39 protein-coding genes (1 of these 39 cut by a window edge) are annotated in these 57,671 nt (G+C 71.0%); 20 read left to right on the plus strand and 19 right to left on the minus strand.

From position 1 onward, the window contains the following. Positions 1–167: 167 nt before the first annotated feature. Together AC07FV_RS09335 and AC07FV_RS09340 are read right to left on the minus strand one after the other, a co-directional pair. Positions 168–1,697, minus strand: coding sequence for a helix-turn-helix domain-containing protein (locus AC07FV_RS09335; protein ID WP_053138723.1), 1,530 nt, complete (start codon positions 1,695–1,697; stop codon positions 168–170). Between the two features lie 76 nt (positions 1,698–1,773). Beyond that, on the minus strand, positions 1,774–1,971 hold the full coding sequence (locus AC07FV_RS09340) for a DUF4236 domain-containing protein (protein ID WP_079030465.1): 198 nt from the start codon (positions 1,969–1,971) through the stop codon (positions 1,774–1,776). Positions 1,972–2,261: 290 nt separating this feature from the next. Between AC07FV_RS09340 and acnA the strand changes: the two genes are divergently transcribed. Then, complete coding sequence (gene acnA / locus AC07FV_RS09345; RefSeq protein WP_479085873.1) at positions 2,262–4,976, plus strand: aconitate hydratase AcnA; 2,715 nt, start codon at positions 2,262–2,264, stop codon at positions 4,974–4,976. A gap of 88 nt (positions 4,977–5,064) precedes the next feature. Here acnA and AC07FV_RS09350 read toward each other — a convergent pair whose 3' ends face one another. Together AC07FV_RS09350 and AC07FV_RS09355 are read right to left on the minus strand one after the other, a co-directional pair. Then, positions 5,065–5,997, minus strand: coding sequence for an FG-GAP repeat domain-containing protein (locus AC07FV_RS09350; protein WP_479085874.1), 933 nt, complete (start codon positions 5,995–5,997; stop codon positions 5,065–5,067). Positions 5,998–6,240: 243 nt separating this feature from the next. After that, complete coding sequence (locus AC07FV_RS09355; RefSeq protein ID WP_479085875.1) at positions 6,241–10,047, minus strand: GH92 family glycosyl hydrolase; 3,807 nt, start codon at positions 10,045–10,047, stop codon at positions 6,241–6,243. A 427-nt stretch (positions 10,048–10,474) separates the two neighbouring features. Between AC07FV_RS09355 and ngcE the strand changes: the two genes are divergently transcribed. The 9 genes from ngcE to AC07FV_RS09400 all read left to right on the plus strand — a co-directional run bounded on the left by ngcE (position 10,475) and on the right by AC07FV_RS09400 (position 22,633). After that, positions 10,475–11,923, plus strand: a complete 1,449-nt coding sequence (gene ngcE / locus AC07FV_RS09360) for an N-acetylglucosamine/diacetylchitobiose ABC transporter substrate-binding protein (protein WP_479085876.1) — start codon at positions 10,475–10,477, stop codon at positions 11,921–11,923. Between the two features lie 85 nt (positions 11,924–12,008). Next, entirely contained in the window at positions 12,009–12,935 is a 927-nt protein-coding gene (locus AC07FV_RS09365) for a carbohydrate ABC transporter permease (RefSeq protein WP_479085878.1), read from the plus strand. Between the two features lie 4 nt (positions 12,936–12,939). Continuing rightward, positions 12,940–13,863 (plus strand): carbohydrate ABC transporter permease, encoded by a 924-nt coding sequence (locus AC07FV_RS09370; protein ID WP_479085880.1) that lies wholly within the window; start codon positions 12,940–12,942, stop codon positions 13,861–13,863. Between the two features lie 193 nt (positions 13,864–14,056). Next, entirely contained in the window at positions 14,057–15,268 is a 1,212-nt protein-coding gene (locus tag AC07FV_RS09375) for an ROK family transcriptional regulator (protein ID WP_479085881.1), read from the plus strand. A gap of 133 nt (positions 15,269–15,401) precedes the next feature. Next, entirely contained in the window at positions 15,402–16,505 is a 1,104-nt protein-coding gene (locus AC07FV_RS09380; RefSeq protein WP_479086632.1) for a substrate-binding domain-containing protein, read from the plus strand. 183 nt (positions 16,506–16,688) lie between these two features. After that, complete coding sequence (locus tag AC07FV_RS09385; protein WP_383638799.1) at positions 16,689–17,480, plus strand: ATP-binding cassette domain-containing protein; 792 nt, start codon at positions 16,689–16,691, stop codon at positions 17,478–17,480. Further along, on the plus strand, positions 17,477–18,769 hold the full coding sequence (locus tag AC07FV_RS09390) for a sugar ABC transporter permease (RefSeq protein WP_383638802.1): 1,293 nt from the start codon (positions 17,477–17,479) through the stop codon (positions 18,767–18,769). Before AC07FV_RS09385 ends, AC07FV_RS09390 begins: the two co-directional genes overlap by 4 nt. Before the next feature lie 265 nt (positions 18,770–19,034). Further along, positions 19,035–20,963 (plus strand): 1-deoxy-D-xylulose-5-phosphate synthase, encoded by a 1,929-nt coding sequence (gene dxs, locus AC07FV_RS09395; RefSeq protein ID WP_384702615.1) that lies wholly within the window; start codon positions 19,035–19,037, stop codon positions 20,961–20,963. A 140-nt stretch (positions 20,964–21,103) separates the two neighbouring features. Then, complete coding sequence (locus AC07FV_RS09400) at positions 21,104–22,633, plus strand: amino acid permease (RefSeq protein WP_479085883.1); 1,530 nt, start codon at positions 21,104–21,106, stop codon at positions 22,631–22,633. Positions 22,634–22,721: 88 nt separating this feature from the next. Here AC07FV_RS09400 and AC07FV_RS09405 read toward each other — a convergent pair whose 3' ends face one another. Then, a complete protein-coding gene (locus tag AC07FV_RS09405) occupies positions 22,722–23,099 on the minus strand; it encodes an NTP pyrophosphohydrolase (RefSeq protein ID WP_479085885.1) in 378 nt (125 codons plus the stop codon). Positions 23,100–23,180: 81 nt separating this feature from the next. Here AC07FV_RS09405 and AC07FV_RS09410 point away from each other — a divergent pair, with 81 nt between their 5' ends. Both AC07FV_RS09410 and AC07FV_RS09415 read left to right on the plus strand, forming a co-directional pair. Then, positions 23,181–24,203 carry a DUF8189 domain-containing protein gene (locus AC07FV_RS09410; RefSeq protein ID WP_479085887.1) on the plus strand — a complete coding sequence of 341 codons (1,023 nt, stop codon included), beginning with the start codon at positions 23,181–23,183 and terminating at the stop codon, positions 24,201–24,203. 152 nt (positions 24,204–24,355) lie between these two features. After that, positions 24,356–25,474 carry a PLL family lectin gene (locus tag AC07FV_RS09415; RefSeq protein ID WP_479085889.1) on the plus strand — a complete coding sequence of 373 codons (1,119 nt, stop codon included), beginning with the start codon at positions 24,356–24,358 and terminating at the stop codon, positions 25,472–25,474. A gap of 33 nt (positions 25,475–25,507) precedes the next feature. Here the strand turns inward: AC07FV_RS09415 and AC07FV_RS09420 are convergent, their stop codons facing one another. After that, positions 25,508–26,596, minus strand: coding sequence for an LCP family protein (locus AC07FV_RS09420; RefSeq protein ID WP_479085890.1), 1,089 nt, complete (start codon positions 26,594–26,596; stop codon positions 25,508–25,510). Between the two features lie 382 nt (positions 26,597–26,978). Between AC07FV_RS09420 and AC07FV_RS09425 the strand changes: the two genes are divergently transcribed. Further along, on the plus strand, positions 26,979–30,941 hold the full coding sequence (locus tag AC07FV_RS09425) for a bifunctional glycosyltransferase/CDP-glycerol:glycerophosphate glycerophosphotransferase (RefSeq protein WP_479085891.1): 3,963 nt from the start codon (positions 26,979–26,981) through the stop codon (positions 30,939–30,941). 151 nt (positions 30,942–31,092) lie between these two features. Here the strand turns inward: AC07FV_RS09425 and AC07FV_RS09430 are convergent, their stop codons facing one another. After that, complete coding sequence (locus AC07FV_RS09430) at positions 31,093–32,025, minus strand: endonuclease/exonuclease/phosphatase family protein (RefSeq protein WP_479085893.1); 933 nt, start codon at positions 32,023–32,025, stop codon at positions 31,093–31,095. Positions 32,026–32,096: 71 nt separating this feature from the next. Between AC07FV_RS09430 and AC07FV_RS09435 the strand changes: the two genes are divergently transcribed. Genes AC07FV_RS09435 through AC07FV_RS09445 form a run of 3 tightly spaced genes read left to right on the plus strand, consistent with a single transcriptional unit; the run spans position 32,097 to position 36,672 of the window. Then, on the plus strand, positions 32,097–33,557 hold the full coding sequence (locus tag AC07FV_RS09435) for a hypothetical protein (RefSeq protein WP_479085894.1): 1,461 nt from the start codon (positions 32,097–32,099) through the stop codon (positions 33,555–33,557). Between the two features lie 48 nt (positions 33,558–33,605). Next, positions 33,606–35,117 carry an Ig-like domain-containing protein gene (locus AC07FV_RS09440; RefSeq protein ID WP_479085895.1) on the plus strand — a complete coding sequence of 504 codons (1,512 nt, stop codon included), beginning with the start codon at positions 33,606–33,608 and terminating at the stop codon, positions 35,115–35,117. Positions 35,118–35,163: 46 nt separating this feature from the next. Then, a complete protein-coding gene (locus AC07FV_RS09445) occupies positions 35,164–36,672 on the plus strand; it encodes a hypothetical protein (protein WP_479085896.1) in 1,509 nt (502 codons plus the stop codon). Between the two features lie 85 nt (positions 36,673–36,757). On the opposite strand, the gene AC07FV_RS09450 is transcribed toward AC07FV_RS09445, so the two are convergent. The 5 genes from AC07FV_RS09450 to AC07FV_RS09470 all read right to left on the minus strand — a co-directional run bounded on the left by AC07FV_RS09450 (position 36,758) and on the right by AC07FV_RS09470 (position 43,412). After that, a complete protein-coding gene (locus AC07FV_RS09450) occupies positions 36,758–38,887 on the minus strand; it encodes a 3-hydroxyacyl-CoA dehydrogenase NAD-binding domain-containing protein (protein ID WP_479085898.1) in 2,130 nt (709 codons plus the stop codon). After that, positions 38,884–40,101 carry a thiolase family protein gene (locus AC07FV_RS09455; protein ID WP_479085900.1) on the minus strand — a complete coding sequence of 406 codons (1,218 nt, stop codon included), beginning with the start codon at positions 40,099–40,101 and terminating at the stop codon, positions 38,884–38,886. The genes AC07FV_RS09450 and AC07FV_RS09455 overlap by 4 nt, the downstream gene beginning before the upstream one ends. 182 nt (positions 40,102–40,283) lie before the next feature. Continuing rightward, positions 40,284–41,570 carry an HRDC domain-containing protein gene (locus tag AC07FV_RS09460; protein WP_479085901.1) on the minus strand — a complete coding sequence of 429 codons (1,287 nt, stop codon included), beginning with the start codon at positions 41,568–41,570 and terminating at the stop codon, positions 40,284–40,286. Positions 41,571–41,767: 197 nt separating this feature from the next. Then, complete coding sequence (locus AC07FV_RS09465; RefSeq protein WP_003972894.1) at positions 41,768–42,430, minus strand: response regulator transcription factor; 663 nt, start codon at positions 42,428–42,430, stop codon at positions 41,768–41,770. A gap of 304 nt (positions 42,431–42,734) precedes the next feature. Next, on the minus strand, positions 42,735–43,412 hold the full coding sequence (locus AC07FV_RS09470) for a DUF3000 domain-containing protein (protein ID WP_479085903.1): 678 nt from the start codon (positions 43,410–43,412) through the stop codon (positions 42,735–42,737). 163 nt (positions 43,413–43,575) lie between these two features. Here AC07FV_RS09470 and hemE point away from each other — a divergent pair, with 163 nt between their 5' ends. Next, positions 43,576–44,643, plus strand: coding sequence for a uroporphyrinogen decarboxylase (hemE, locus tag AC07FV_RS09475; RefSeq protein ID WP_383638842.1), 1,068 nt, complete (start codon positions 43,576–43,578; stop codon positions 44,641–44,643). Between the two features lie 85 nt (positions 44,644–44,728). On the opposite strand, the gene AC07FV_RS09480 is transcribed toward hemE, so the two are convergent. Genes AC07FV_RS09480 through AC07FV_RS09500 form a run of 5 tightly spaced genes read right to left on the minus strand, consistent with a single transcriptional unit; the run spans position 44,729 to position 52,609 of the window. Then, entirely contained in the window at positions 44,729–45,751 is a 1,023-nt protein-coding gene (locus tag AC07FV_RS09480) for a hypothetical protein (protein ID WP_479085904.1), read from the minus strand. After that, positions 45,748–46,578 carry a MinD/ParA family ATP-binding protein gene (locus AC07FV_RS09485; protein ID WP_479085906.1) on the minus strand — a complete coding sequence of 277 codons (831 nt, stop codon included), beginning with the start codon at positions 46,576–46,578 and terminating at the stop codon, positions 45,748–45,750. The genes AC07FV_RS09480 and AC07FV_RS09485 overlap by 4 nt, the downstream gene beginning before the upstream one ends. Before the next feature lie 27 nt (positions 46,579–46,605). Next, the gene (gene fxsT / locus AC07FV_RS09490; RefSeq protein ID WP_479085907.1) at positions 46,606–50,514 is read right to left on the minus strand and encodes an FxSxx-COOH system tetratricopeptide repeat protein; all 3,909 of its coding nucleotides are present in this window, start codon (positions 50,512–50,514) and stop codon (positions 46,606–46,608) included. Between the two features lie 24 nt (positions 50,515–50,538). Then, positions 50,539–51,315, minus strand: a complete 777-nt coding sequence (locus AC07FV_RS09495; protein WP_479085908.1) for a hypothetical protein — start codon at positions 51,313–51,315, stop codon at positions 50,539–50,541. A gap of 4 nt (positions 51,316–51,319) precedes the next feature. After that, entirely contained in the window at positions 51,320–52,609 is a 1,290-nt protein-coding gene (locus AC07FV_RS09500) for an FxsB family cyclophane-forming radical SAM/SPASM peptide maturase (protein WP_479085909.1), read from the minus strand. A 491-nt stretch (positions 52,610–53,100) separates the two neighbouring features. Between AC07FV_RS09500 and AC07FV_RS09505 the strand changes: the two genes are divergently transcribed. Genes AC07FV_RS09505 through AC07FV_RS09515 form a run of 3 tightly spaced genes read left to right on the plus strand, consistent with a single transcriptional unit; the run spans position 53,101 to position 56,434 of the window. After that, the gene (locus AC07FV_RS09505) at positions 53,101–54,204 is read left to right on the plus strand and encodes a TIR domain-containing protein (protein WP_479085910.1); all 1,104 of its coding nucleotides are present in this window, start codon (positions 53,101–53,103) and stop codon (positions 54,202–54,204) included. Continuing rightward, positions 54,201–55,928: a TIR domain-containing protein gene (locus tag AC07FV_RS09510; RefSeq protein WP_479085912.1), complete on the plus strand. Its 1,728-nt coding sequence runs from the start codon at positions 54,201–54,203 to the stop codon at positions 55,926–55,928. The genes AC07FV_RS09505 and AC07FV_RS09510 overlap by 4 nt, the downstream gene beginning before the upstream one ends. 59 nt (positions 55,929–55,987) lie before the next feature. Continuing rightward, a complete protein-coding gene (locus AC07FV_RS09515; RefSeq protein WP_479085913.1) occupies positions 55,988–56,434 on the plus strand; it encodes an HIT family protein in 447 nt (148 codons plus the stop codon). Between the two features lie 22 nt (positions 56,435–56,456). Here AC07FV_RS09515 and AC07FV_RS09520 read toward each other — a convergent pair whose 3' ends face one another. Together AC07FV_RS09520 and AC07FV_RS09525 are read right to left on the minus strand one after the other, a co-directional pair. Beyond that, complete coding sequence (locus tag AC07FV_RS09520) at positions 56,457–56,879, minus strand: hypothetical protein (RefSeq protein ID WP_479085915.1); 423 nt, start codon at positions 56,877–56,879, stop codon at positions 56,457–56,459. A gap of 50 nt (positions 56,880–56,929) precedes the next feature. Then, on the minus strand, positions 56,930–57,671 hold the 3' portion of the coding sequence (locus AC07FV_RS09525; protein WP_479086634.1) for a rhomboid family intramembrane serine protease. Its footprint extends 77 nt past the window's final position; 742 of the gene's 819 nt are visible here — the last part of the coding sequence; the start codon falls outside the window, past its right edge; its stop codon occupies positions 56,930–56,932.

The raw sequence follows: 57,671 nt of genomic DNA on the forward strand, positions 1-57,671 counted from the left end.
AACAAACGACTGGAACCCTGGGGACACTTGTCAAATGTGGGGGTTGGTGGGCCAGGGGAAACAGGGGGGGAAAGGAAGGCCTACACTCCTTTCCGCCCCCGCCTGCGTCGCATCCTGGGTGTCCCGGTCTTCGGAACCCTTTTCAGGACCCTTCTCGGATGTCCCGGTCAGATGTCCCGGAAGATCTCGATCTGCGCCCCGATCGAGTTCAGCCGCTCCGCCAGGTCCTCGTAGCCCCGGTTGATGACGTACACGTTGCGCAGCACCGACGTGCCCTCGGCGGCCATCATGGCCAGGAGGACGACCACGGCGGGGCGCAGGGCGGGCGGGCACATCATCTCGGCGGCGCGCCAGCGGGTGGGGCCCTCGACCAGGACGCGGTGGGGGTCCAGGAGCTGGAGGCGGCCGCCGAGGCGGTTGAGGTCGGTGAGGTAGATGGCGCGGTTGTCGTAGACCCAGTCGTGGATCAGGGTCTGGCCCTGCGCCGAGGCCGCGATGGCCGCGAAGAAGGGGACGTTGTCGATGTTCAGGCCCGGGAAGGGCATGGGGTGGATCTTGTCGATCGGCGCTTCGAGTTTGGAGGGGCGCACGGTCAGGTCCACCAGGCGGGTGCGGCCGTTGTCGGCGAAGTACTCCGGCGTGCGGTCGTTGTCCAGGCCCATCTCCTCCAGGACCGCCAGCTCGATCTCCAGGAACTCGATCGGGACCCGGCGGACCGTCAGCTCCGACTCCGTGACCACGGCGGCGGCGAGCAGGCTCATCGCCTCCACCGGGTCCTCGGAGGGGGAGTAGTCGACGTCGGCGTCGATGACCGGCATGCCGTGCACGGTGAGGGTGGTGGTGCCGATGCCTTCGACGCGGACGCCGAGGGCCTCCAGGAAGAAGCAGAGGTCCTGGACCATGTAGTTGGAGGAGGCGTTGCGGATGACGGTGACGCCGTCATGGCGGGCGGCGGCGAGGAGCGCGTTCTCGGTGACCGTGTCGCCGCGCTCGGTCAGCACGATCGGGCGGTCCGGGCGCACCTGGCGGTCCACGACCGCGTGGTAGTGGCCCTCCGTCGCGGCGACGTCCAGGCCGAAGCGGCGCAGCGCGATCATGTGCGGCTCGATGGTCCGGGTGCCGAGGTCGCAGCCGCCGGCGTAGGGCAGCCGGAAGCGGTCCATGCGGTGCAGCAGCGGGCCGAGGAACATGATGATGGAGCGGGTGCGGACGGCGGCCTCGGCGTCGATGGCCTCCATGTTCAGCTCGCTCGGCGGCACGATCTCCAGGTCGGTGCCGTCGTTGATCCAGCGGGTGCGCACGCCGATGGAGTTCAGGACCTCCAGGAGGCGGTAGACCTCCTCGATCCGGGCGACCCGGCGCAGCACCGTGCGCCCTTTGTTGAGCAGCGAGGCGCACAGCAGGGCCACGCAGGCGTTCTTGCTGGTCTTGACGTCGATGGCCCCCGAGAGGCGCCGGCCGCCGACCACGCGCAGGTGCATCGGGCCCGAGTAGCCCAGAGAGACGATTTCGCTGTCCAGCGCTTCACCGATTCGGGCGATCATCTCAAGGCTGATGTTCTGGTTGCCGCGCTCGATGCGGTTGACGGCGCTCTGACTGGTGTTGAGCGCCTCCGCAAGCTGTGACTGGGTCCAGCCGCGGTGCTGCCGGGCGTCACGGATGAGCTTGCCGATGCGTACGAGGTAGTCGTCTGCCATGAGGTTGAGGCTATCTCAGATATGAGATCGCGCCTCTCGGGGGGTCCGTCCGGGTGACGGGGTGTCAACGCCGGGCTCAGCGCCGCTTGCTGGTCGTCGTGCGACGCCATCCGAAAGGCCCGGGCAGATCCATCGATGTCGTACGGCGTCCGGTGCTGCTGCGGGTGTGGCGCGGACCGTTCTTGCCACCGGTCGTGATGGACCACGAACGCTTGTTGATGTTCAGCCGCACTCCGGGGAGGATCCGGAAGCTCTTGCGGAACGTGAGCGGCATCATGCCCCCTTCCGAGTAGTGCCGGGGGTTCCGGCGCAAGTCGGATACCCCGGTTCGGCGTAGAGATGGCCGCCGGGGTCACCCGGGTGGGGCGCACGCCACACGGCGCCCGGGCATGACCCGGCCGCCCCCATGTACTAGAGTTATCTCGACATCGAGATATCTGCCGAGGCGTACCGCGGTCGCCACCCTGGTAAGGGTTACCTAACTTAGCCTTACCTTAGCGGATTGGCCAGGGTGGCGTGGCGGCAGGATGCGGTGGTACGCGCACATAAATGAAGGAGACTGTCGTGTCGGCGAACAGCTTCGACGCCCGCAGCACGCTGCAGGTGGGCGACGAGTCGTACGAGATCTTCCGGCTGGACAAGGTCGAGGGCTCCGCGCGCCTTCCCTACAGCCTGAAGGTCCTGCTGGAGAACCTGCTCCGCACCGAGGACGGCGCGAACATCACCGTCGACCACATCCGCGCCCTCGGCGGATGGGACTCGCAGGCCCAGCCGTCCCAGGAGATCCAGTTCACGCCCGCCCGCGTGATCATGCAGGACTTCACCGGCGTGCCCTGCGTGGTCGACCTCGCCACCATGCGTGAGGCCGTCAAGGAGCTGGGCGGCGACCCGAACAAGATCAACCCGCTCTCCCCGGCCGAGATGGTCATCGACCACTCGGTCATCGCCGACAAGTTCGGCACGAACGACGCCTTCCAGCAGAACGTCGACCTGGAGTACGGCCGCAACAAGGAGCGCTACCAGTTCCTGCGCTGGGGCCAGACCGCCTTCGACGACTTCAAGGTCGTCCCCCCGGGCACCGGCATCGTCCACCAGGTGAACATCGAGCACCTGGCCCGCGTCGTCATGACCCGTGACGGCAAGGCCTACCCCGACACCCTGGTCGGCACCGACTCGCACACCACCATGGTCAACGGCCTCGGCGTCCTCGGCTGGGGCGTCGGCGGCATCGAGGCCGAGGCCGCGATGCTCGGCCAGCCGGTCTCCATGCTGATCCCGCGCGTCGTCGGCTTCAAGCTCACCGGTGAGCTGACCCCCGGCACCACAGCCACCGACCTGGTCCTCACGATCACCGAGATGCTGCGCAAGCACGGCGTCGTCGGCAAGTTCGTCGAGTTCTACGGCGAGGGCGTGGCGGCCACCAGCCTCGCCAACCGCGCCACCATCGGCAACATGTCGCCGGAGTTCGGCTCCACCGCCGCGATCTTCCCGATCGACGACGAGACGCTGAACTACATGCGCCTGACCGGCCGCTCCGACCAGCAGGTCGCCCTCGTCGAGGCGTACGCCAAGCAGCAGGGCCTCTGGCTGGACCCGAAGGCCGAGCCGGACTTCTCCGAGAAGCTGGAGCTGGACCTCTCCACGGTCGTCCCCTCCATCGCCGGCCCGAAGCGCCCGCAGGACCGCATCGTCCTCGCGAACGCCGCCGAGCAGTTCAAGCAGGACGTGCGCAACTACGTCGACAGCGTGGACGAGGCCGGCCAGGAGTCCTTCCCGGCCTCCGACGCCCCCGCCGTCACCAACGGCGTGCCGTCCAACCCGGTCCCGGTCACCGCCCCCGACGGCACGACCTACGAGCTGGACCACGGTGCGGTGACGGTCGCGGCCATCACCTCCTGCACCAACACCTCCAACCCGTACGTCATGGTCGCCGCCGCCCTGGTGGCCAAGAAGGCGGTCGAGAAGGGCCTGACCCGCAAGCCGTGGGTCAAGACCACCCTCGCCCCGGGTTCCAAGGTCGTCACCGACTACTTCGAGAAGGCGGGCCTGACCCCCTACCTCGACAAGGTCGGCTTCAACCTCGTCGGTTACGGCTGCACCACCTGCATCGGCAACTCCGGCCCGCTGCCGGACGAGGTCTCCAAGGCCGTCAACGACCACGACCTCGCCGTCACCTCGGTGCTCTCCGGCAACCGCAACTTCGAGGGCCGGATCAACCCCGACGTCAAGATGAACTACCTGGCGTCCCCGCCGCTGGTGGTCGCCTACGCCCTCGCGGGCTCCATGAAGGTGGACATCACCAAGGACGCCCTGGGCGCCGACCAGGACGGCAACCCCGTCTACCTGAAGGACATCTGGCCCTCCGAGGCCGAGGTCAACGACGTCGTCGCCAACGCCATCGGCGAGGACATGTTCTCCAAGTCCTACAGCGACGTCTTCGCGGGCGACGCCCAGTGGCAGGCGCTGTCGATCCCCACCGGCGACACCTTCGAGTGGGACGGCGAGTCCACCTACGTGCGCAAGCCCCCGTACTTCGAGGGCATGGGCATGGAGCCCGCCCCGGTCGAGGACATCTCCGGCGCCCGGGTGCTCGCCAAGCTGGGCGACTCGGTCACCACCGACCACATCTCCCCGGCCGGCGCGATCAAGGCCGACACCCCGGCCGGCAAGTACCTGACGGAGCACGGCGTCGAGCGCCGCGACTTCAACAGCTACGGCTCGCGCCGCGGCAACCACGAGATCATGATCCGCGGCACCTTCGCCAACATCCGCCTGCGCAACCAGATCGCGCCGGGCACCGAGGGCGGCTACACCCGCGACTTCACCCAGGCGGACGGGCCGGTGTCGTTCATCTACGACGCCTCCCGCAACTACATCGAGCAGGGCATCCCGCTCGTCGTCCTGGCCGGCAAGGAGTACGGCTCCGGCTCGTCCCGCGACTGGGCCGCCAAGGGCACCGCGCTCCTCGGCGTCAAGGCCGTCATCGCCGAGTCCTACGAGCGCATCCACCGCTCGAACCTCATCGGCATGGGCGTCCTGCCGCTGCAGTTCCCGGAGGGCCAGACCGCGGCCTCCCTCGGCCTGACCGGCGAGGAGTCCTTCTCCGTCTCCGGCGTCACCGAGCTGAACGACGGCACCACCCCGCGCACGGTGAAGGTCACCACCGACACCGGCGTCGAGTTCGACGCGGTCGTCCGCATCGACACCCCGGGTGAGGCGGACTACTACCGCAACGGCGGCATCCTCCAGTACGTGCTGCGCAGCCTGATCCGCAAGTAGGCGGCAGCGCACGACGACTGAGGGCCGCACCCCCGGATCACCGGGGGTGCGGCCCTCGTTCATGCCTTCATCGAAGGCGCGGGGCGCCTCAGAAGAGCAGGCGGTACGTGTTCCAGCCGCCGGCGCCGATCTTCACCGGCGAGCTGAGCGGCTTGGAGCCGTTGCCGGTGCCCTTGTACAGGTACAGGGCCCCGTTCGTGTTGCGGGCGACGAGGTCCGTGATGCCGTCGATGTCGATGTCGCCGACGGACACGATGTTGTTGTACGTGTTCCAGCCGCCACCGATGCGGGCGCGGGACGAGAACGGCGCCTTGTAGTTGCCGGTGCCCTTGTAGAGCCACAGCACGCCGGACTTGTCCTTGGCGACGATGTCGTCCTTGCCGTCACCGGTCAGGTCGCCCTTGCCGGTGATGTGGGTGTACGCGTTCCACCCGCTGCCGACCTTGTAGCGCTGGGTCAGCTTGCCGTTGCCGTAGCCGAGGTACAGCCACAGCACGCCGGAGCTGTCCCGGGCGAGCAGGTCGTCGGCGCCGGCGCCGCCGACGTTCGCCGGCGAGAAGAGCTGGTTGTAGATCTTCCAGCCGTTGCCGACGAGGGTGTGGTCCTCGGTGCCCCAGGGGGCGTAGTAGAGCTGGCCGCCGGACGTGACGTGCCAGAGGCCGTCCGAGGAGCCGTCGGCGTCGTGGTCGACCTGCGTCATGGCGCGGGCCGTCTGCCACCCGTAGCCGGACTCCCAGCGGGAGTCCAGGCCGCCCTCGCCGGTGGGGAAGTAGCTCCACAGGTCGCCGTTGCCGTCCACACCGAACAGCGGGTTGATCTGCGCGTCGCCGGGCAGCGCGGACGCGCCGAACTTCGACTTGTCCGACGTCTTCGCGTCGACGTGCTGGCGGGACGCGATCGGTCCCGGCGCGTCGGCGGCGACGGCGGTGCTCGCACCGGTCGCCACCAGGGCGGCGGTGAGCGCCGCAGCCGTGGCACGCGCCAGGGCGCGACGCGTGTTCAGGCCGGAGCTTTTGGCCACGTGGGTCCTCCATCTGGTCATGCTGAAGGGAGCGCGGACGGGTAAGTCCGCAGGTTCCCGGGGTACTTCGTGATCCTTACACATGACGTTCACGCGTCAATCAGATTTACGACGGGGGACAGGAGCGGTACAGAACAGGTACGCAAGCGCAACGATGGGCCGTACAACCTTTTGCGGGGTACGCCGGTCACCCGGCGTACCCCGCGTCGTCATCCCGCGCTCACCTTCGGCGCGTGCTCATCCTCACGCCAGCAGTTCCACCTCCGCCAGCGTGTGCTCGCCGTCCAGGACGAGCCGGTACTTCGTGTAGGTGCCCGGTGACTTCACCGAGAACGCCCGCGTCTGCCGGTCCCAGGCGAAGGACTCGCCCGTGCGCCGGTCCAGCGTCCGCCAGGTCGTGCCGTCGGCCGAGCCCTCGAGCTTCCAGCCCGTCGGGGCCTTCGTCCGGTCCGCCGGCGACGTCAGGGTGTACTGGACCGCCTCGGCGCCCTTGCCGGACACCGGCAGGTCGAGCGAGGTCACGGCCGCCTCCGTCGCCGACGTGTCGTCGAACAGGGCGCCCTCGCCCTCGACGGCGTCCGCGCGCGGGGTCGGCACCTCGTCGTCCTGGGTGATCGACGGCGGCGCGGCGTGCGCGCCGGTGCCCCACGCGGAGGGCTTCGCGCCCATGTCGAACTCCAGGACACCGCCCTTCGCGATCAGCGAGTGGGGGAGCGAAGTGGAGTTCCACCGCTTGCCGTTGACCTTGAGACCCTGCACGTAGACGTTCTTCATGCTGTTCTTCGGCGCCTTGACGACCAGCTCGCGGCCGTTCTCCAGGTGGACGGTCGCCTTGGTGAACAGCGGGGAGCCGACGGCGTACTCGCCGCTGCCCATCACCAGCGGGTAGAAGCCGAGGGCGGAGAAGAGGAACCAGGCCGACTGCTCGCCGTTGTCCTCGTCGCCGTGGTAGCCCTGGCCGATGTCGCTGCCGGTGTAGAGGCGGGAGAGCACCTCGCGGACGTTCTTCTGCGTCTTGTACGGCTGCCCGGCCGCGTCGTACATGTACAGGGCGTGGTGCGCGACCTGGTTGGAGTGCCCGTACATGCCCATCCGGACGTCCCGCGCCTCGGTCATCTCGTGGATGACCCCGCCGTAGGAGCCGACGAACTCCGGGGAGGCCGTCTCGGGCGTGGACAGGTACTCGTCGAGCTTGTCACCGAGTCCCTTGCGGCCGCCGTACAGGTTGGCCAGGCCCCGGCTGTCCTGCGGGGCGGTGAAGGCGTAGCCCCAGCCGTTGGTCTCCGTGTAGTCGTGGCCCCACACGCGCGGGTCGTACTTCTCGGAGTCCACGCGCCACTTGCCGGACGCGTCCTTGCCCTGGAAGAAGCCGGCCTTCGCGTCGAACATGTTGACGTAGTCCTGGGCGCGGTTCAGGAAGTACGCCGACTCCTCCTGGTACCGCTTCTGACCCGTCTCCTTGTAGAGCTTCTCACCCATCTTCGCGATGCCGTAGTCGTTGAGGTAGCCCTCCAGCGCCCACGAAAGGCCCTCGTGCGTCGCGGTGCTGGTGTAGCCGAGGAACGGCGAGGTCGCCATGCCCTTGCGGCCCACGCCCGAGGACGGGGGCACCGTGGTGGCGTTCTTGACGGCCGCGTCGTACGCCGCCTTCGCGTCGAAGTCGACGCCCTTGACGTACGCGTCGGCGAAGGCCACGTCCGAGGAGGTGCCGGTCATCAGGTCCGCGTAGCCGGGGGAGGACCAGCGGGAGGTCCAGCCGCCGTCCTTGTAGTGCTGCACGAAGCCGTCGACCAGCTCACCGGCCTTGGACGGGGTCAGGAAGGAGTACGCGGGCCAGGTGGTCCGGTAGGTGTCCCAGAAGCCGTTGTTGACGTAGACCTTGCCGTCGACGATCTTGGCGCCGGTCTCCGTCGGGGTGTCCTCCTTGACCGCCTTGGAGAACGGGGAGGCGTACTTGTACGTCCCGTCGACCTTCTCGTGGCCAGCGTTCGGGTACAGGTACAGCCGGTAGAGGCTGGAGTACAGCGTGGTCAGCTGGTCCTGCGTGGCGCCCTCGACCTCGACCTTGCCGAGGACCTTGTCCCACTGCTTCTGGGCGTCGCGCTTGACCCTGTCGAAGGAGGCGCGCGCCGGGAGTTCCTGGCGCAGGTTGTCCTTCGCCTGCTCGACGCTGATCAGCGAGGTGGCGATGCGCAGCGTCACGGTGCGGTCCCGGCCCGCGTCGAAGCGCAGGTGGCCCTTGACGCCGCTGGAGTCGCCGCCGGTGACCTTGCTGTCGAACTCGCCGTGGACGAAGAGGCGGGTGGCGCCCGTGGACAGCCCCGACTTGACGTCCGAGTAGCCGCTGAAGGTGCCGTTCTCCTTGTCCAGGGTCAGGCCGGCCTGGTCGTTGACGTTGTCGAAGATCACGCTCGCGTCGTCACCGGGGTAGGTGAAGCGCATCATCGCGGCGTGGTCGGTCGGCGCCATCTCGGCCTTCAGGCCGTTCTCGAACCGCACCCCGTAGTAGTACGGCCGGGCGGTCTCGTTCTCGTGCCGGAAGGCCAGCTCGCGGGCGTCGCGGCCGGTGTCCGGGGTGCCGGAGGCCGCGGACGGCATCACCTGGAAGGTCTGCCGGTCGCCCATCCAGGGGCTCGGCTCGTGGCTCGCGCCGAACGCCTGGAGGGTCGGCAGGTTGTCCGCGTTGTTGCCGCGCGCGTAGTCGTACAGCCAGCTCAGGGAACCGGCGTTGGTCACCGGCGTCCAGAAGTTGAAGCCGTGCGGTACGGCGGTCGCCGGGATGTTGTTGCCGCGCGAGAAGCCGCCGGTGGAGTTGGTGCCGCGGGTGGTCAGCGCGTAGTCCGACAGGTGGGCCTTCGGCCGCTCGGGCTCGGCCCGCTCGATGGCCACGTCGTCCAGCCAGCCCCGGAACTTCGCCGGGCCCTTGGGGGAGTCGTACGCCACCAGGATGCGGTCGACGGTTTTGCCGGCCGCGACCGACCCGATCCCCGACTTCACGCTGTTCCACTGGTTGACGTAGAGGATCTTGGCGTCGCCCTGACCGCGCGGCGTCAGCGGGAACCCGTGCTGGTCGGTGGCTTTGAGGTCGCTCAGGTGGGTGCCGTCGGTGAAGGCGAGGTCGACGGAGACGTTCGTGGCGTCGTAGTCGAGGTCGCCGTCGGCCATCGACGGGAAGATCTTGTACGACAGCTCCGTGCGGCGGTCGACCTTCACGTCGACGTCGAAGACCTTGTTGTACGAGTAGGCCCGGCCGTCCGCGGTGTGCCGGCCCGCGTACCGCAGCGCGTGCCTGCCGGTGAACCCGGCGCCCGCCTTCGCCGTCGGCGAGCCGCTCGGGCCGCGGTCGACGAGGGAGAGCATGTCCTCGGGGGTCGGCGTCTCGGTGGCGGCGGTGGCCAGGTGCACGTCGGCGAGCTGGAGCGCGTCGCCCGCCCCGTTGTTCTTCGTGATCTCCAGCCGGAAGTGCCGGTACTCGGCAGCCTCGGCCAGGTCGTACGTCTTCGTCTGGAACCGCTCGTCGAAGGACTCCCCGGAACGGGTGTCCAGCGTCCGCCAGTCGGCGCCGTCCGCCGAGCCCTTGAGGGTCCAGTCGGCAGGGTCGCGCTCGGCGTGGTCGTTGGCGGAGGTGAGCGCGTATTTCGCGATCTTCGCCGGTTCGTCCAGGTCGAACTCGATCCAGCCGGTCTTCTCGAAGGTCAGCCACTTGGTGGTCGGTTCACCGTCGACGAGGTTCTCCTTGACCTCGCCGCCGCCCGCGTTCTCCGCGTTGGCCCGCACCTCGGTGACGTGGTCGGTGACGCTGCCCGGTATGCCGGTGCTGAATCCGCCGTCGACGCCCGAGGCCCGCTTCTTGCCGTCCCGGCCCGTGTCCACGGTGTTGAGCCAGTCCGGAGCCGGATCGTCCGCCTCGAACGAGGAGCTGAACTCCCGGTCGGCCTTGGCGGGTGCCCCGGGCAGCGCGACCGCCGCCCCCTGCGAACCCACCGCCACGGCGAAGGCGGTCGTCATCACGACCGCCGGACCCCATCTGTGCCGAACTCTGTACTGCATGCCCTGGCCACCCTCCCTGCGCTGGGGACAACGTTGTCAACTCAACTGCGCAAGGACCAGTAGGGGTCAAGTGGCAAGTGATGTCAAGGGTGTTGCTTGTGGCGTTCGAGGCTTATGGAAGGGATTCTTCCGGCAAGTGAGACACAGGCCGTTCATATTTCCGGGAGGTCTCAACTCGGAAAAGACGTACCGCCAACCTTGCATTCGATCTTGCTCAGCCGACGGAAAGTGGACTATACCTGTCGCCCATCGGGGGGATCCGGGGGAATCGCGAAGAGGACCCGCCAGAGCGCCCGAACAGCAGTGTCCGTACGCGGTGTGCGTACAGCAGTACCCGCATTTCCTGCACGACCCAGCGTGACCCGATCGCGGTGCCGGGGAGGATCCGGTTCACCGCCTGAGTCCTGGAGAAGGCGAGGACTTGAGCATGGGATCCACTTCCGCCGAGAACGACGGCAAGGGCGTCGGCCGCCGCGATCTGATCAAGCGTTCCGCGGCGCTCGGCCTGATCTCCGTACCGACCATGAGTTTCCTCTCCGCCTGCGCGAGCGGCGGCGGGGACGACCAGGAGAAGGCGGAGGCGGGCAAGAAGTCCGCGGAGAACCCGCTGGCGGTCAACGAGAGCGCCAAGATGGACTTCGTCCTCTTCGACGGGGGCTTCGGCAAGGAGTACGCCGAGGACGCCGTGAAGCTGTACGAGAAGGCCTTCCCGGAGGCCACGGTGAAGTTCTCCGCCACCCAGAAGATCCAGTCCACCCTCCAGCCGCGCTTCAACGGCGGCAACCCGCCCGACCTCGTCGACAACTCCGGTGCCGAGCAGATGGACATGGGCGTCCTGGTCGGCAAGAAGCAGCTCACCGACCTCACCCCGCTGCTGGACGCCCCGTCCTACGACGACCCGAACAAGAAGGTCCGCGACACCCTGCGGCCGGGCATCGTCGAGATGGGCCAGTTCGACGGGGACCCGGTCTGGATCCTGTACTACGCCTACACGGTCTACGGGAACTGGTACTCCAAGAAGGCGCTGGACTCGCTGGACGCGGAGTACCCCCAGACCTGGGACGAGATGCTCGCGGTCTGCGCGAAGGCCAAGAAGAAGGGCATGGCCGGCTGGACGTACGCGGGCAAGTACCCGTACTACATCCCCTTCTCGATGTCCCCGATGATCGCCAAGGTCGGCGGCGTCGAGGTGCTCGACGCCATCGACAACCTGGAGCCGAACGCCTGGAAGCACCCGGCGGTCAAGACGGTCTTCGAGGCCTGGTACGAGCTGTACAAGAAGGGCTACGTCCTCAAGGGCACCCCGGGCCTGGACCACATCCAGTCGCAGACCGCCTGGGCCAAGGGCGACGCCCTGTTCCTGCCCAACGGCTCCTGGGTGGAGAACGAGTCGGCCAACGTCATCCCCGCCGACTTCGACCTCGCCGTCTCGGCCCCGCCCGGCATCGACGGCAGCGACAAGATGCCCTTCGGCACCATCTGGGCCTCCGGCGGTGAGCCCTTCATCGTCCCGGCCAAGGCGGCCAACGGCGCCGGCGGCATGGAGCAGCTGCGCATCATGCTCAGCGAGGCGTCCTCGAAGAACTTCACCAGCAAGGTGAAGTCGCTGAGCGCCTACAACGGCGGCACCGACGGCATCGAGCTGACCCCTGGCCTCAAGGCCGGTGTCGCGGCGCTGGAGCTGGCCGGCGACAACGTGGTGAACCCGCGCATGCAGGACTGGTACGTGCAGCTCCAGAAGGAGAAGATCGGCGTCTCCTGTCTGGGCGAGATGATGGCCGGCCGGCTCACCCCGGCCGAGACGATCAAGAAGATCCAGGGCTTCGCCGACGAGGCCGCCAAGGACTCGTCGATCAAGCACTACAAGCACCAGTGAGGACGTGCCGCCAGGGCCCCTCCCGCGCTCCCGCGCCGGACGGGCCCTGGCGGCGCCACCCGCGCGCAGATCGGGGTCATCAGCAATGCAGCACGGCAAGTACCGGTTCATCGTGGGGTTCCTGGCGGTTCCCCTGGGACTGTACGCGCTCTTCGTCGTCTGGCCGTTCATCCAGTCCATCTACTACTCGTTCACGGACTGGACGGGACTGAGTCCCGAGTTCGAGATGGTCGGCTTCGACAACTACTCGCGGATGCTCGACGACGACATCTTCTGGAAGTCGCTCTGGCACAGCGTCCTGTTCGCCCTGCTGGTGCCGCTGGTGACGCTCGGCCTGGCGCTCTTCTTCTCGTTCATGATCAACGTGGGCGGCCGGAAGCGGAAGGGCGGCCCGGTGATCACCGGGGTCCGGGGCTCCGGCTTCTACAAGATCGTCTACTTCTTCCCGCAGGTGCTCTCCATCGCGATCGTCGCCCTGCTGTTCCAGTTCGCGTACAACCCGGACAGCGGCGCGGTCAACTCCCTGCTGCGCGGGCTGGGCCTGGACTCCGTGCAGCCGCTGTGGCTCGGCGACCCGAACCTCGCGCTGTGGTGCGTGATGGCGGTGCTCGTCTGGTCGACGGTCGGCTTCTTCGTGGTCCTCTTCTCCGCGGGCATGGCCTCCATCCCGGCGGAGCTGTACGAGGCTGCGCTGCTGGACGGGGCGACCCGCGTCACGACCTTCTTCAAGGTCACCCTGCCGCTGCTGTGGGACACCGTGCAGTCCGGCTGGGTCTACATGGGCATCCTCGCGCTGGGCGCCGAGTCGTTCGCCGTCGTGCAGATCATGACGGTCGGCCCCGGCGGACCCGACTACTCGACCTCCGTGATGGTCCTGTACGTGTACCAGAAGGCGTTCCGGGACGGTCAGGCCGCCTACGCCACCACGATCGGCGTCGCCCTGCTCCTCGTCACGCTGGCCTTCGCGGCCCTCGTGATGAAGCTGGGCCGGCGCGAGCGGCTGGAGTACTGATCAGATGAAGACGACCGAGACCCCCGCCCCCGTGCCGGCCGAGTCCGGCACGCCCGTCCTGAAGACCGAGGCCGCACCCGGCGGGCTCAAGAAGGGGAAGAAGGAGGGCACCACCCTCAACGTCTTCTCCCACGGCGTCCTCGTGATCTGGGCGATCATGGTCGGCATGCCGCTGGTGTGGGCGGTGATGACCTCCTTCAAGGACGACGCCTCCATCTTCGGCTCACCCTGGTCGCTGCCGGACAAGCTGAACTTCGACAACTGGTCGCGGGCCTGGTCCCAGGCGCACATGAGCGACTACTTCCTCAATACCGTCCTGGTGGTGGGCGGTTCGCTCATCGGCACGCTGGTGCTCGGCTCGATGGCCGCCTATGTGCTCGCCCGGTTCGAATTCCCGGGCAACCGCTTCATCTATTACTTGTTCGTCGGCGGCATGAGTTTCCCGATCATGCTGGCGCTGGTCCCGTTGTTCTACGTGGTGGACAACATGGGGCTGCTGAACACCATTCACGGGCTGATCCTCGTCTACATCGCCTATTCGCTGCCCTTCACGGTGTTCTTCCTGACCGCTTTCTTCCGGACCCTGCCGAGTTCGGTGGCGGAGGCCGCGTTCGTGGACGGGGCCTCGCACACCCGGACGTTCTTCCAGGTCATGCTGCCGATGGCCAAGCCGGGCCTGATCAGTGTGGGCATCTTCAACTTCCTGGGGCAGTGGAACCAGTACATGCTGCCGACCGTGCTGAACACGGACCCGGACAAGCACGTCCTGACCCAGGGCCTGGTGCAGCTGGCGGTGAGCCAGGGCTACAAGGGTGACTGGTCGGGCCTGTTCGCCGGCCTGGTGATGGCGATGCTGCCGGTGCTGGCGGCGTACATCATCTTCCAGCGCCAGGTGGTGCAGGGCCTGACGGCGGGCGCCCTGAAGTAGCGCCCCCGCCCTCGCGCGCGTGCCGCTCCCGGAGTCCCGGGGGCGGCACGCACACGTGTGTGCCCCGGTGTACCGGGCACCCGGATGCGGTTCAACCTCTTGACGGGAGGCGACCCGAACGGCTCAGCTTAGAGTTCACTAGTTGGACATGGACGGGGCCTCATAGAAGCGGCCCCGCGCGCAGGAGGTCGTCGTGGAGACTCCCGGGTCGCAGTCGTCGCTGCACCGAGCCAACCTGGAACGGGTCGTACGGGCAGTACGGCTCGCCGGGTCGCTCACGCAGGCGGAGATCGCGAGGACGACGGGCCTGTCCGCGGCGACCGTCTCGAACATCGTCCGGGAGCTGAAGGACGGTGGGACGGTCGAGGTCACCCCCACCTCGGCGGGCGGCCGCCGGGCCCGCAGCGTCTCGCTGAGCGGGGACGCCGGCATCGTCATCGGCGTGGACTTCGGGCACACCCACCTGCGCGTCGCGGTGGGGAACCTGGCCCACCAGGTGCTCGCCGAGGAGTCCGAGCCGCTGGACGTCGACGCGTCCGCCGCACAGGGCTTCGACCGGGCGGAACAGCTGGTCAACCGGCTGATCGCGGCCACCGGCATCGACCCCTCCAAGGTTGCCGGCGTGGGGCTCGGCGTGCCCGGTCCGATCGACGTGGAGTCGGGGACGCTGGGCTCGACCGCCATCCTGCCCGGCTGGGGCGGCACCAAGCCCGCCGAGGAGCTGCGGGGGCGGCTCGGCGTGCCGGTGCACGTGGACAACGACGCCAACCTCGGGGCGCTGGGCGAGCTGGTCTGGGGCAGCGGCAGGGGCGTGCGGGACCTGGCGTACATCAAGGTCGCCAGCGGTGTCGGCGCGGGCCTGGTGATCGACGGCAAGATCTACCGCGGGCCCGGCGGCACCGCGGGCGAGATCGGGCACATCACCCTGGACGAGTCCGGCCCCGTCTGCCGCTGCGGCAACCGCGGCTGCCTGGAGACCTTCGCGGCCGCGCGCTACGTGCTGCCGCTCCTCCAGCCGAGCCACGGCACCGATCTGACCATGGAGGGCGTCGTGCGGCTGGCCCGGGACGGCGACCCGGGCTGCCGGCGGGTCATCGCCGACGTGGGCCGCCACATCGGCAGCGGAGTCGCCAACCTCTGCAACCTGCTCAACCCGAGCCGGGTCGTCCTCGGCGGCGACCTCGCGGAGGCCGGTGAGCTGGTTCTGGGGCCCATCAGGGAGTCCGTGAGCCGCTACGCGATCCCCAGCGCGGCGCGCCAACTCTCGGTGCTCCCAGGGGCCCTGGGGGGCCGCGCCGAGGTGCTGGGGGCGCTCGCCCTCGCCCTCAGTGAAATGGGCGATTCGACCCTTTTGGACGGAAGTGCGACCGGCGCTCTGTCCGCCGCCACCCCTGCCTTCACTTAGAGCACGGATGGCACCGTTGTCATCTCGTTAAGGATTTACTTCTTGACGTCGCACGTGTGGCCGAGTTGACTTCCAGCCACCTCGGCCGCAACGACGCGGCCTCGTCAGGGAGGTTTCTGAAGTGAACACGCGTATGCGTCGTGCCGCCGTCGTCGTTGCCGCCACCACCATGGCCGTCTCGCTCGCCGCCTGCGGCAGCGCCAAGGAGTCCGGCGACAAGAGCGACTCGTCGGACTCGGCCGCCAAGAAGGGCGACGACATCAAGGTCGGGCTGCTCCTTCCGGAGAACCAGACCGCGCGCTACGAGAAGTTCGACAAGCCCTTGATCGAGAAGAAGGTCAAGGAGCTCACGAACAACAAGGGCGAGGTCGTCTACGCCAACGCCAAGCAGGACGCCACGCTCCAGTCGCAGCAGGTCGACACGATGGTGACCAACAAGGTCGACGTGCTGGTCGTGGACGCGGTGGACTCCAAGGCCATCGCCGGCTCGATCAAGAAGGCCAAGGACGCGGGCATCCCGGTCGTCGCCTACGACCGCCTCGCCGAGGGTCCGATCGACGCCTACACCTCGTTCGACAACGTTACGGTCGGCAAGACCCAGGGCGAGGCCCTCCTGGAGGCGCTCGGCGACAAGGCCGAGGGCGGCCAGATCGTCATGATGAACGGTTCCTCCACCGACCCGAACGCCGCCCAGTTCAAGGAGGGCGCCCACTCCGTCCTCGACGGCAAGGTGAAGGTCGGCCGCGAGTACGACACCAAGGAGTGGAAGCCGGAGAACGCCAACGCCAACATGGAGGGCGCCATCTCCGCCCTCGGCAAGGACAAGATCGTCGGCGTCTACTCCGCCAACGACGGCATGGCGGGCGGCATCATCACCGCCCTGAAGGCCGCCGGCATCTCGGACATCCCGGTCACCGGCCAGGACGCCGAACTCGCGGGCGTGCAGCGCATCGTCACCGGCGAGCAGTACATGAGCGTCTACAAGTCCTACCCGCAGGAGGCCGAGGTCGCCGGCGAGATGGCCGTCGCCCTCGCCAAGGGCGAGTCGCTCGACTCCATCGCCAAGGACAAGGCCGACAGCGCCACCACCAAGGGCATCCCGACGGTCCTCGTCCCGGTCGTCTCGCTGACCAAGGACAACATCAAGGACACCGTCGTCAAGGAAGGCTTCTACACGATCGACGAGATCTGTGGCGGCAAGTACAAGGCGGCCTGCGACAAGATCGGCCTCAAGTAAGCAGCCACGCCCCCCGTACCGCCTGAGCGCGTACGGGACCGGCTGCACGCGGCTTCCTCCGGCGCCCCGCACTCACAGCCCCGCAAGCTACGCGGGGCGCCGGACGGAACACCCCCGCGGGCACTCCCCGCACCCCCACCCAGTTTTCTGTACAACCTCCCGCCGGGTCAGGCGGCGAAGGAGATGGTTCACGTGTCCGCTACGCCCGTGCTGGCGTTGCGCGGGGTCTCCAAGCGATTCGGTGCCGTCCAGGCGCTCACCGACGTAGAGCTTGAGGTCCACGCCGGTGAGGTGGTCGCCCTGGTGGGCGACAACGGAGCCGGAAAGTCCACGCTGGTCAAGACGATCGCCGGCGTGCACCCCATCGATGAAGGCGCCATCGAGTGGGACGGCAAGGCCGTCAGCATCAACAAGCCGCACGACGCCCAGAACCTGGGCATCGCGACCGTCTACCAGGACCTCGCGCTGTGCGACAACATCGACGTCGTCGGCAACCTCTACCTGGGCCGGGAGATCCGCAAGCGCGGCGTCCTGGACGAGGTGGAGATGGAGCGCCGCTCCCGCGAGCTGCTGGACACGCTGTCCATCCGCATCCCCAGCGTCCGCATCCCGATCGCCTCGCTCTCCGGCGGTCAGCGCCAGGTCGTGGCGATCGCCCGCTCCATGCTCGGTGAGCCCAAGCTGGTCATCCTCGACGAGCCCACCGCCGCCCTCGGCGTCGAGCAGACCGCCCAGGTCCTCGACCTCGTCGAGCGGCTGCGCGAACGCGGGCACGCCGTCATCCTCATCAGCCACAACATGGCCGATGTCAAGGCGGTCGCCGACAAGGTCGCCGTCCTGCGCCTCGGGCGCAACAACGGCGTCTTCGAGGTCAAGTCGACCTCGCAGGAGGAGATCATCTCCGCCATCACGGGCGCCACGGAGAACGCCGTGACCCGTCGTGCGGCGCGCACCACTGGGGAGATCAAGAAGTGAGCATCGACAAGACCTCCACCCCCGCCGCGGACAGCGCGGCGGCGAACCCGGAAGCCGCTCCCGCGGCCGTCGCCGCCGTCGACCCGCGGCTGCTGGTGCGCGAGCAGGGCTTCGCGGGCTACCTGGGCGAGTTCAAGCGGAAGATGAAGGCCGGTGACCTCGGCTCCCTCCCGGTCGTCGTCGGCCTGCTGGTCATCTGGGCCATCTTCACCAGCCTGAACTCCAACTTCCTCACCGCCGGCAACTTCACCGACATGTCGGTGGCCATGGTCGGCACCGGCATGATCGCCGTCGGCATCGTCTTCGTGCTGCTGCTCGGCGAGATCGACCTGTCGGTCGGCTCGGTCAGCGGTGTCGCGGGCGCCACCTTCGCGGTGCTCAGCGTCACGCACGGGATGAACGAGATACTGGCCATGGTGCTGGCCATCCTCACGGGCACCGTGGCCGGCGCCATCCACGGCTTCTTCTTCGCGAAGATCGGCGTCCCGGCCTTCGCCGTGACCCTGGCCGGCCTGCTGTTCTGGCAGGGCTTCATGCTCCAGGTCCTCGGCAGCAACGGCACGATCAACCTGGACTCCGAGGGCGTCGTCGCCAAGCTGACCAGCTACTACTTCAGCGACGTGGCCGCGGCGTACGGTCTGGCGGTCGTCGTGACCGCGGGGTACTTCCTCGCCGCGTACTTCGACAACCGCCGGCGCGAGGCCGCCGGGGTGCCGTCCCGGCCGCTGAACGAGATCATCGTGCGCACGGTGCTGCTCGCCGTGCTGGCCTTCGCCGTGGCGATCGTCTTCAACCAGTACAAGGGCCTGCCGCTGGCCGTGGTGATCTTCCTCGCGTTCCTGCTGCTCACGGACTTCGTCCTGCGCCGCACCGCCTACGGCCGCAAGGTCTACGCGCTCGGCGGCAGCGTCGAGGCGTCCCGCCGGGCCGGCATCAACGTGGACCTGGTCCGCATCTCGGTCTTCGCGATCGCCGGCACCTTCGCCGCGATCGGCGGCCTCTTCGTGGCCTCGAAGATCGCCTCCGCCAACCAGGGCGCGGGCACCGGTGAGTTCCTGATGAACGTCATCGCCGCGGCCGTCATCGGCGGCACGTCCCTCTTCGGCGGCCGCGGCCGCACCTGGGACGCGCTGCTCGGCGTCATGGTGATCATCTCGATCCAGTACGGCCTCGCCCTGGAGGGCATCGCCTCGCCGGTCCAGTACATGATCACCGGTGGCGTGCTGCTGGCGACCGTCGTCATCGACGCGGTCACCCGCAAGACGCAGAAGACGGCCGGCCGCGCCTAGGCGCCGCCGCGCCCGTCACCGCTCCACCACCGCCCGTCCGGGTCCAGCACCCGGGCGGGCGGTTCGCCGTCCGCCCGTCCGGGGACCCGTGCGCGGGCGGACGCCCGGGGCATCCGCGGGGCGGCCGCCCGGGGAAGTCGTAGAACGGACCACCGATGGGTAAGGCCGAACGCGTGACGTACGACGCACCGCCCGGACACGTTCCGCCACGGCGGAACATTAGACTCGACAAGCCCGGCAACAGCTCTACTGCAAGGAGGCACGGGTGCCGCTGCTGACCCGCATCACGGGACCGCGCGATCTGGACCGGCTCAGCCTGGAAGAGCTGGACCGGCTGGCAGAGGAGATCCGCACCTTCCTCGTCGACGCCGTCTCCAAGACCGGCGGCCACCTGGGCCCCAACCTCGGCGTGGTGGAACTCACCCTCGCCCTGCACCGCGTCTTCGACTCGCCGAGCGACAAGGTGCTCTGGGACACCGGACACCAGTCCTACGTGCACAAGCTGCTCACCGGCCGTCAGGACTTCTCGAAGCTGAAGATGAAGGGCGGCCTGTCCGGCTACCCCTCGCAGGCCGAGTCCGAGCACGACGTCATCGAGAACAGCCACGCCTCGACCGTCCTCGGCTGGGCCGACGGCCTCGCCAAGGCCAACGAGGTCCTCGGCCGCGACCGCCACGTCGTCGCGGTCATCGGCGACGGTGCGCTCACCGGCGGCATGGCCTGGGAGGCGCTGAACAACATCGCCGCCGCCAAGGACCGCCCCCTCGTCATCGTCGTCAACGACAACGAGCGCTCCTACGCCCCCACCATCGGCGGCCTCGCCAACCACCTGGCGACCCTGCGCACCACCGACGGCTACGAGCGCTTCCTGGCCCGTACCAAGGAGGTCCTGGAGCGCACCCCGGTCGTCGGCCGCCCGCTCTACGACACCCTGCACGGCGCCAAGAAGGGCCTGAAGGACTTCATCGCCCCGCAGGGCATGTTCGAGGACCTCGGCCTGAAGTACGTCGGCCCGATCGACGGCCACGACCTGGAGGCCCTGGAGTCCGCGCTGACCCGCGCCAAGCGCTTCGGCGGCCCGGTCATCGTGCACTGCCTCACCGAGAAGGGCCGCGGCTACCAGCCCGCGCTCCAGGACGAGGCCGACCGCTTCCACGCCGTCGGCAAGATCCACCCCGACACGGGCCTGCCCATCTCCACCTCCGGCGCCGACTGGACCAGCGTCTTCGGCGAGGAGATGGTGAAGATCGGCGAGGAGCGCGAGGACGTCGTCGCCATCACCGCCGCCATGCTCCAGCCGGTCGGCCTCGACAAGTTCGCCAAGGCCTTCCCGGACCGCGTCTACGACGTCGGCATCGCCGAGCAGCACGGCGCGGTCTCCGCGGCCGGTCTCGCCCACGGGGGAGTGCACCCGGTCTTCGCGGTGTACGCCACCTTCCTCAACCGCGCCTTCGACCAGGTGCTGATGGACGTGGCCCTGCACAAGTGCGGCGTCACCTTCGTGCTGGACCGCGCCGGAGTCACCGGCACCGACGGCGCCTCCCACAACGGCATGTGGGACATGTCGATCCTCCAGGTCGTCCCCGGCCTGCGGCTCGCCGCCCCGCGCGACGCCGACCAGGTCCGCGCCCAGCTGCGCGAGGCCGTCGAGGTGGACGACGCGCCGACCGTGGTGCGCTTCTCCAAGGGCGCCGTCGGCCCCGCCGTGCCGGCCGTCGGCCGCGTCGGCGGCATGGACGTGCTGCGCGCCCCCGGTACCGACACGCCCGACGTCCTCCTGGTCTCCGTCGGCGCCCTCGCGCCGATGTGCCTGGAGGTGGCGGACCTGCTGGACAAGCAGGGCATCTCCACCACCGTCGTCGACCCGCGCTGGGTCAAGCCCGTCGACGAGGCCATGGCCCCGCTCGCCGAGCGCCACCGCGTGGTCGTCACCGTCGAGGACAACTCGCGCGTCGGCGGCGTGGGCTCCGCCGTCGCCCAGGCCCTGCGCGACGCGGGTGTCGACGTGCCGCTGCGCGACTTCGGCATCCCGCCGCGCTTCCTCGACCACGCCTCACGCGCCGAGGTGCTGGCCGAGATCGGGCTCACCGCGCCGGACATCGCCCGCCAGGTCACCGGTCTGGTCGCCAGGCTCGACGGCCGCTACGAGCGCGCGGGCGCCGAGGCGGACCCGGTGGAGGCCGCGCGCGACTGACGTACGACCGGATGGGCAGGTTCTCCACTCATGGGGGTGGTGAAACCTGCCCATCCGCGTGAATCCGCTCACGCCGGGGCATACGCAGTACGCCCCCCTCTCGATCATGTCGGGGACGACAAGCGTCGGAGGTAACCCCCGTGAGCAGCAGCAGTCTCTTCAGGACCAAGAAGATCGAGCAGTCCATCCGTGACACGGAGGAGCCGGAGCACGCGCTCAAGAAGTCCCTGTCCGCGCTGGATCTGACCGTCTTCGGTGTCGGTGTCATCATCGGCACCGGCATCTTCGTACTGACCGGCACCGTCGCCAAGGACAACGCCGGACCCTCCACGGCCCTGGCGTTCGTCGTCGCCGGTGTCGTCTGCGCGCTCGCCGCGCTCTGCTACGCCGAGTTCGCCTCCACGGTTCCGGTGGCGGGCTCCGCGTACACCTTCTCCTACGCCTCGCTGGGCGAACTGCCCGCCTGGATCATCGGCTGGGACCTGGTCCTGGAGTTCGCGCTCGGCACGGCGGTGGTGGCCGTCGGCTGGTCGGGCTACATCCGTTCGTTCTTCGACAACGCCGGCGTGACCTTCCCCGAGGCCCTCAGCGGCCGGGACGGGGCCGAGGGCTTCGGCTTCGACATCCTGGCCGCCGCCCTGGTGCTGGTGCTCACCGGCATCCTGGTCCTCGGCATGAAGCTGTCGGCGCGGATCACCTCGATCGTGGTCGCCATCAAGGTGACCGTCGTCCTCATCGTGATCATCGCGGGTGCCTTCTTCGTCAAGGGTTCCAACTACGACCCGTTCATCCCGGAGTCGAAGCCCGTGGAGGCGGGGGCGGGCCTCGACTCACCCCTGATCCAGCTGATGTTCGGGTGGGCGCCGGCCAACTTCGGCGTGATGGGCATCTTCACCGCGGCCTCGGTCGTCTTCTTCGCCTTCATCGGCTTCGACATCGTCGCCACCGCCGCCGAGGAGACCAGGAACCCGCAGCGCGACATGCCCCGCGGCATCCTCGGCTCCCTCTTCATCTGCACCGCGCTGTACGTCGCCGTCTCCATCGTGGTCACCGGCATGCAGCACTACAGCGAGCTGTCCGTCGACGCCCCGCTCGCCGACGCGTTCAAGTCCACCGGGCATCCCTTCTTCGCGGGTGTGATCAGTTTCGGCGCCGCCGTCGGCCTCACCACGGTGTGCATGATCCTGCTGCTCGGCCAGACCCGGGTGTTCTTCGCGATGAGCCGGGACGGACTGCTGCCCCGCTTCTTCTCCCGCGTCCACCCGAGGTTCCGGACCCCCTACCGGCCGACCATCCTGCTCGGCGTGATCATCGCGATCGTCGCGGGCTTCACCAGCCTCAGCGAGCTGGCCGAGCTGGTGAACATCGGCACGCTGTTCGCGTTCGTCATCGTCGCGATCAGCGTGATCATCCTGCGTCGGACCCGCCCCGACCTGCCGCGCGCCTTCCGCACGCCGCTGGTGCCGGTGCTGCCGATCGTGTCGGTCGCCGCCTCGCTGTGGCTGATGCTGAACCTGCCCGCCGAGACGTGGGTGCGCTTCGGCGTCTGGATGGCGATCGGTGTCGTCGTGTACTTCCTGTACAGCCGCACCCACAGCCGCATGGCCCTCGGCGAGGAGACGCCGGCCGACGGGCCGTCGAAGCCGCCCGGGGGCGACGCCGCGGTGTGATCACCCCGGTCACCTGCCACTCCGGCCCGGTGCGTCCCCCTCCGCGGGGACTGCCGGGCCGGACGCGTACGCGGTCGCGGCGGTGCCGTCACCGCGGCCGCACCGTCCGCGGTCCCGCCACCTCGGCGCCCAGCTCCGTCACCCGGCGGCGCAGCTCCCGGTCGGCCGTCACGACCAGCACCGCACGTTCGCCCGCGACCCGGGCGACCAGCCCGACCATGTGGTCGTCCCCGCTGCCCGGCGCCGACTCCACCCGCACGCCGGGCACGGAGCCCACCCCGCGGGCGGCGCCCTCGACGACCAGCACGACCTCCACCGGGCCGGGCCGCCCCGGCACCCCGTCCGCCGCCAGCAGGTCCCGCAACCGCTCCGCGGCCCCGCGCCGGTCCCGCCACCAGCCGTCGGGCACCGACCCGACCACGTTCGCGGCGTCGACGATCACGAGCAGGGGTGCGCTGGCGTCCATGCCGTCAGGGTCGCACGGGGGCTGTCGTGCAGGTCCGCACCCGCCCGACGCGGAACCGGCCGTCCCGCATAGAGTGGACGGGTGAACGGCGACTGGCTTCTCCTCGGCCGCGACGGCCGCCTCAGTGTCTACCTCCCGTCGGACGACGCCGCCCTGTGGCGTGCCGAGCGCACGCCCGCCGGGCCCTGGGAGGCCCCGCGCAGGATCGGCGGCGATCAGGAACTGCGCCCCGGGCTCGCGGTCGGCCGGGGCGCCGACGGCTACGCCCACCTGGTCGCCTGGCGGCCCACCGGGACCGACCGGTCCGACCTCGTGCACACCACCCACTTCCGTCCGCTGCTCGCGCCGCTGGACTGGCAGCCCGCCGGCCACCCCAACAAGCAGGGCGACCGCACCGGCACCCCGGCTGTGGCGGTCGACGCGCAGGGACGCGCCCACGCCTTCGTCCGCAACGGGGGCGGCGGCCTGAGCATGGTGGCCCAGAAGGAGAAGGGCGGCTGGGACCCCTGGCGGGACCTGAAGGGCCGGGGCGTCCAGGAGGAGCCCGCGGCCGTGACGGGGGAGTCCGGCAGGGTCGAGGTCTACGCGGCCGTCACGGACGGCATCCGGCACTGGTACCAGGAGAAGCCGGGCGCGCGGCCGGTGCTCGGCGAGGCCGTCGACGCGTCGGTCCGCCCGGGCTCGCTGCGCGCGCTCGCGACCTCCGAGGAGCGCACCACCGTCTTCTTCACCGACGCCGGCACCGGCGAACTTTGCGCCTGGCGCCCCGGCGGCAAGCCGGTGCCCCTGGTGGCCGCCGCCGGCCCGGGCCCGGTCGCGGCCGTCCGCTGCGTCATCGACGGTCACGACTGCACGCTCGTCGCCCAGCGGTCGACGGACACCGGCCGGGTCGTCTTTGCGGCCTATCCCTCGGAACAGGAGGAGATGGGCGCGCAGTGGACGGAGTCGGGTCCCGCGCTGCCCGACGGCGCGCGGGTGTCGCTGGCCCTGGACGCGGACGGCCGGCTGGTGGCGGCCACGTTCTCCCCCTCCACCGGCGAGCTGCGCCTCACCCGGCGCAAGGACGAACCGGGTCTCGCGCTCGGCCCCTGGCAGACCGTCTGACGGCGCCGGGACGGTCCCCCGGCGGCTCCCCGACCGTCCGGCGGGCCCTGCCGACCACACCATGGGGAACTGGTGAACGAACCGCATATGATGTTGCGCGTTCCAGGGTCCCTGTCCGTGACCCGGCGGGCTTCAGGAAGGGGCAGCAGCCCATGCGGAGAAAGTCGGCAGCCCCCGTCGGCACCGCCCGCCAGGACGGGCCCGGCACCCCGGAGCCGGCCGGCGCGCCCGTACCGGCCCACGGCGACTGGCTCACCCTCGGCAAGGACGGCCGCCTGAGCCTCTACGTGCCGGCCGACGGCGCCCTGGTGCGCTGGACGGAGACCGCCGTGGGCGGCCCCGACTGGAGCGGACCGCACGCCGTACCCGCGCCCGGACTGACCCACCTGACGGTGGTGCAGGGCGCGGACAGCTACGTCCACTTCCTCGGCCGCAGGGAGCGCGAGCGGGCCGACGGGGCGCTCGGTGTGGACGTCGTCCACGCGATCCAGTACCAGACGGGACTGGCCGTCACCGAATGGCGCTCGCTCGGCAACCCGCACCGCGACCGTGAGCAGGGCCGCCTGCTCGGACCGCCGGTCGGGGCCGTGGCGGCCGACGGCACGGTGCACGTCTTCGTGCGGAACGCGCACGGCGGGCTGGCGCTGCGCCGCGAGTCGCCGAACGGCAAGTGGCGGGCGTGGGAGGACCTCCAGGGCGGCGAGACCGACACCCTGCCCGCGCCGGTCGCCCTCGCCGGGGGGCGGCTGGAGGTCTGCGCCGCGTCCGCGTCGGGTCTCCTCGTCTGGCGCCAGACCGCGCCCGGCGGCGACTTCACCGGCCCCCGCGGCTTCGCCCTGCGCCCGCTGCCGGGGACGGTCACCGCCCTGGAGACCGGGCCGGACCGTGCCACGTTCTTCTGGACCGACGCCGACAGCGGGGGCGCGGCCGCGTGGCGGGAGGGCGACTGGCCGGCCGCGCTGGGCGGAACGCCGGCCGGGCAGGGGTACGCGTCCCTGCGTACGGCGGTGGACGGTTACGACTGCGTCGTCCTCGCCCACCGGGAGCGGGACGGCTCCGTGACGCTCGGCATGGGCGGCACCGAGAACGAGGCCGGCGGCTTCTGGTGGTACCCGCTGGGCGAGTCCTGCCAGGGCGTCCCCGCGCTCGCCCGGGACGGGTACGGGCGCGTGGTGCTGGCGCTGATCGGACCCGACGGCGCGCCGAAGGTGGCGCGCCAGGACGACGGCGCCGGCCTCTCCTTCACCCGGTGGCACACCCTCGGGCGCTGAGCGGCCGGTACCCGCGCGCCGTGAAGCCCCGGGTCAGCCGCCCGTCGCGGGCGACTTCTTGGCCGACTCGGGGATCTCGGAGTCCGAGCGGACGGCCTTCCACAGCTCGGTCGCCTGGGGCTCGGCGGCGACCACCCGGTTGGGGTCGGTCTTGTCGTACGCCACCGGCAGCATGACCGTCTCCATCGTCGCGGGGTCGACCCCGTTCATGCTGCGCCCGAAGTCGGCCAGGCTGGTCAGCGAGGCGAGTTCGGAGTCGGTGGTGAGCGCCGAGGTCAGCGTGTCGGCGATCTTGTAGGTCTTGGTGGGGCTGCCCAGCAGGTCCTGCTTCTTGACCTCGCTCAGCAGCGCGATCAGGAACTGCTGCTGGAGCCCGATGCGGCCGAGGTCGCTGCCGTCGCCGACGCCGTGCCGGGTCCGTACGAAGGCCAGGGACTCGGTGCCGTCCAGCGTGTGGGTGCCGGCGCTCAGGTCCAGGCCGCTGGCGCTGTCCTTGATGGGTTCGTCGATGGTGACGGGCACGCCGCCGATGGCGTCGACCAGTCCCTTGAAGCCGGCGAAGTCGATCTCCACGTAGTGGTCCATGCGGACGCCGGACATCTTCTCCACGGTCTTGACCACGCAGGCCGGCCCCGCCGCGGAGTACACGGAGTTGAACATCACACGCTTGGCCTCGGGCAGGTCGGAGCCGTCCGACTTGGCGCACTGCGGGCGGGTGACCAGGGTGTCGCGGGGGATGCTCACGGCGACGGCCTGCTTGCGGCCCTCGGGTATGTGCACCACCAGGGCGGTGTCCGAACGCGCCCCGGAGGCCTTGCCGGTGTCCAGCGAGGCGTTGGCGCCGGCCCGCGAGTCGGAGCCGAGGACGAGCAGGTTCTGACCCGAGGTCGGCAGCTTCTCGGGCCGGTCCTCGCCCAGGGCCTTGTTCAGGTCGACCCCGTCGATGTTCCCGTTCAGGCCGCTGTAGAGCCAGTAGCCGGTGCCTCCGGCGGCGAGCAGGAGGACGAGGAACGACAGCAGGACGATCCGTCCCCAGCGCCTGCGGCGGCGTGGCGCACGGCGACCGCCGTTCGGCGCGGCCCGGCGGGTGCGCCGAGGCTCCGTGGTGGCGGTATGGCTCATGGTGTTCGGTTCCTCTCCTCACGGGCTCCGCGGGGCGGAGTCGCAGGGGCCCGGGTGGGGGGAGGCCGGTCCACTATGCGGTCATGTCGTTGCGAGAACTATATGCGCTTACGCACAGTGATTTTACGAGCCGGAAACCTTATCGCGTCACAGCGATGTACGCCACATTAACTGGCCTTGACCATCCTTAAGGGTGACATAAGATGTGGCGAACCTGTGACTGTAGCGAGGGGGGCTTCGTCTGCGGTCAGGGGGACAGGTGAAGCCGAGGCGGTTGAGGGGACCGCGGGTGCACCAGGTAGGGGTGGGAAGTCCGTACGGGCCGTCGCCGGTACGGACTGTTGGTGGCCCGCTGGGCGAAATGTCTTGGTAGGAGTACGAGTTGGTGGATCATCCGCGTCTGAGCATCGTCGTGCCCTTTCAGGACGTCGAGACCTATCTCGCCGAATGCCTGGAGTCCATCGCGCGCCAGTCGTTCCGCGACTTCGAGGTGATCCTCGTCGACGACGGCTCCACCGACGGTTCCTCCCGCATCGCCGCCGACTTCTGCGCCGCCGACCCCCGCTTCCGCATGATCCGCCAGGAGCCGAACGGCCCGGGCCACGCGCGCAACACCGGGCTGCGCGCCATGCACCCCCAGGGCGAGTTCCTGGCCTTCGTCGACGGTGACGACGTCATCCCCGAGTACGCCTACGGGCTGCTGGTGCGGACCCTGGAGGGCTCCGACTCGGACTTCGTCTCCGGCAACGTGCAGATGATGAACTCCACCAAGAAGTGGCAGTCACCGCTGCACAAGGGGCCGATGCAGAAGAACCGGCGCGGCACGCACATCACCAGGTTCGAGGCGCTGATCTACGACCGCACGGTCTGGAACAAGATGTTCCGGCGGTCCTTCTGGGACTACCACTACATCGCGTTCCCCGAAGGCGTCATGTACGAGGACTCCTGGGTCAACATGTACGCCCACTTCCGGGCCGCCAAGGTCGACGTCATCACCGACATCGTGTACTTCTGGCGCCGGCGCGAGGGCGGGGCCGCGCCCTCGATCACCCAGCGTCACACCGAACTGTCCAACCTCCGCGACCGGGTCGCGGCGGTGCAGTCGGTCAGCCGCTTCCTGGCGGACCGGCGCTCGCGGCAGTACGAGGAGAGCAAGCGCAAGTACGACCTCGCGTGCCTGAAGTCCGACCTGATGCTGCACCTCAAGGTGCTGCCGGACGCGGACGAGGAGTACCGCCAGTCGTTCATGCGGTGGGCCAACGAGTTCCTCGACGAGACCGACCTCACCATCATCGACGAACTGCCCGCTGACGCCCGGGTCAAGTGGCTCCTGGTGCGCGAGCTGCGGCTGACCGAGCTGCTGGAGGTCATCGAGTTCGAGCGCCGGGGCGGGCCGATGCCGGTCCAGCGCCGCTTCCACCGCTACCTGAAGTACCCCTACCTCGGGGACCGCGGGGTCGGCCTCGACAAGAAGGCGTTCCGCCTCGACAAGGAACTCTCCCTGCACGGTTCGCTCAGCGGCGCCCGCTGGAGCACCAACGGCCACCTGCTGACCCTCACCGGCACCGCGTACGTGCGCTTCATCAACGTGCACAAGCGGCACATGTCGGTGAAGGCGATCGCCCTGCGGAACAAGAAGCAGGGCCGCATGGTGATCACCGCGGCGAAGACCACCTACGCGCCGCAGGCCACCGAGTCCTCCAACCAGAATCGTTACTGCTACGACTGGGCCGGCTTCGAGGCCCGCATCGACACGACCCGCCTCAAGCGCAAGGGCCAGTGGGCCGAGGGGACCTGGGACGTGGCCACCGGCGTCCTCAGCCGCGGACTGTTCCGCTACCGCGGCATCGACCGGGGCGGCGCGGGCAGCGCCGCGAACCCGCCCTACCGGTACGTCGACAAGAACACCCGCATCCTTCCGGTCTTCCTCCAGGGCAAGCTCAAGCTGCGGGTGGAGGTCGTGCGCTGCCGGATCACCTCCCACCAGGTGGTCGGCGACCAGCTGGAGCTGCGCGGTGTGTACCTCGGCCCGAAGGTGCCCGAGTGGGGCAAGCTCCGCGTGACCAGCCTGAGCGGCGCGGGCCAGCACGACGGGCGGGTCTGGTTCACCCCGGGCGGCGAGGGGTGGTGCACCTTCGCGGCCAGGCTGCCGCTGCGCTCGCTGGTGCCGGCCTTCCGGGCCGACGCCCAGGCCGACGCGGACATCCCGCAGTCGTGGAGCATGGGCAGCAACGGCTGGAAGACGACCCTCCACGTGGAGGGCCGCAAGGCGGCCCTCTACCCCGTCATGGCGGAGGAGACCCCCGACGGGCACTACCGCATGCCCGACCGGCTCCAGACCCGCGAGGGCGACCGGGAGGTCGTGGTCCACCGCAACGGCTCGGGCTACCTGGTGCTCTTCGAGCGGGCCACCCTGCCCACGACGACGGCGTTCACCTGGCACGAGGACGGCTCGCTGGAGCTGCGCGGCCGGTACCTGGCCGCGGACCGGCTGTCGCCGCGGGAGTACCAGGACGCGCACCTGGTGGTCCGCTCACGGGCGCACGGCGCGGAGCGCGCCGTCCCCGTGGAGTGGAACGGCAACGCGTTCCGGGCCGTCGTCCGTCCGGCCGCCATGCGCACCCTGGCCGGCGGCATCCCGCTCGCGGCCGGCCGCTGGGACTTCTTCCTGCGGCGCCAGGACCTGTCGGCGGTGGCCCGCGAGGACCGCCTCGAAGACCTGATGCTGAAGACCGAACAGGACATCATCACCGCCCTCCCCGAGGAGTACGAGGAGGACGAGCGGCGCTACGACCTCCAGGCCGAGGCGTACGACCGGCTGTCCCTGCTGGTGCACTCGGCCATGCCCGACGACGCCCGCGGCCCGTACCGCCAGAAGCTGCTGCGCACCAGGGCGTACCCGGCGGCCCGCCGGCAGCGGGTGCGTCCCGCGATCCTCTTCGACGCCTTCAAGGGCACCCAGTACTCGGACAGCCCCCGGGCCCTGCACGAGGAACTGCTGCGGCGCGGTACCGACCTCGAACACCTCTGGGTGGTCCGCGACGACCAGGTCGAGGTGCCGCACACCGCGATCCCGGTCCGCATGTGGTCGCCCGAGTGGTACGAGGCCCTCGCCACCAGCCGGTACGTCGTCGCCAACAACCACCTCCCGGACTGGTTCCAGAAGCGGGACGGCCAGATCGTCGTCCAGACCTGGCACGGCACCCCGCTGAAGAAGATCGGCCACGACATCGAGTCCATCCACTTCGCCGACCAGCGCTACCTGGAACGGGTCGAGAAGGAGGTGCGGAACTGGGACATGCTGGTTTCGCCCAACAGCTTCTCCACCCCGATCCTCCAGCGCGCCTTCGGCTTCCCCGGCGAGATGGTGGAGTCCGGCTACCCGCGCAACGACATCCTGCGCCTGTCCGGCACCGAGCAGCGCGAGCAGGAGATCCGCCGCCGGATCGGCCTGCCCGACGGCAAGCGGGTCGTGATGTACGCGCCGACCTGGCGCGACGACCAGTACTACGCGCCCGGCAAGTACAAGCTGGACTTCCGCATCGACCTGGCGGACGCCCGCGCCCGGCTCGGCGCCGAGCACGTGCTCCTGGTCCGCCGCCACCCCAACGTCGTGGACCCGGTCCCGGGCGCCGGCGACGGGTTCGTCTTCGACGTCTCCGACTACCCCGACATGGCCGACCTCTCCCTGATCACCGACATCATGATCACGGACTACTCGTCCCTGATGTTCGACTACGTCAACACCGGACGGCCGATCCTCTTCTTCACCTACGACCTCGAGCACTACCGCGACACCCTGCGCGGCTTCTACTTCGACTTCGCGAGCAGCGCCCCGGGCCCCCTCCTGGACACCTCCGAGGACCTGGTGTCGGCGGTCGAGCAGATCGACCGGATCCAGGACGCCTACGCCGAGCGGTACCGCTGGTTCCAGCGCGAGTTCTGCGACCTCGACGACGGGTACGCCGCCGCGCGCCTCGCCGACCGCATGCTGGTCGCGGGCGGCGACCTCGCGCCCGGCCAGGCGCAGGCCCCCGCCGTCGGAACCGTCGACACCCGGCAGGCCGGGCGGGCCATGACACCGGTGCGGGGCGTGGCCGGCAACTGGTTCACCGCGCCGCGCCGGGCGGTACGGGCCCGGACCGCCGAGACGGAGCCGGCCGCGGCGGTCCCCGCGCAGCCCGGGCCCGTCACCGAGCCCGCCACCGCGCCCCGGCAGGTGCACCTGCCGCAGCAGCAGCCTCACCTGCCGCGGCTCACGCCGGCCGGGTCCGACCAGCCGGCCGACCCGTTCGGGCAGGCGCCGGCCGCCGAGGGCCGGACCTACGAGGGCGCGATCGTATGACGCCGACGATCCGACCGGGCGGCGGCCCCCGTCCGGGCGGCGGCGCCGCCGAAGGCTCCGGCGCCCCGTGACCGCGTCCTCGTCCACCCCGTCGGCGCCCGGAGCGTCCCCCGACCACGGGGGAGGGGCCGGGCGCCCCTCCGGCACGGCCTCAGCCGGTGTCCACCCGCATCAGCAGCGCCCGGTGGTCGGAGACCCCGGTGTCGCGCACCGCACAGGAGGAGCGGGGCAACCCGGCGAAGAGGTAGTCCAGTTTGTGACCGGAGACATGGGTCGCCCGGCCCGACCGGTCGGCGCCGGACGTCTGGTCGCACTCCCGGAACGCGTCGTAGGCGGCCGGGGGCCACACCCAGCCGGACCGGTTGCCGGTACCCGGCGGTCTCAGGTTGAAGTCGCCGCCGAAGACGGTGCGCCGGCCGGGAACAGCCGCGACCAGCGCCTTCAACTGGTCGTCACGGTACTCCCGGCCGGGGTGCGCCCGGTCGCTGCCGGGAAGGCTCAGGTGGGCGTTGCACACCCGGACGTCGACGGCCGCGACGGTCGCGCACAGGATGCCGCGCCGCAGTCCGACCTCGGGCTGGCTGGTGGGCACGGACCGGACGGCGGACAGCGGGCGGTCCGAGAGGACGGCGAGCCCCGCCCTGCCCCGGCCGCGCCCCTCGCAGTCGATCGTGCCGGTGCGTCCGCCGCCGTCCCGCCAGGTGTAGGGCCGGAAGGCCAGCCGCCAGCTCTCGCCGAGTGCCTCGCGCACCGACTCCGCGTGCGTGGCGCAGGCCTCCTGGAGGAGCACGACGTCGGCCCCCGCGTCGACGATCCGCTCCACCGCCCGCCGCTTCTCCGGCCCGCTGCCGGTGTCCGCGCAACCCCACTGCCGCACACCGCACATGTTCCAGGTCGCCACCGTCAGGAGGCGTCCGGCGACCGGCGGCCGTGTCGCACCCCTGCCGTCACCGGTGCCGGCACCCGGGGCGGTGCGCACCAGCACCGCCACGAGGACCGCCGACACGGCGAGTGCCGCGACCAGGGCGATCAGTGTGCCGTGCCGGCGCAGGCCGGGCGGAAGCGAGGGGGCCGTGAGAGGCATCCCGACATCATGTCCGATCAGGTGATTCGGAGCCAATCCGACGATCTGTCCCCGAAACTGGAGTGCCGTACATGTCCAAAGCATCCTCGAGCGGGCGAAAGCTGTTCAACGGGATCGAGGCGTCGGGGACCTTCCCGGTCGAGTACCGGTTCTCCCACGCCAAGAGCGGCAACCGCCACCTCGTCGTGGTGTTCGCCAACTTCTCGGCCCCCGAGGACTACGGCTGGTCCAACGGCGTCTTCGACAACGTACGCGCCAACATCCTGTGGATCCGTGACCGCTTCGACGGGATGAACGCCTACTACCTGTGCCGGAACATGGACTTCGGCCTGGCGGAGTCGGTGCAGACCCTCATCGCGAACGTCATGCGCTCCCTCGGGCTCACCCCCGACCAGGTCACCCTGTGGGGCGGCTCCAAGGGCGGCAGCGCGGCACTGTACTTCGGCCTGCGCCACGGCTACCGGAACATCGTGGCCATCGTCCCGCAGTTCCTCGTCGGCGACGCCCTGGAGAAGCGGCACCCCAAGGTCTCCGCCTACATGCTCGGCGAGGGCGCGCCGGCGCACAACGCACGCGTCCTGGACGCCCTCCTGCCCGACCTGGTGCGCAGCCGGGCCAACCCCGGCGCCAACATCTACGTCCTCTCCTCGCCGCAGGACGAGCACTACGCCGTGCAGGTGGAGCCCTTCCTGGGCATCTTCCAGGGCTACGAGAACTTCAACTTCCTGTACAGCGAGTCGCCCACCATCACGGGCCACGCCACGGTGACCAGGCGGAACGTCCCGGCGCTGGTCGGCCTGCTCAACCTGCTGGCCGACGGTTACGCCCCCCGCCTGGGGTTCGTGCGGCACGCCGCCGAGGAGTTCGACCGCGACCAGTCGGGCATCGACGCCTACCTCTCCGCCACCTCGAAGGTCCAGGGCACCGACGCCTTCGCGCCGCCGGTGGTCACCTCACCCGGCTACCAAGGTGAGGTCCCCGTGTCCGGCGTCCACTTCGCCGGGCTCGCCCCGGGCGCGGTGCGGGTGAGCATGTGGCGCAACGGCAAGTTCGTGGCGTCGCCGGAGGTCGCGGCCGACGGGACCTGGTTCTGGCAGCCGGCCAAGCCGTGGGCCACCGGGAACCACCTGGTCAAGATCTTCGCGGTGGACCCGGCCGGCTTCCACTCCAGCAGGGTGGAGGTGCCCTTCACGGTGGTCGACGGGCCCGCCGCGGGCCCGGCCGTCCCGGCGCCGCCGGTCGTCTCCGTGCCCGGCCCCGGACAGGAAGTGGGGACGTCGGTCACCTTCCACGGAACCGCGCCGGGCGCGGTCCAGGTGGGCTTCCGGCAGAACGGCGTCCTCCTGGGTGCGGCGGCCGTCGCGCCGGACGGCGTCTGGGGCTGGGAACCGGGCTGGACGTGGCCGGTGGGCCGGCACCTGGTCGAGGTCGTCGCGGTCGACGCCCACGGCACGGAGTCCGCTCCCGCCCCGGCCGACTTCACGGCGCTGGACGTCTCCGTGCCCGCCGGTCACCTCCCGCCGCGGTACTGAGTACCGCCGGCCGCCGATCACAACGACTCCCCGAGTGGAAAGCCGCCCATGCCGAAAGCAGCGTCGAAGCCGCGCCAGATCATCACCGGGATCGACACGTCCGGTGCGCACCCGGTCGAGTACCGCTTCACCCACGCGAAGAAGGGGAACCGTCACCTGACCGTCGTCTTCGCCAACCTCGCGGCGCCGGACGACTACGGCTGGTCCACGGGCACCCTCGACGACCTGCGCTCCAACATCCTCTGGATCCGCGACCGTTTCGACGGGGGACTGACCTACTACCTGTGCCGGGAGATGGACTTCTCCGTCGAGCGGTCCGTCATCGACCTGATCGCCAAGGTCGTCTCGGCGCTCGGTCTGACCCCGAACGACGTGACGCTCTGGGGCAGTTCGAAGGGGGCCAGCGCGGCCCTCTGGTTCGGGCTGCGGTACGGCTTCCGGAACGTCGTGGCCTGCGTGCCCCAGTTCCGCATCGGCACCTTCGTCCGCGAGGTGTATCCGAAGGTGGGGCGCTCCATGCTCGGTGAGGGGCTCCCCGAGGAGAACGCGCGGGTGCTGGACGCGCTCCTCCCCGACCTGCTGCGAGCGGGCGCGAGCCCCGAGGCCCACATCTACCTGGTGTCGTCGCCGCAGGACGAGCAGTACCGGGACCAGGTCGAGCCCTTCCTGGACCTGCTCGGGCGCTACCCGAACTTCAACTACCTCCACAGCGAGTCCCCGTTCGTGCGGGAGCACAACCAGGTCACGCTGCGCAACGTGCCGCCCCTCCTCGGCATCGCCTACCTGCTGGTCGAGGGCATCACCCCGCGGCTCGGTGTCACCCGGCACGGCTACGAGGAGCCGGACCGGGACACCTCCGCCATCGACGACTTCCTCGGCGCGACCGCCAAGGTCAAGGAGGGCACGACCTTCCAGCCTCCGGTGGTGGCCGTCCCGTCCGCCGGAGGCCGACTGCCCCGGACGGGCACGCCCTTCAGCGGCACGGCCCGCGGCGCGGTGCGGGTGAGCCTGTGGGAGAAGGGCAAGTTCCTGGCCTCGCCGCCGGTCGCCGCCGACGGCACCTGGTCGTGGGCGCCGGCCAAGCCGTGGGCCGCGGGGGAGCACCGCGTCAAGATCTTCGCGGTGGACGGGGCGGGCTTCCACTCGGCGACGACGGAGGTCCGCTTCACGGCCACCCCGGACGCCGCACCGGGCCTGCCGCCGCACGCACCGGGCCCCGCCGCACCGGCGGCACCGCACGCGGCGCCGGTCGCGCGGCCGCCGCTCGTCGCCCAGCCCGCGGCACACCAGCGGGTGCCGGCGACGGCGGTCGTGTTCCGCGGCACCGCCCCCGGCGCCGTACAGGTCAGGTTCCGCGGGAACGGCGCGCTGCTGGGGGCGAACGCCGTCCGGCCGGACGGGACCTGGTCCTGGGAGCCGGGTCTGCCCTGGCCCGAGGGCCCGCACCTGGTCGAGGCCGTCGCCGTCGACGCGGACGGAGTGGAGTCCGTGCCCACCCAGGTCCCCTTCGCCGTCGCCCCCGCGGCCGCACCGGCCGGCTCCTTCACGCCGCGGTACTGACCACCGCCGCCACCGCCGTCGAACAACTCATGAGTGGAAGCCACACATGCCCACAGCACCGTCGCAAGCACGCGAACTGATCAACGGGATCGACACCTCCGGGGCCCACCCCGTCGAGTACCGCTTCACGCATGCCAAGGGCGGCAACCGCCATCTCGTCGTCGTCTTCGCCAACTTCGGCGTCACCGACGACTACGGCTGGTCGAACGGGGTCCTCAACCCGGTCCGGGCCAACATCCTGTGGATCCGCGACCGGTTCCGCGGCATGCGCAGCTACTACCTGTGCGACGGGATGGACTTCTCCCTGGAGCAGTCCGTGATCGGGGTCATCTCCAAGGTGATGAACGCCCTGGACCTGACCCCGGACCGGGTCACGCTCTGGGGCGGTTCCAAGGGCGGCAGCGCGGCCCTCTACTTCGGCATGCGCTACGGGTTCGGCAACATCGTCTCCATCGTGCCGCAGTTCCTCATCGGCACCTACATCAGCACCGTCCACCCCAAGACCGCCCGCTTCATGCTGGGCGAGGAGGTGCCCGAGCGGAACGTCCGGGTGCTCGACGCGATCCTGCCGGACCTCGTGCGCTCGGGGGTGGCCCGGCAGGCCAACATCTACCTGCTCTCCTCGCCGCAGGACGAGCAGTACAGGGAACAGGTCGAGCCGTTCCTCCCGCTCTTCCAGGGATACGACAACTTCAACTTCGTCTACAGCGAGTCGCCCTACATCACCAAGCACTCGGAGGTCACGCGCCGCAACGTGCCCTTCCTGATGGGCCTGATCAACATGCTCGCGGACGGCCTCCCCCCGCGGCTCGGCATGGTGCGCAACGGGTACGAGGAGCCCGACCGCGACACCTCGGCCATCGCCGCCTACCTGTCCGACACCTCCAAGGACAAGCGTGCCGACCTCCCGCTGCCGGTGGTCACCCACCCGGTGCCGCACAGCGAACTGCCCACGGACGGCGTGTACTTCACCGGAACGGCCCACGGCGCCGTCCGCGTGAGCCTGTGGGAGCACGGCAAGTTCCTGGGCTCGCCGTCCGTCGCCGCGGACGGCACCTGGTCCTGGCAGCTGTCCAAGGCCTGGAGCAGGGGCAAGCACCAGGTCAAGGCCGTCGCCTGGGACGCGGCCGGAGGCCACACCAAGGGGGTCGTCGTCCCGTTCACCACGGTGGCCGGTGCCACCGCCGCCCCCGCGGGCGCGATCCCGGCCCAGCCCGCCGCGCGGTTCGAGGCGGCCCCGGCGGGCGGGCAGCCGGCGGCCCCGGCGGTCCAGTCCCCGGTGGCGTACGAGCAGGTGACGACGCCGGCCGTACGGTTCACCGGCCTCGCCCGGGGAGCCGCGCAGGTCGGCTTCAGGGCGGGCGGCACCCTCCTCGGGGGCAGCCCGGTCGCGGTCGACGGACGCTGGGCCTGGGACTCCGGCTGGCCGTGGCAGGAGGGCCGGCACACGGTCGAGGTGTTCGCCGTGGACGCGGCGGGCAACGAGTCCCCGGCGACGCTGGTCCCCTTCGCCGTCGCCCACACCCCGGCGGGCGCGACGCCGTACGGCTACTGACCGCGCCCTCCCCACGGGACGCGTGAGGGCCCCCGCCTCAGGGCGGGGGCCCTCTCGTCGTCGTAACGGAGTACGGCGCGCGGTACTACGCGGGCACGCTCGCCACGCCCGGCTCCAGGAACCGCTTCCCGTTCACCCGCTCGGAGACGCCCTCACGGTCCAGGTACGGCGTGATGCCGCCCAGGTGGAAGGGCCAGCCGGCGCCGGTGATCAGGCACAGGTCGATGTCCTGCGCCTCGGCGACGACGCCCTCGTCCAGCATCAGGCCGATCTCCTGGGCCACCGCGTCCAGGACGCGGTCGCGGACCTGCTCCTCGGTGAGGACGGTGCCGCCCTGCTCGAGCAGCGCGGCGACCTCCGGGTCCAGCTCGGGCTTGCCGCTGTCGTAGACGTAGAAGCCGCGCTTGCCCGCCTCGACGACCGCCTTGAGGTTCGGGGAGACGGTGAAGCGCTCCGGGAAGGCCCGGTTGAGCGTCTCGGAGACGTGCAGGCCGATCGCCGGGCCGACCAGCTCCAGCAGCACCAGCGGCGACATCGGCAGGCCGAGCGGCTCGACGGCCTTCTCGGCGACCTCGACGGGGGTGCCCTCGTCGATGACGTTCTGGATCTCGCCCATGAAGCGGGTCAGGATGCGGTTCACGACGAACGCCGGGGCGTCCTTCACGAGGACCGCGGTCTTCTTCAGCTTCTTGGCGACGCCGAACGCCGTGGCCAGCGAGGCGTCGTCGGTCTGCTCGCCGCGGACGATCTCCAGCAGCGGGAGGATCGCGACCGGGTTGAAGAAGTGGAAGCCGACGACCCGCTCGGGGTGCTTCAGCTTCGACGCCATCTCCGACACGGACAGCGAGGAGGTGTTGGTGGCGAGGATCGCGTGCGCCGGGGCGACCGCCTCGACCTCCGCGAACACCTTCTGCTTGACGCCCATCTCCTCGAACACGGCCTCGATGACGAAGTCCGCGTCCGCGAAGCCCTCGGCCTTGTCCAGGACGCCGGTGACCAGGGCCTTGAGGCGGTTGGCCTTGTCCTGGTTGATCCGGCCCTTGCCGAGCAGCTTGTCGATCTCGGCGTGGACGTAGCCCACGCCCTTGTCGATCCGCTCCTGGTCGATGTCGGTCAGGACGACCGGGACCTCGAGGCGGCGCAGGAAGAGCAGCGCGAGCTGGGAGGCCATCAGACCGGCGCCGACGACGCCCACCTTGGTGACCGGGCGGGCCAGCGACTTGTCCGGGGCGCCCGCGGGGCGCTTGCCGCGCTTCTGCACCAGGTTGAAGGCGTAGATGCCGGAGCGCAGCTCGCCGCCCATGATCAGGTCGGCGAGGGCCTGGTCCTCGGCGTCGTAGCCCTGCTGGAGGTCGCCGTTCTTGGCGGCGGCGATGATGTCCAGCGCGCGGTAGGCGGCCGGGGCGGCGTCGTGCACCTTGGAGTCGGCGACGAAGCGGCCCTTGGCGACGGCCTGGTCCCAGGCCTCGCCGCGGTCGATCGCCGGACGCTCGACGACGATCTCGCCCTTGAGGACGGACGCCGTCCAGATCAGCGACTGCTCCAGGAAGTCCGCGCCCTCGAAGATCGCGTCCGCGATGCCGAGCGCGTGGACCTGCGCGCCCTTGAGCTGCTTGTTCTGGTTCAGGCTGTTCTCGATGATGACCGAGACGGCCTTCTCGGCGCCGATCAGGTTCGGCAGCAGCGTGCAGCCGCCCCAGCCGGGCACCAGGCCGAGGAAGACCTCGGGGAGCGAGAACGCCGGGAGCGCGGCCGACACCGTGCGGTACGCGCAGTGCAGGCCGATCTCGACGCCACCGCCCATGGCCGCGCCGTTGTAGTACGCGAAGGTCGGCACGGCCAGCTGCGACAGCCGCTTGAAGACGTCGTGGCCGCCCTTGCCGATGGCCAACGCGTCCTCGTGCCGCTTGAGCAGCTCGACGCCCTTGAGGTCGGCGCCGACCGCGAAGATGAACGGCTTGCCGGTGACGCCGACGCCGACGATCTCGCCGCCCGCGGCCTCCTTCTCGACCCGGTCGATCGCGGCGTCGATGTTCGCCAGCGACTGCGGGCCGAGCGTGGTCGGCTTGGTGTGGTCGTGACCGTTGTCCAGGGTGATCAGGGCGAAACGGCCCGCACCCAGGGGGAGGTCGAAGTGGCGTACGTGCGCCTGCGTGACGACCTCGCCGGGGAACAGCTCGGCCGCACCCTTCAGAAGCTCTGCGGTGGTGCTCACTTGTCCCCCTCGAAGTGCGGGTTCTCCCAGACGACCGTCGCGCCCATGCCGAAGCCGACGCACATGGTGGTCAGGCCGTAGCGGACGTGCGGCTGCTCCTCGAACTGGCGGGCCAGCTGCGTCATCAGACGCACGCCGGACGAGGCCAGCGGGTGGCCGAAGGCGATGGCGCCGCCGTACTGGTTGACGCGCGCGTCGTCGTCGGCGATGCCGTAGTGCTCCAGGAAGGCCAGGACCTGGACGGCGAAGGCCTCGTTGATCTCGAACAGGCCGATGTCGTCGATGGAGAGGCCGGCCTGGGCCAGGGCCTTCTCGGTCGCCGGGATCGGGCCGTAACCCATCACCTCGGGCTCCACGCCCGCGAAGGCGTAGGAGACCAGGCGCATCTTGACCGGGAGGCCGTTCTCGCGGGCGAAGTCCTCGCTCGCGATGAGGGAGGCGGTCGCGCCGTCGTTCAGACCGGCCGCGTTGCCCGCGGTGACCCGGCCGTGGACGCGGAACGGCGTCTTCAGACCCGCCAGGTTCTCCAGGGTGGTGCCCGGGCGCATCGGCTCGTCGGCCGTGACCAGACCCCAGCCGGTCTCGCCCGCCTCCTCGTTGGTGCGGCGCACCGAGACCGGGACCAGGTCGGCCTGGATCTTGCCGTCGGCGTACGCCTTGGCGGCCTTCTCCTGGGAGCGCACGGCGTACTCGTCGGCGCGCTGCTTGGTGATGCTCGGGTAGCGGTCGTGCAGGTTCTCGGCGGTCATGCCCATGAACAGGGCGGACTCGTCGACCAGCTTCTCGCTGACGAACCGCGGGTTCGGGTCCACGCCCTCGCCCATCGGGTGGCGGCCCATGTGCTCGACACCGCCCGCGACGGCGACGTCGTACGCCCCGAAGGCGACCGAGCCGGCCACCGAGGTGACGGCGGTCAGGGCGCCCGCGCACATGCGGTCGATCGAGTAGCCCGGGACCGAGGTGGGCAGGCCCGCCAGGATGCCGGCGGTGCGGCCGATGGTCAGGCCCTGGTCGCCGATCTGCGTGGTCGCGGCGACCGCGACCTCGTCGATCTTCTTGGGGTCGAGACCGGGGTTGCGGCGCAGCAGCTCCCGGATCGCCTTCACGACCAGGTCGTCGGCGCGGGTCTCGTGGTAGATGCCCTTCGGGCCCGCCTTGCCGAACGGGGTGCGGACGCCGTCTACGAAGACGACGTCCCTGACGGTACGAGGCACGATGGCTCTCCTCCAGGGTGCGGGGTGGCACTGCTGCGGCACGCATGCACTGAGCGCGCGCTCAGGCCCATGCTACTTGTGGGTAACGTAGCTGCACAGTCCCCCCGGCTGGAGCGGCGAACGTCACACCGCCCGGGCACCGCTCCACCCTGGATCTTGGCCGGAACTCGCCGCCCCTCCGCCTACGACACGCCCTGATGCAGCGCCGCCACCAGCGCGGGCGTCACCTGCTCCACCTGCCAGGGCCGGGCCCCGTGACCCGCGAGGGCCGCGCCCACGGACTCGGCGTCGACGGCCGCCGGGGGCTCCCAGCAGACCCTGCGCACGGTGTCCGGCGTGATCAGGTTCTCCTGCGGCATGTTCAGCCGCTCGGCGAGCGCCGTGACCGCGGCCCGCGCGGCGGACAGCCGGGCCGCGGCGGCGGGGTCCTTGTCGGCCCACGCCCGCGGGGGCGGGGGACCGGTCACCGGCTGGCCCGGCTGCGGCAGCTGCGACTCGGACAGCCCCCTGACCCGGTCGACCGCGACCTGCCACTGCTCCAGCTGCCGGCGGTTGATCCGTCCGAAGCCGTGCAGGGCGGCGAGCGCGTGCGCGTTGGGCGGGAGCGCGAGCGCGGCCTCGACGATGGCCGCGTCCGCGAGCACCTTGCCCGGCGAGACGTCGCGGCGCTGCGCGATGCGGTCCCGGGTCTCCCACAGCTCCCGCACGACGGCGAGCTGACGCCGGCGGCGCACCTTGTGCATGCCGGAGGTGCGGCGCCAGGGGTCCTTGCGCGGCTCGGCCGGCGGGGCGGACGCGATCGCGTCGAACTCCTGCCGGGCCCACTCCAGCTTCCCCTGCCGGTCCAGCTCCTTCTCCAGCGCGTCACGCAGGTCGACGAGCAGCTCGACGTCGAGCGCGGCATAGCGCAGCCACGGCTCGGGCAGCGGGCGGGTCGACCAGTCGACCGCCGAGTGGCCCTTCTCCAGCACGAAGCCCAGGACGTTCTCCACCATCGCGCCGAGTCCGACCCGCGGGAAGCCGGCGAGTCGCCCGGCCAGCTCGGTGTCGAAGATGCGGGTGGGCACCATCCCTATTTCGCGCAGGCACGGCAGGTCCTGGGTGGCCGCGTGCAGCACCCACTCCACGTCGGAGAGCGCGGCGCCGAGACCCGACAGGTCCGGGCAGGCCACCGGGTCGATGAGCGCGGTGCCGGCGCCCTCGCGGCGCAGCTGCACGAGATACGCCCGCTGGCCGTAGCGGTAGCCGGAGGCGCGCTCGGCGTCGACGGCGACGGGACCGCTCCCGGCGGCGAAGGCGGCGGTCACCTCGGCGAGGGCGGACGCGTCGGCGATCACCGGCGGAACGCCCTCGCGTGGTTCGAGCAAGGGGGTCGGCGCCTGAGTCACAGAAGATCCGGCGTCGTCCGGAGGGGCGCCTCCGGTGGTTCGCAGTGAAGGGTCTGCTGCGGTTTCGTGGGCGTCGGTCACCTGTCAAGGGTATCCGTGGATCGACGGCGCCCGCCGACGGAACGTTCCGTCGGCGGGCGCCGGGGGGTCGTAAACCAGTCAGGTCGGTGAAAGATCCGCGTCGAGGAGAGGGAGCGGACGGGGCGGCGGGGGCGGTGGGGAGGGGAGAGGGGGAGTGGTGTGGGCGGAGCGGTGGTGGTGGGGGACTCCGGTCGGTGTCAGTGGATGATGCCGGTGCGCAGCGCCACCGCGACCATGCCGGCCCGGTCGCCGGTGCCGAGCTTGCGGGCGATGCGGGCCAGGTGGCTCTTGACGGTCAGGGCGGACAGGCCCATCGAGACGCCGATCGCCTTGTTCGACTGGCCCTCCGCGACCAGTCGCAGCACCTCGACCTCGCGGCCGGAGAGCTCGCGGTAGCCGCCCGGGTGGCTCGGGGCACCCGGGGGGCGGCGGTGCAGACGGGCGGCGGCGGCGCCGATGGGGGCCGCGCCCGGCCGGGTGGGGAGCCCGACGTTGGTACGGGTACCGGTGACGACGTAGCCCTTCACTCCGCCGGCGAGGGCGTTGCGGACGGCGCCGATGTCGTCGGCGGCGGACAGGGCGAGCCCGTTGGGCCAGCCCGCGGCACGGGTCTCCGACAGCAGGGTCAGGCCGGAGCCGTCGGGGAGGTGGACGTCTGCGACACAGATGTCGCGGGGGTTGCCGATGCGGGGACGAGCCTCCGCGACGGACGAGGCCTCGATGACGTCGCGTACACCGAGGGCCCACAGATGGCGGGTGACGGTGGAACGGACGCGGGGGTCGGCCACGACCACCATGGCGGTCGGCTTGTTCGGGCGGTAGGCGACCAGGCTTGCAGGCTGCTCGAGGAGAACGGACACCAGGCCTCCTGGGGAGTGGGACGGGGCCGGCTCGTGGGGGTGAAGCCGGGACGAACCGTGCTTTCAAGGTCACAGTCGTCTTCGGCACCGAACCCGTCCGCCTTTAGAGAATGATCACGATCTAGTGAGTAACAATCCGAGCAATTCGGACACGCGGTCGATCATTCGAAGATCAAACGGTTTCGTACTTTGTCGATACCGGGCCGAAAGTTGTCGTGTCGACAAAGTGACGGAACGTTTCCCGGGCCGGACGGGGCCCGGGTGCACAGCGGGAGGAGGGGGCGGACCCGGAGGAGGCGCGGGCCTACCGCGACTGCGGGCCGCGGCGCTGCGGCAGCGTGACGATCGACGAGTCTCCCGGCGTGGCCGGCGGCAGGCCCGCGACCTGGGCCAGCAGGTCGCACCACGCGGCGAGGTGGGCGGTGGTGTCCGGGGCACCGCCCCTGCCCTCGCGGGGCGTCCAGGACGCCCGGATCTCGATCTGCGAGGCGGACGGGCGGGCCGAGAGCCCGCCGAAGTAGTGGGAACTGGCCCGCGTGACGGTGCCGCTGGGCTCGCCGTATGTCAGCCCGCGCGCCTGCAGGGCCCCGGTGAGCCAGGACCAGCACACCTCCGGCAGCAGCGGGTCCGCGGCCATCTCCGGCTCCAGCTCCGCCCGCACCAGCGTCACGAGCCGGAAGGTGCCCCGCCAGGCGTCGTGCCCGGCCGGGTCGTGGAGCAGCACCAGCCGGCCGTCCGCGAGGTCGTCGTCGCCGTCGACCACCGCGGCCTCCAGCGCGTACGCGTACGGGGCGAGCCGCTGGGGTGCGCGCGTCGCCTCCACCTCGATCTGCGGCCGCAGCCGCGCCGTCCTCAGCGCCTCGACGGCGGCCGTGAAGGCCGGCGGTGCCGTGCTCCCCGTATGCCGGGCCTCCTCCTCGGTACCCTTCTGTTCGTCCATTCCGCCAGCGCCGTCCGACAGTCGTCCCTGAGCCGCAGCCATGCGGGGAAGATTAAGCGGAACAGCGCCTCGGCGCAGGGAGGGACACCCGCGTGCGGACGCGATGTCCGGATCACGCGGCCCGGCGCGGGCGCCCCCCGCGCCTCGCGCGCGCGGGCCCACCCGTGGTCCGGCGCGCCGGACGGGCCGTGCGAGACTTGCCGGTGTGAGTGCCAACCAGAGCCCCGCGGGCAAGCAGCCGACCGCCACGTACGACTCCGCGTTCCTCAGGGCGTGCAGGCGTGAGCCGGTGCCGCACACCCCCGTGTGGTTCATGCGGCAGGCCGGTCGCTCGCTGCCCGAGTACCTCAAGGTGCGCGAGGGCATCCCGATGCTCGAGTCCTGCATGCGGCCCGAACTGGTCGCCGAGATCACCCTCCAGCCGGTGCGCCGGCACGGCGTGGACGCGGCGATCTACTTCAGCGACATCGTGGTCCCGCTCAAGGCCATCGGCATCGACCTCGACATCAAGCCGGGCGTCGGCCCGGTGATCGAGAAGCCGATCCGCACCCGCGCGGACCTGGCACGGCTGCGCGACCTGACCCCCGAGGACGTCTCCTACGTCACCGAGGCCTTCGGCCTGCTCACCCGTGAGCTGGGCGCCACCCCGCTGATCGGCTTCGCCGGCGCGCCGTTCACCCTCGCGAGCTACCTCGTGGAGGGCGGCCCGTCCCGCAACCACGAGCACACCAAGGCGCTCATGTACGGCGACCCCGAGCTGTGGGCCGACCTGCTGGACCGGCTCGCCGACATCACGGCCGCCTTCCTCACCGTGCAGATCGAGGCGGGCGCGAGCGCCGTCCAGCTCTTCGACTCCTGGGTCGGCGCCCTGTCGCCCGCCGACTACCGCCGCTCGGTGATGCCCGCCTCGCGCAAGGTCTTCGAGACGGTCGCCGGGTACGGCGTGCCGCGCATCCACTTCGGCGTCGGCACCGGCGAGCTGCTCGGCCTCATGGGCGAGGCCGGGGCGGACGTGGTCGGCGTCGACTGGCGCGTCCCGCTGGACGAGGCCGCCCGCCGCGTCGGCCCAGGCAAGGCGCTCCAGGGCAACCTGGACCCGGCCGTCCTCTTCTCCACGCGGGAGGCGGTCGAGACCAAGACCCGCGAGATCCTGGACGCGGCGGCGGACCTGGAGGGCCATGTCTTCAACCTCGGCCACGGCGTCCTGCCCACCACCGACCCGGACGCGCTGACCCGCCTCGTGGAGTACGTCCACACCCGCACGGCCCGCTGAGGGACGCGGGCGGGGAGCGTCCGCGGCGGGACGCGGGGCACCCCGCCACCGGCGGTGGCGGGGACGGCCGGCAGGCAGCCGGGTGTCAGCGTGTCCCGTCCGGTTCCGTTCCCGTCGTGGCCGAGAGAGCGCGGACCAGCTCGGACATCCGGCGATCGGCCCGCGCCACCTGGCTCTGGTCCAGGGAGACCCCTAGGGCGAAGCGGCCCGCGCCTCGATCGGCGTAGAACAGCGCACCCTCCTCGACGTCGAGGACGACCCGGGTCAGCCGGCCCGGCACCACCGCCCGCAGTGACTGGTTGAGACGGGCCACGACGTAGTGCAGGCGCTCGCCGAGCCCCACGTACCGGGTGCGCCGTTCGTCCCTGCCCAGGATGCGGAAGAAACCGGCCAGTACGGGGTCGTCGAAGACGTCGGCGGTGAGGTGGCCGACGCGCGGATCGAAGTAGCCGGCGTAGTGCAGACCGTCGGTGGACACCGTCCGCGCGCAGTGCGCCAGCACCGGCGGTTCGGGTGTGCCCCACTCCCCCTCCCTCACCAGGTGGGGTTCCTTGGCGGTCCGGGGCGTGGTGGCCGACGGGCGCTCAGCGGTGCCGTAGCGGCCCGGTTCGTTACCGGCCATGCCCAGTTCGTCGCGGAACGCGGAGACCAGGCCGGCCATGGCGCGGTCACCCGAGTCGACCGCCCCGGCACGCAGGGAGAACCCGGTCAGGTACTCGTCGGCCCGGAAGTAGTAGTGGAAGACGGCCCCGTCGCCGAACTGGAGGACGCTGCGGACGAGTCGGCCGCTGTCCACCGAGCGCAGTACGTGGTCCATACGGCCCAGGACGTAGTGCAGTTGGCGTCCCACCCGGGTGAACCGCCCTCTGCGGTCGGCCGGTTCCCCGCCCGCGGCGGAGCCGTCCGGCGGCAACCGGTCCAGGATGTCGGCCGAGTAGTTGAAGACGCCCCAGTGGTAGGCCGCGACGTGGTGCAGCCCTTCCTCGCTCAGTGCCTGGGCGCAGAGGCGGACGAACACGTCGCTGTCGTCGGTGACGTGCTCCGCGCGGCGCAGATGGGGGCGGGGACCCGCGCCCGGTCCGTCCGCCGTCGTCCTGTCGTCGCTCATCCCGCCACTCGCCCCCCGGTGTTCAAGACGTCCGGCCACCTCGTACGCAGCAGGGTGCCCAGGTCGCGGCCGAGTGGACTCTCCCCGCCCGGTGCCCGGCCGGACCGCACGGCCTCCGCGGCGGCCGGGTCGTACGGCAGCCGCACCAGGGGCGCGCCCGTCCCGGCCGGATCCGCCGCCGTGGTCGGGAACCCGCCCCGCGGACTGTTGCACACCAGGCCGAGTGTCTTGCCGCCCAGTCCCCGGTCGTCCAGCCAGGCCATCAGCTCCGCCGTCTCCCCGCAGTCGGCGGGCTCGGGCTGTCCGATCAGGACGAGGTGCTCGACGCGGCGGCACACCTCCAGCGTGACCGCGGTCCGGCCGGCCCCGCAGTCGACCAGCAGACAGCCGCCCAGCTCCATCAGACGCTCCACGGACGTGCCGGCCACGGCCTCCAGGGTGCCGTCCGCCGGCAGGCGTTCGCCCGGCTTCTCACCGGGGCCGAGCGGGAACAGCACCATGTCCTGGCGCAGCCCGCCACCGGTCCGCACATGACGCAGCCGCCGGGCCACGGACCGCTCTTCCAGCCCGACGGTGTCCTCGGCGAAGCCGAGGAGCCCGTCGACCGGTGCGTCGGACATGGCGTTCCACGACCGGGTGAGCTGGGTGAGTCCGCCGCCGTCCAGGTCCGCGTCCATGAGGATCACGGACTGGCCCAGCCGGCCCACCCCCTCGTCCACGATCAGCCCCGCCGCCGCCGTCAGCAGCGTCGCCCCGCTGCCGCGCGTGGTGGACAGCACCGCCACCGCGTGCGGTACGCCGACGGTCTCCGACGCCCGAGATGTCATCGGACCTCCCTCGTCCGTGCCGTTCCCTCAGATCGAGGGGATGTCCAGTTCGATGCCGATCCGTTGCTCCGGTCCCGGCCCGCCGGTGTCCGCCGGGTGCGGTCCCAGGCGCGAGGCCATGGTCCGGACGAGGGGGTGGTCGGCGTCGTACTTCTGGAGCATGCCTTCCCGCGTGCGCTCGTCCAACCTCCGGGCCGCCTCCGAATCACCGGCGAAGACCAGCATGTTGGCATGGTTGAGGGCGGCTGTCAGGACGTACGGATGGTGGGGGTCGACGTCCAGGAGGTCCCGCAGGCCGCGCAGGCCGCGCTCGCTGAGGGCGACGGCCGACTCCCGTCCGGCATCCCGGAGGCAGAGTGCGAGGTTCACCTCGCAGATACGGGCGAAGAGGTGGTCCTCGTCCCAGGCGCGGTAGGCCGCGAGGTTCCGCTCGGCCAACTCCGTGGCCTCACGCGTCCGTCCCAGCAGGCGCAGGTCGGCGGCGAGCCCCACGCGCGCCGCAAGAGCCTCGGGGTGCGTCTCGCCGCCGTACGCGGTGAATCCCTCGCCTGCCCGCAGGTCGCACTTGCGGGCGGAGTCCAGCCTGCCTCGTGCCGTGTCGGGCACCTGGCCGGGTTCCAGCACGGCCAGGTGCCGCAGGGTCGAGGCCAGGGCCGTCGACGCGCGCAGTGCGGTCACGTCGGACCAGCCCAAACCGCCCTCCTCCTCGCCGGTGAGCCGGTAGACCTCCTGCAACCGGGCCAGCGACACCGCGAGCTGCCCGGTCTCCCGCAACCGGGCACCCACGTGCACGGAGGTGCGCAGGGTCAGCGGGTGCCGTTCGCCGAGGACCCGCACGCGGCGGTCGTACACGTCCTTGTGCATCTCCAGGGAGTCGGCCGTGAGACCGACCATGGCCAGGGACAGGCCGAAGTTGCTGGACGCCATCAGGGTGAAGTGGTGGTCGGGCCCGGACCTGGCGGTCAGCACCTCCCGGGTCGAGAAGTCCTCGGCCACCGCCTCCTGAGGGCGGCCCAGCGCGCGCAGTTCACCGCCGCGGCCCAGGGCGCTGCGCAGGGTGAAGGTCCCGTCCAGCCCGTCCACGGCCCGCAGTTCGACCAGCGCGGCGGCGTTGATGCGGTTGGCCTCGGCGAACCGGCCCGCGTCGGTGTGGATGTTGGCCAGTTCCACGCGCAGGCGCAGCAGGAGCAGCCGTGCCCTGCGGTCGGCGCCGCCCGACCGGGCCGTCCACGCCGTCTCCAGTGCCGTGGCGAGTTCGAAGGCGGAGCGCAGGCGCTGGTTGCGGCGCCGGTAGCGCACCTGGTTGACCAGCCAGCGGCGCACCTCGGGATCGTCGTCACCGACGGCGCCGGACGGATCGACGTGCGCGTCCAGCTCCCCGTAACGGGCGTCCAGCGCCCGGTCGTCGACGTGTTCGTCCGGAGGCGAGTAAGCGGCGAGCGCGCGCCGCACACCGGCCGCGATCTCCTGTCCCTCCTGAGGGGTCAGGTCCTGGCGCCGCGCGGCCAGGATTATCCGCGCCGCCCTCAGCCGCTTTCCGTTCTGGCTCCGGTGCGCCTGCGACCGGGTGGTGAGCGCGCGCACGGCGAAGCCGAGCTGGCGGGTGCCCTCGCCGTCCCCGGGCAGTCCGAGAAGGCTCAGGACGGCCGGCGACTCCAGGAACTCCCAGCTGACCCCGTCCGGGGACAACCGCGTCATCAGGCCCAGCAGGCGCACCGCGACCGGCTGCTCCTTGCCCAGGTCCTCGACGACGGTCTGCCACACCGCCAGCGGGCTGGGAAGGCCGTCGGCCAGGCGGTTGCCGACACCCCGGGTCAGTTCCTCCACCGACTCCGCCACCGGCCTGCCGGTGCCGTTCAGGTAGGCGGCCATCTGGTCCAGCAGCTGGGGGAGCGGCTCGACCAGGCCAACCAGCCGCTCCGCGAGGTCCGGGGAGAGGTCCTCCGTCTTGCGGAGCAGATAGCGCACGGCCATCTCCGGTGACGGGGGTTCCACCTCGATCCGCCGGGCCAGCGAACCCCAGTCCGGGGACTCGGAGGTGATCAGCACGTGGACCCGCGGACTGTTGATCAGCAGGCTCTCCACGGCGTCCGGGTGGGGCGCGTCGTCGTAGACGAGGAGGAAGCGCCGCGGACCGTCGTCCCCCTCCAGCATGTCGCGCAGGGCGTCGACCGCCCGCGGGGAGTTGCGCCGCGCCGCGCCCAGGCGCTCGCTCAGCCCCACCAGCTCGCGCTCGACCGCCTCGGCGCTGCCGGCCGGCATCCACCAGACGGCGTCGTAGTCTGCCGCGAACCGGTGCAGGTACTCCAGGGCGTACGACCGCTTGCCCACCCCGGACGGCCCGTGCAGCACGACCGGCTGCGCAGCCCGTCCGGGAGCCAGGTAGTTGCGGAGTTCACGCAGGTACTGCTCGCGGCCGAGGAAGGTGACGTTGCGCTTGGGCGGTACGTGCCACCACTGCGGCAGCCGGCCGGGGAAGCGGGGCCCGCGTCCGCCCCGGTCCGGCCAGGTGGCCGGCGGCCGGCTCTCGGGCAGGAAGTGCGCCAGCAGGGCGCCGCGCGCCGCCTCCTCCCCGAGGGTGTACAGCTTCGGTCCGGGCCGGTCCCGGAACGGGGGCTGGACCTCCACGTCCTCCAGCCACGCCACGTCGAGCCGCGGCTGCTCGGCCAGCCCGCCCTGCTTCGGCATGCGCCGCAGTCGGGCCAGCTCGGTGAGGAGGTCGGAGGAGACCATCGAGGCCGACATCAGGACCAGCACGTCCCCCGGGGCGTCGGGGCCGGCCGGCAGGTCGTAGGCGCAGGCCACGCCGTTCGCGGTGAGTTCGGCGCGGATCCAGTCGGCCCATGCCCGGTCCCGGGGGTCGTGGACGACGTGCAGGGTGCGGCGGGGGGCCGGCACCTCGGCGTACTCGCGTGCGTAACGGCTGCGGTCCTCGGTCCTGACGGGGGCGAAGCGCAGTCCCGCATCACCGCTGATCTCCTGGGCGAGGCGCTCGTACGCCTGCTTCTGGAGGGACGGTTCGTGGTTCTCCAGGGCGAACGGCAGGAGGATCTCCTCGTAGGCGACGTTGGGCAGGTGGCGTACCTCCACCTCGCGCCAGTACTGCTCCTCCTTGCCCGTCGGGAAGGGGCCGGCCGCGCCGCCGAACTGGTCCCGGGCCCTGAGCCGCCGCTGCTCGGCGCGCTCCCGGTCGGACTCCTCCACCCGCATCGGCACCGGCAGCACCCTGATGCGTCCCTCGGACTGCTCACGCACCTGGCGGGCGACCGCGGCGGAGCCCTCGATGGACTGGTTGCTCAGGTTGAAACCGACGACCACCACGTCGGGCAGGACCAGCGTGCACAGGCTCGCGTTGTCCGAGTGGCCGGTGCGGCTGTCGATGAGGACGTAGTCGTAGTCGTCGCCGCGCAGGCTCTGCCTCAGGGCCCGGGTGAAGAGCCGGCCGTGCTGCTCCTGGTAGAACCGCGCCCAGTCGAAGGTCGCCACCTCGCGGCTGTACCGGCTGTCCTGCCGGCCGGGACCGAGGAAGTCGACACGGCCCTCGGGGCGGGCGAAGCGGTACGTGAGCGGGTCGGCGTGGTTGCCCAACTGGGTGTGACGTTCCAGGAGTTCGTCCAGCCGCGGGGTGGGGCCGGAGGCGAGGAAGCCGCCCGGGGCGGCGGCCTCGACGGCCCTGCCGTACTCCAGGATCATGTCCACGACGCCGGTGGAAGCGCTCAGCTCGGGGTCGCGCAGAAAGGGACGCAGGTAGCGGTGCAGGCCGGGGGACTCCAGGTCCCAGTCGACGACGAGTACCCGGTGTCCGTTGTCGGCGAGGACCCAGGCGACATTGGCCATCGCCATGGTGCGCCCGACGCCGCCCTTGTAGGAGTAGAAGGTGACGATGGTCGCCCGGTCCCGGACTTGGGGGGAACCCGACGGCTCGGCGCTGCTCATCGATGTCGCTCCAACGTCAGTGCGTCAGCTGTGAGGCCCCCGGAGGATCGGCCGCTCGTCGTCGCCCGGCTGGGAGAACCACGACCTGTGCGGGGAGGCCTCCCGCTCCGGTGGCTCAGGGCGGGACGGTGGTACGGCGTGTGTTGGCTGCCACGTTACCCGCACCGGCGCGAACTGCCTATGAGCGGTACAACCGGCCGAGAAGGGAATGTGCGGCATTCCTGACTCGCCCGGTGTCGGGTCGGGGTGGAGGTCCTGCGGTGTCATGGTGGGAGGGGAGTGGCGGGCCCCCGCGAGGACCCGTTCCACGACTGCCCGCAGAACCCGGAGATAACCTCCGCGGGCGTGCGGGGCCCGGACCAGCTCGGCGAGACCCGACGCCGTGTAGTCGCCGACCGGGACGACCACGGCCTCGGGGCCGGGAGCGGGCAGACCCCGGGTGTCCCACAGGACCTGCACCAGAGCGGGCGAGGACCGGCCCGTCTGGTCCTCCTCCCACACCAGCCGGCGGCGGAAGAGGGCCAGGTCGCGCAGCGTGTGCGGGTCCCGGTAGAAGTCCTCGGTCAGCAGCACGACCAGGGCGCGGCAGCGCATCGCGGGGGTGCTCACCCAGTCGTCGGGCCACGGACGGGACCCTCGCGGCTCGGGCAGCATCCCGGTGTAACCGGGGTCGGGGCCCAGGCGCCGCCGTATCTCGTCCTGGAGGTCGCAGTGGAAGGCGCGCAGCCACGGGTCGGCCGGTGAGGGCAGGGCGTGGCTGATGTAGTAGTAGGGCGTGGCGGGCGGGCGCGATGCCGTCATGCGGTCACTCTCCCGGCTTGGTCTCGTGAGGTGGCGGTGACGGCGGCCGGGGAGACGTCCGCGCGGGGGAGAGGCGCTCCCGCAGGGCCGTGACGCCGTCCGTGATCCGCGCCCGCACGTGGTCGATGAGGAACCGCAGGTCGGCGCAGTAGCACGACGGGTTGTCGAACCCGTTGGCGGGATGGTGCCGGTGGGCCCGCAGACCGCCGCCGCAGACCCGTACGACCGGGCAGGACCGGCACTGCCCGCACAGCCCGTCCGGCCCGGCGCGCTCCGCGGCGAACCCGGGGTCCGCGGCCGCGCGGTCGAAGTCGTGCGCGGCGATGTGCAGTACGGAGCGCGCGGCGTCGGCGCTCACCGTCTTGAGGATGTCGTTGTACTCGATCAGGCCCGAGGGCTGGATGACGACGACGTCGGCCCCGTAGGGACCCCACACCTCGCTGCTGCTGGTGCCGCCCAGGTGCAGGTCGAGCAGGGAGTCGAAGAGGCGCACGGAGGTCTCCCGCCGGGGGGCGTCGAACCACCGGTCGAACACCGTCGCTAGCCAGCGTCCGTACGGCGCGACGCCGGCGTCGCGCGGCCGGGGCGGTGGGAACTGCCACGTGGCGTGGGGCAGCAGCAGGTCCAGGCGGGGCGGCTCGTGGGCCAGCAGCGCCTCGTAGGTCTCCACCGGATCGGCCGACGCGTCGACGACGCACAGGAGTCCGCCGTACAGCCTTCGGTAGCGGGGGAGCCGGAGCAGTGCGAGCCCGCGGGCGACCTCGGCGTACGTCCCCCGCCCGGCCCGGTCGGGGCGCTGCCGGTCGTGGGACGCGGGGGTGCCGTCGAGGCTGACGCCGACCGTGATGTCGTGACGGAGGAAGACGTCGAGGAAGTCGCGGTCGAGCAGGGAGGCGTTGGTCTGGACGAGCAGGTCGATCCCGGTGCCCAGGTCGCGGCAGTCGGTGCGCAGCCGGACGGCGAACCGCTCCACCGCCGCGCGGCCGGCCAGCAGGGGTTCGCCGCCGTGCAGGACGACCTGGACCCGCTCGGGGGCGTGCCGGCGCACGTGCTCGGCGATCCGGGCGGAGAGGCGGCCCATCACGGCGGGACTCATGACGCGCGGCTCGTCGGCCCAGCCCCGGTCGCGGTGCTCGTAGACGTAGCAGTCCGGGCACCCGAAATTGCAACGGCTGTGCAGCTTTACGACGAACTGGGTGAATGTCGCCGCCGGCTCCTGCCGGGGCGGGAGTGCTCTTCTCGGGACCTCACACCGCACTTTCCCACCTCGGCCGCCGAGGGCCGGCGCCCTCACCGGCGTTGCGCAGCAGGGCCTCGACGAGGGCGCTGCGAGGAAGGAGGTGCAGGTCGCGGGCGCTCAGGAGGAGATCGGGCGGGTCGTCCGCCGGGCAGGCCGGGCCGTGTGGCGTGGCAAGTGGCGCCTCGCGTGCCATCGCGCGCTCTCCCCCCGAGAGTTCCGCTCGTCCCGTGGGAACCGCTATCGGCATGCTCTCGTCAAGTGGGCTCAGTGCGGGGGGACTTGCGCCGTTCCTGCTACAGTCCGGGACTCGTGGATCCCTGGACCGCCCACCCCCGACCGCGCTGCACCTCGGCTCGATCGCCGAACAGTCCCCTCATACACCTGTGAGTGTACCCAGCGAGGCCAAGCAAGCCTATCCTCAAGTGTGTTGGAGGATGGGAACTGGCCGCGGGGGAGTCGCCGCCGACCGACCGAAGCTCGCCCGTGACCGAGTCTGCGCGAATGTCCGTACCGCCGGGCCTTAGGCGGCAGTCTGTGAGGGGCGCGTGGATCCAGCTGCTTTCTTCTACACGAGTTGCGTCCGTGCCGACGGCTGGCACGCTCTCACGCGCTTCCACACGGATCTGGAGTACCAGCTCCGCATCCAGGAGGGTTTCGGCGTCAGCGGTGTCCTCGGCGCCCTGATGGACCCGGAGTCCGCGCGCGAGAGCCAGGTGACCAGGGCGGGTGTGATGATCGCCCTCTACTCCCCGCGGTACTTCGGGGACCGGGGAGCGGGCATCGAGTGGGCCGTCTTCCGCTCCCGCATGCGCCACCACGAGGACACCACGGGAGCCCCGGCGCGCGGCTGCCTGATCCCCCTGTGCTGGAAACCGGTACCCGACGCCCGGGTGCCGGAGACCGTCCGTGCGTCCGCCTCCTACCCGGGTGCGTTCGAGTGGCTCCGGACCGACGGCCTCGAGGCGTTGACCGCGTCGGGGGACCCGGCGGCCGAGGAGCGCTACTACGCCCTGGTCGAACAGTTGGCCAAAATCATCGCCGAGGCCGGTCACAGGGAACTGGAAGAGATGGACACGGCCGACGCCCTGGCGCTCGACCCGGCCTTCGGCAGCGAGGTCGTGCCGCAGCCCCGCCGGCCCGTCGGTACGAGGAGCCCCGCCCCGGGTACGAGGAGCCCCGCCCCGGCCACCACCCCGCGGCCGGGGACGGCGGAGCCCGGCGCGCGGTCGGTGGCCATCAGCTACGTGGGTGCCGACCAGCCGTGGGCCGACTGGGTGGAGGACGTCCTCAAGGACAGGGGGTACCGCGTCGTGCAGCATCGCTGGAGAGCCAGCCGCGAGGCGCTCCCCGACGCCGTGGCCCGGGCGCGGAGCGACGCCGGGCGCCTGCTGGTGCTGTTCTCCCGCGACTACTTCGGCGCCCGCAGCACCGCGCCCACCGACTGGGAGGACGCCTTCGCCGAGCCGGACGCCGGGTCGCCGCCCCCGGTGTTCGTGCAGATCGACACGGCACCCAGACCGCTGCTGGTGCGCGACTCCCACGTGGTGATGCTGGCCGGGTCCGACCTGGCGGCGTCCGTGCGCCGGATCCTCGACGAGGTGTCCGATGTCGGCACCCGCCGTTCCCCGGGCGGGGGGACCAGCCTGTGACATCGGCCGACCGCCTGACCACCCAGCTTCCCGAGATATCGAACCTCGTCCCGCGCGTCGCTCCCTTCGTCGGCCGCGACGAGGAGATCGCCGAGGTCTTCTCCCTCCACGTCGAGCACCCGGCCGTCCTGCTCCACGACCCGGTGGACCGTCCGCTCGGCTACGGCACCTCGCAACTGGCCGTCGCCTACGTCCACACCTACAGCCGGCGCTACGAGATGGCCTGGACCCTCGACTGCGGCCGGGAGCGGGACCGGGGGCGGCTGTCGGAACGGGTGCGGCAGGCACTCGGCCAGCTGTGCGAGGCGTACGCAACGGCCCGCGGCGAGGAGCTGAGCGGTCCCTTCGCGGTCAACTGGCTCCTCATCTACGACAACGTCGCGGACCCGGACGCCGTCCGGGATCTCCTCCCCGAGGGCAACGCCCGCATCCTGGTCACCTCCAGGTCCATCGGCGCCTGGGACGAGCGGGCGAGGCTGGAGGTCGGCCCGGTCGGCCACGACGAGGCGGTGAAGCTCTTCAAGGAGGTGGCGACGCTCGACCAGCGCAACGCCGACCTCCTCGCCGGGGCGTTCGACGGCCACCCGGGCCAGCTCGTGCGGGCGGCCGAGGAGATCCGCGCCGGTACCGTGACTCCCGAGCAGTTCCTCAACCTGGCCGACATCGTCCGGATGGCGCCCGAGCCGCGCGGGCCGCGCGCGCGCTCGACGGGGGCCGTCCCGCACCGGCCCGGACGTCCCCCGGGCCCGGACCGCACCAGTCTGCGGACCCTGATCCTGCGCTCGCCGGTGTGCCGGGACGCCGGCAGCTACCGCGTCTGGATCGCCGCCCTGCGCGAGCACACCGAGGTCTTCCTGGACGACCGGCTGACGACCGACTTCTTCATCCCGGAACGCGTCGACGGGCTCTTGGACATCGCCTTCGACGAAAGCGGCGACCCCGGCTTCCTGCGGGCCCTGGCCACCACCGTGGAGGCGACGGCCGAGGCGGCGAAGACGGGCCAGGAGACGGCCCGCGACATCAGGGAGATCGTCGAGGCGGCCGCCGCACGGTGGTCGGGACGTGACGGGGCCCGGGTGCCCGCACCCCGGCCGGCCGCCGCCCCCGTCCCCGCCGAGGACGCGTCGAAGTTCCTGTTCTTCGTGAGCTGGGTCAATCGCGAGGACCACGCCAAGGAGGCGGTCGCCTTCCACGAGATGCTGCAACGGGCGGTCGCGGCCCGACGCGGCAAGCACGAGCTGAGCGCCGGCTACATGGACTACAAGACCAGACAGGGTGCCCAGTGGCAGCCGCGGCTCATCGAGGCGATCCGCACCACCCGGCTGCTGGTGCCCCTGATCACCACGGACTACTTCAGCAGCCCGTGGTGCCGCCGGGAGTGGGCCGTGATGATGGAACGCATCCGTGACGTCGGGGCCGACGAGGGCAGCGAGCCCGTCGCGATCATTCCGGTGTTCTGGGTCAGACCGCTCCCGGCCTTCGAGCTGCCGAAGGACTTCACGGACTTCCAGTACCGCGCGCTCGGCGGCCCGGACGGCGAGTTCGTCGAGGACGTCTACGACCTGTCGGTGGCCCGCCGTAAGGACTCACTCCACGACTACGTGCAGAACCTCGCCAAGTACATGATCGAGACCGCGGCCGCGGCACCGCTGCCGCACCTGCCCAAGAAGCAGGTGATGGAACTCCCCCTGGCCTTTCCCGAAACCAACGGCGACCCACGCTGACACCGTCCGGGGCACCGGCGGCCGGGCCGGACCGGTGGGAACGGCCTAAGGTCGACCGCATGACACGACCCGCCCCCGCCGGTGACTGCGCCTTCTGCCGCATCGCGGCCGGCACCGCTCCCGCCCGGCTCGTCGCCGACACCGGAGCCGCCCTGACCTTCCTGCCCTTGCGGCCGGTGCACCCGGGGCACCTCCTGGTGGCGCCCCGGCGGCACGTGCGCGACATCTGGGAGACGGACGGGGAGACGGCGGCGGTGGTGGGGGCCGCGGTGCTCCGCGCGGCACACGCGGTACGGGCCGTCCACCGTCCCGACGGGCTGAACGTCATCCAGTCCTCCGGCGCCGCGGCCACCCAGACGGTGCCCCACCTGCACGTCCACCTGGTGCCCCGGTTCGACGGTGACCGCATGCCGCACCTGTGGCCCGAGGAGGCGGAGACGGACCCGGCCGTGTTGGACGACTCCCTGCACAGGCTCCGCGCGGCGCTGCCGGACCACGCGTCCTGAGGCAGGCCTGACGCGCCCCGCCTCAGCCGACGAAGAGCAGGGCGAACGCCTGTGCCGCGACCAGCCCTCCGTAGAACAGGGAGAGCGTGGGCGAGACGGCCGCCTTCACCGTCCCCGCGGGCTCCCGGCCCGGTGCGAGGTCCATCGCGAAGGGCTCCACGGCCGTCTCCGGGCGCCGCACCCGGTCGTACAACCGGCGGAACAGCCGCTCCTGGTAGAGGAAGTAGCCGTCGAGGAGCCAGAAGGCCACGACGGGCACGAAGCTGACCACGGCGACGGACGCCTCGCCGTTGCCGACCGCGAAGGCGAGCAGCGCGCCGGTGATCGTCAGCGACCAGCCCTTGATCAGGAACGAGTTGTTGCCCATCCGGGCCACCGTGGTCTGGATCAGTTCCAGGTGTTTGATCCGGCCCTCGTCCAGCACCGGGCTGTTCCCCGTCGTCATCGATTCCCCCCGAGTGTCGATCGCGTGTCCGGGAGCTTACCCAGCGGGGGTCAGCGGGCGGGGCGGGCCCGTCGGCCGAGGAGGATGCCTCCGGGGTCGGGTGGGGGCGGGGTGCCGCGGCGCAGGGGCCAGGCGAGGAGCATGCCGGTGACGAAACCCGCCACGTGGGCCGCGTAGGCCACGGTGCCCGCCGCGGAGACGGCCCCGCCGGACGAGTAGACCGCCTGGAGCACGAACCAGAACCCCAGCACGATCCAGGCCGGCAGCCGCAGCGGCAGAAAGATCAGGAAGGGGACGAGGACCCAGACGCGGGCCTTCGGGTACAGCACCAGGTACGCCCCGAGCACCCCGGCGATCGCCCCGGACGCGCCGATCAGCGGAGCGCCCGAGTCCGCGTCGAGGAGGGCGAAGCCGTACGTCGCCGCGTAGCCGCAGACGCCGTAGAAGAGCAGGTAGCGCAGGTGGCCCAGGCGGTCCTCGACGTTGTTGCCGAAGATCCACAGGAAGAGCATGTTGCCCAGCAGGTGCAGCCAGCCGCCGTGCAGGAACATCGCCGTCAGGACGCTCAGCTCGGGGGACTTCTCGTAGCCCGGGGGGCCCACCACGCAACCCGGCCCCTGCGGACCGACGCCCGTCTCGCCCGTCGGCACCAGACCCGGCAGCCGGTGGTGGAGCAGTTCCTGGGGCACCGCCGCGTACTGGTCGAGGAAGGCCTCCAGCCGGCACAGCTGCGCGAGACCGCCCTCGCCCGTCAGCGAGGCGGCCGTGCCGGGGGTGTACAGGAAGACCAGC

This window comes from Streptomyces sp. NPDC045956 (genome assembly GCF_056430705.1).

Excerpts from the sequence above, each read along its gene's own strand:
- AC07FV_RS09335 (WP_053138723.1), bottom strand. The coding sequence starts at position 1,697 with ATGGCAGACGACTACCTCGTACGCATCGGCAAGCTCATCCGTGACGCC.
- AC07FV_RS09340 (WP_079030465.1), bottom strand. The coding sequence starts at position 1,971 with ATGCCGCTCACGTTCCGCAAGAGCTTCCGGATCCTCCCCGGAGTGCGG.
- AC07FV_RS09355 (WP_479085875.1), bottom strand. The coding sequence starts at position 10,047 with ATGCAGTACAGAGTTCGGCACAGATGGGGTCCGGCGGTCGTGATGACG.
- ngcE (WP_479085876.1), top strand. The coding sequence starts at position 10,475 with ATGGGATCCACTTCCGCCGAGAACGACGGCAAGGGCGTCGGCCGCCGC.
- AC07FV_RS09365 (WP_479085878.1), top strand. The coding sequence starts at position 12,009 with ATGCAGCACGGCAAGTACCGGTTCATCGTGGGGTTCCTGGCGGTTCCC.
- AC07FV_RS09370 (WP_479085880.1), top strand. The coding sequence starts at position 12,940 with ATGAAGACGACCGAGACCCCCGCCCCCGTGCCGGCCGAGTCCGGCACG.
- AC07FV_RS09380 (WP_479086632.1), top strand. The coding sequence starts at position 15,402 with ATGCGTCGTGCCGCCGTCGTCGTTGCCGCCACCACCATGGCCGTCTCG.
- AC07FV_RS09385 (WP_383638799.1), top strand. The coding sequence starts at position 16,689 with ATGGTTCACGTGTCCGCTACGCCCGTGCTGGCGTTGCGCGGGGTCTCC.
- AC07FV_RS09405 (WP_479085885.1), bottom strand. The coding sequence starts at position 23,099 with ATGGACGCCAGCGCACCCCTGCTCGTGATCGTCGACGCCGCGAACGTG.
- AC07FV_RS09415 (WP_479085889.1), top strand. The coding sequence starts at position 24,356 with ATGCGGAGAAAGTCGGCAGCCCCCGTCGGCACCGCCCGCCAGGACGGG.
- AC07FV_RS09420 (WP_479085890.1), bottom strand. The coding sequence starts at position 26,596 with ATGAGCCATACCGCCACCACGGAGCCTCGGCGCACCCGCCGGGCCGCG.
- AC07FV_RS09430 (WP_479085893.1), bottom strand. The coding sequence starts at position 32,025 with ATGCCTCTCACGGCCCCCTCGCTTCCGCCCGGCCTGCGCCGGCACGGC.
- AC07FV_RS09435 (WP_479085894.1), top strand. The coding sequence starts at position 32,097 with ATGTCCAAAGCATCCTCGAGCGGGCGAAAGCTGTTCAACGGGATCGAG.
- AC07FV_RS09440 (WP_479085895.1), top strand. The coding sequence starts at position 33,606 with ATGCCGAAAGCAGCGTCGAAGCCGCGCCAGATCATCACCGGGATCGAC.
- AC07FV_RS09445 (WP_479085896.1), top strand. The coding sequence starts at position 35,164 with ATGCCCACAGCACCGTCGCAAGCACGCGAACTGATCAACGGGATCGAC.
- AC07FV_RS09470 (WP_479085903.1), bottom strand. The coding sequence starts at position 43,412 with ATGGCTGCGGCTCAGGGACGACTGTCGGACGGCGCTGGCGGAATGGAC.
- AC07FV_RS09480 (WP_479085904.1), bottom strand. The coding sequence starts at position 45,751 with ATGAGCGACGACAGGACGACGGCGGACGGACCGGGCGCGGGTCCCCGC.
- AC07FV_RS09485 (WP_479085906.1), bottom strand. The coding sequence starts at position 46,578 with ATGACATCTCGGGCGTCGGAGACCGTCGGCGTACCGCACGCGGTGGCG.
- fxsT (WP_479085907.1), bottom strand. The coding sequence starts at position 50,514 with ATGAGCAGCGCCGAGCCGTCGGGTTCCCCCCAAGTCCGGGACCGGGCG.
- AC07FV_RS09495 (WP_479085908.1), bottom strand. The coding sequence starts at position 51,315 with ATGACGGCATCGCGCCCGCCCGCCACGCCCTACTACTACATCAGCCAC.
- AC07FV_RS09515 (WP_479085913.1), top strand. The coding sequence starts at position 55,988 with ATGACACGACCCGCCCCCGCCGGTGACTGCGCCTTCTGCCGCATCGCG.
- AC07FV_RS09520 (WP_479085915.1), bottom strand. The coding sequence starts at position 56,879 with ATGACGACGGGGAACAGCCCGGTGCTGGACGAGGGCCGGATCAAACAC.